45 protein-coding genes (2 of these 45 only partly in view) are annotated in these 57,671 nt (G+C 66.3%); 22 read left to right on the top strand and 23 right to left on the bottom strand.

Annotated elements, in window-relative coordinates:
- The 5 genes from FB473_RS09195 to FB473_RS09175 form a co-directional block, all read left to right on the top strand.
- On the top strand, window positions 1–1,484 hold the 3' portion of the coding sequence (locus FB473_RS09195) for a type I restriction-modification system subunit M (protein WP_167166686.1). Its footprint begins 85 nt before the window's first position; 1,484 of the gene's 1,569 nt are visible here — the last part of the coding sequence; its start codon lies beyond the left edge, outside the window; it ends in the stop codon at window positions 1,482–1,484.
- Window positions 1,481–2,482 carry a virulence RhuM family protein gene (locus FB473_RS09190; protein WP_167166684.1) on the top strand — a complete coding sequence of 334 codons (1,002 nt, stop codon included), beginning with the start codon at window positions 1,481–1,483 and terminating at the stop codon, window positions 2,480–2,482. Before FB473_RS09195 ends, FB473_RS09190 begins: the two co-directional genes overlap by 4 nt.
- A complete protein-coding gene (locus FB473_RS09185; protein ID WP_167166682.1) occupies window positions 2,479–3,720 on the top strand; it encodes a restriction endonuclease subunit S in 1,242 nt (413 codons plus the stop codon). Before FB473_RS09190 ends, FB473_RS09185 begins: the two co-directional genes overlap by 4 nt.
- Before the next feature lie 493 nt (window positions 3,721–4,213).
- Window positions 4,214–7,348: a type I restriction endonuclease subunit R gene (locus FB473_RS09180; protein WP_167166680.1), complete on the top strand. Its 3,135-nt coding sequence runs from the start codon at window positions 4,214–4,216 to the stop codon at window positions 7,346–7,348.
- 323 nt (window positions 7,349–7,671) lie between these two features.
- On the top strand, window positions 7,672–8,754 hold the full coding sequence (locus FB473_RS09175; protein WP_167166678.1) for an LOG family protein: 1,083 nt from the start codon (window positions 7,672–7,674) through the stop codon (window positions 8,752–8,754).
- A 226-nt stretch (window positions 8,755–8,980) separates the two neighbouring features.
- On the opposite strand, the gene FB473_RS09170 is transcribed toward FB473_RS09175, so the two are convergent.
- Window positions 8,981–9,463 (bottom strand): Lrp/AsnC family transcriptional regulator, encoded by a 483-nt coding sequence (locus FB473_RS09170; RefSeq protein WP_167166676.1) that lies wholly within the window; start codon window positions 9,461–9,463, stop codon window positions 8,981–8,983.
- 92 nt (window positions 9,464–9,555) lie between these two features.
- On the opposite strand from FB473_RS09170, the gene hisC reads away from it, so the two are divergent.
- Both hisC and FB473_RS09160 read left to right on the top strand, forming a co-directional pair.
- A complete protein-coding gene (gene hisC / locus FB473_RS09165; protein WP_208390506.1) occupies window positions 9,556–10,629 on the top strand; it encodes a histidinol-phosphate transaminase in 1,074 nt (357 codons plus the stop codon).
- A gap of 8 nt (window positions 10,630–10,637) precedes the next feature.
- Complete coding sequence (locus FB473_RS09160; protein WP_167166672.1) at window positions 10,638–11,255, top strand: YitT family protein; 618 nt, start codon at window positions 10,638–10,640, stop codon at window positions 11,253–11,255.
- Window positions 11,256–11,313: 58 nt separating this feature from the next.
- Here FB473_RS09160 and FB473_RS09155 read toward each other — a convergent pair whose 3' ends face one another.
- Together FB473_RS09155 and FB473_RS09150 are read right to left on the bottom strand one after the other, a co-directional pair.
- Window positions 11,314–12,042 carry a GNAT family N-acetyltransferase gene (locus FB473_RS09155; protein ID WP_208390505.1) on the bottom strand — a complete coding sequence of 243 codons (729 nt, stop codon included), beginning with the start codon at window positions 12,040–12,042 and terminating at the stop codon, window positions 11,314–11,316.
- Window positions 12,043–12,128: 86 nt separating this feature from the next.
- On the bottom strand, window positions 12,129–12,707 hold the full coding sequence (locus FB473_RS09150) for a WHG domain-containing protein (RefSeq protein ID WP_167166668.1): 579 nt from the start codon (window positions 12,705–12,707) through the stop codon (window positions 12,129–12,131).
- A gap of 63 nt (window positions 12,708–12,770) precedes the next feature.
- Between FB473_RS09150 and FB473_RS09145 the strand changes: the two genes are divergently transcribed.
- From FB473_RS09145 to FB473_RS09125, 5 genes are all read left to right on the top strand, one after another.
- A complete protein-coding gene (locus FB473_RS09145) occupies window positions 12,771–14,066 on the top strand; it encodes an NADH:flavin oxidoreductase/NADH oxidase family protein (RefSeq protein ID WP_167166666.1) in 1,296 nt (431 codons plus the stop codon).
- Between the two features lie 162 nt (window positions 14,067–14,228).
- Window positions 14,229–15,653 carry a helix-turn-helix domain-containing protein gene (locus tag FB473_RS09140; protein ID WP_167166664.1) on the top strand — a complete coding sequence of 475 codons (1,425 nt, stop codon included), beginning with the start codon at window positions 14,229–14,231 and terminating at the stop codon, window positions 15,651–15,653.
- A 248-nt stretch (window positions 15,654–15,901) separates the two neighbouring features.
- Window positions 15,902–21,481 carry a prealbumin-like fold domain-containing protein gene (locus FB473_RS09135; protein WP_167166662.1) on the top strand — a complete coding sequence of 1,860 codons (5,580 nt, stop codon included), beginning with the start codon at window positions 15,902–15,904 and terminating at the stop codon, window positions 21,479–21,481.
- A gap of 86 nt (window positions 21,482–21,567) precedes the next feature.
- On the top strand, window positions 21,568–22,878 hold the full coding sequence (locus FB473_RS09130; protein ID WP_167166414.1) for an ISL3 family transposase: 1,311 nt from the start codon (window positions 21,568–21,570) through the stop codon (window positions 22,876–22,878).
- A complete protein-coding gene (locus tag FB473_RS09125) occupies window positions 22,875–23,282 on the top strand; it encodes an LPXTG cell wall anchor domain-containing protein (RefSeq protein ID WP_167166660.1) in 408 nt (135 codons plus the stop codon). Before FB473_RS09130 ends, FB473_RS09125 begins: the two co-directional genes overlap by 4 nt.
- 48 nt (window positions 23,283–23,330) lie before the next feature.
- Here FB473_RS09125 and FB473_RS09120 read toward each other — a convergent pair whose 3' ends face one another.
- The 5 genes from FB473_RS09120 to FB473_RS09100 all read right to left on the bottom strand — a co-directional run bounded on the left by FB473_RS09120 (window position 23,331) and on the right by FB473_RS09100 (window position 27,910).
- A complete protein-coding gene (locus FB473_RS09120; protein ID WP_243863520.1) occupies window positions 23,331–24,578 on the bottom strand; it encodes an LssY C-terminal domain-containing protein in 1,248 nt (415 codons plus the stop codon).
- Between the two features lie 112 nt (window positions 24,579–24,690).
- The gene (gene aqpZ, locus FB473_RS09115; protein WP_167166656.1) at window positions 24,691–25,482 is read right to left on the bottom strand and encodes an aquaporin Z; all 792 of its coding nucleotides are present in this window, start codon (window positions 25,480–25,482) and stop codon (window positions 24,691–24,693) included.
- 121 nt (window positions 25,483–25,603) lie between these two features.
- The gene (locus tag FB473_RS09110; protein WP_208390504.1) at window positions 25,604–26,182 is read right to left on the bottom strand and encodes a hypothetical protein; all 579 of its coding nucleotides are present in this window, start codon (window positions 26,180–26,182) and stop codon (window positions 25,604–25,606) included.
- Between the two features lie 24 nt (window positions 26,183–26,206).
- A complete protein-coding gene (locus FB473_RS09105) occupies window positions 26,207–26,731 on the bottom strand; it encodes a hypothetical protein (protein WP_167166654.1) in 525 nt (174 codons plus the stop codon).
- 408 nt (window positions 26,732–27,139) lie between these two features.
- Window positions 27,140–27,910: a Pr6Pr family membrane protein gene (locus tag FB473_RS09100; RefSeq protein WP_243863889.1), complete on the bottom strand. Its 771-nt coding sequence runs from the start codon at window positions 27,908–27,910 to the stop codon at window positions 27,140–27,142.
- 219 nt (window positions 27,911–28,129) lie between these two features.
- Here FB473_RS09100 and FB473_RS09095 point away from each other — a divergent pair, with 219 nt between their 5' ends.
- The 5 genes from FB473_RS09095 to FB473_RS09075 all read left to right on the top strand — a co-directional run bounded on the left by FB473_RS09095 (window position 28,130) and on the right by FB473_RS09075 (window position 34,031).
- Window positions 28,130–29,308 (top strand): histidine kinase, encoded by a 1,179-nt coding sequence (locus FB473_RS09095; protein WP_167166650.1) that lies wholly within the window; start codon window positions 28,130–28,132, stop codon window positions 29,306–29,308.
- Window positions 29,305–29,964: a response regulator transcription factor gene (locus tag FB473_RS09090; protein WP_167166649.1), complete on the top strand. Its 660-nt coding sequence runs from the start codon at window positions 29,305–29,307 to the stop codon at window positions 29,962–29,964. Before FB473_RS09095 ends, FB473_RS09090 begins: the two co-directional genes overlap by 4 nt.
- 874 nt (window positions 29,965–30,838) lie before the next feature.
- Window positions 30,839–32,350: a DEAD/DEAH box helicase gene (locus FB473_RS09085; RefSeq protein WP_167166647.1), complete on the top strand. Its 1,512-nt coding sequence runs from the start codon at window positions 30,839–30,841 to the stop codon at window positions 32,348–32,350.
- 40 nt (window positions 32,351–32,390) lie between these two features.
- Window positions 32,391–32,945: a DinB family protein gene (locus FB473_RS09080; protein WP_208390503.1), complete on the top strand. Its 555-nt coding sequence runs from the start codon at window positions 32,391–32,393 to the stop codon at window positions 32,943–32,945.
- Between the two features lie 258 nt (window positions 32,946–33,203).
- Window positions 33,204–34,031, top strand: coding sequence for an aldo/keto reductase (locus FB473_RS09075; RefSeq protein ID WP_279588637.1), 828 nt, complete (start codon window positions 33,204–33,206; stop codon window positions 34,029–34,031).
- A 139-nt stretch (window positions 34,032–34,170) separates the two neighbouring features.
- On the opposite strand, the gene FB473_RS09070 is transcribed toward FB473_RS09075, so the two are convergent.
- The 3 genes from FB473_RS09070 to FB473_RS09060 form a co-directional block, all read right to left on the bottom strand.
- Window positions 34,171–34,899 (bottom strand): hypothetical protein, encoded by a 729-nt coding sequence (locus FB473_RS09070; protein WP_167166643.1) that lies wholly within the window; start codon window positions 34,897–34,899, stop codon window positions 34,171–34,173.
- Window positions 34,900–35,021: 122 nt separating this feature from the next.
- Window positions 35,022–35,516, bottom strand: coding sequence for a hypothetical protein (locus FB473_RS09065; protein ID WP_167166641.1), 495 nt, complete (start codon window positions 35,514–35,516; stop codon window positions 35,022–35,024).
- A gap of 552 nt (window positions 35,517–36,068) precedes the next feature.
- The gene (locus tag FB473_RS09060) at window positions 36,069–37,028 is read right to left on the bottom strand and encodes an EamA family transporter (RefSeq protein ID WP_167166639.1); all 960 of its coding nucleotides are present in this window, start codon (window positions 37,026–37,028) and stop codon (window positions 36,069–36,071) included.
- A gap of 72 nt (window positions 37,029–37,100) precedes the next feature.
- Between FB473_RS09060 and FB473_RS09055 the strand changes: the two genes are divergently transcribed.
- Window positions 37,101–38,054, top strand: a complete 954-nt coding sequence (locus FB473_RS09055) for a LysR family transcriptional regulator (RefSeq protein ID WP_167166637.1) — start codon at window positions 37,101–37,103, stop codon at window positions 38,052–38,054.
- Here FB473_RS09055 and FB473_RS09050 read toward each other — a convergent pair.
- Window positions 37,997–39,400 (bottom strand): Bcr/CflA family efflux MFS transporter, encoded by a 1,404-nt coding sequence (locus FB473_RS09050; protein ID WP_167166635.1) that lies wholly within the window; start codon window positions 39,398–39,400, stop codon window positions 37,997–37,999. The two genes, FB473_RS09055 and FB473_RS09050, sit on opposite strands and share 58 nt — an antisense overlap.
- A gap of 56 nt (window positions 39,401–39,456) precedes the next feature.
- Between FB473_RS09050 and FB473_RS09045 the strand changes: the two genes are divergently transcribed.
- Window positions 39,457–39,687 carry a hypothetical protein gene (locus tag FB473_RS09045; RefSeq protein ID WP_167166633.1) on the top strand — a complete coding sequence of 77 codons (231 nt, stop codon included), beginning with the start codon at window positions 39,457–39,459 and terminating at the stop codon, window positions 39,685–39,687.
- A gap of 162 nt (window positions 39,688–39,849) precedes the next feature.
- Here FB473_RS09045 and FB473_RS09040 read toward each other — a convergent pair whose 3' ends face one another.
- From FB473_RS09040 to FB473_RS09000, 9 genes are all read right to left on the bottom strand, one after another.
- Complete coding sequence (locus FB473_RS09040; protein WP_167166631.1) at window positions 39,850–41,166, bottom strand: chloride channel protein; 1,317 nt, start codon at window positions 41,164–41,166, stop codon at window positions 39,850–39,852.
- Window positions 41,167–41,641: 475 nt separating this feature from the next.
- Window positions 41,642–43,363, bottom strand: coding sequence for a ubiquinone-dependent pyruvate dehydrogenase (gene poxB / locus FB473_RS09035; RefSeq protein ID WP_167166629.1), 1,722 nt, complete (start codon window positions 43,361–43,363; stop codon window positions 41,642–41,644).
- A 177-nt stretch (window positions 43,364–43,540) separates the two neighbouring features.
- The gene (locus FB473_RS09030; protein WP_167166627.1) at window positions 43,541–44,590 is read right to left on the bottom strand and encodes an ABC transporter permease subunit; all 1,050 of its coding nucleotides are present in this window, start codon (window positions 44,588–44,590) and stop codon (window positions 43,541–43,543) included.
- Window positions 44,587–45,681 (bottom strand): ABC transporter permease, encoded by a 1,095-nt coding sequence (locus FB473_RS09025; RefSeq protein ID WP_167166625.1) that lies wholly within the window; start codon window positions 45,679–45,681, stop codon window positions 44,587–44,589. The genes FB473_RS09030 and FB473_RS09025 overlap by 4 nt, the downstream gene beginning before the upstream one ends.
- Window positions 45,678–47,255: a sugar ABC transporter ATP-binding protein gene (locus tag FB473_RS09020; RefSeq protein ID WP_167166623.1), complete on the bottom strand. Its 1,578-nt coding sequence runs from the start codon at window positions 47,253–47,255 to the stop codon at window positions 45,678–45,680. Before FB473_RS09020 ends, FB473_RS09025 begins: the two co-directional genes overlap by 4 nt.
- Window positions 47,256–47,408: 153 nt before the next feature.
- Entirely contained in the window at window positions 47,409–48,410 is a 1,002-nt protein-coding gene (locus FB473_RS09015) for an ABC transporter substrate-binding protein (RefSeq protein WP_167166621.1), read from the bottom strand.
- Window positions 48,411–48,575: 165 nt separating this feature from the next.
- Window positions 48,576–50,084 (bottom strand): L-arabinose isomerase, encoded by a 1,509-nt coding sequence (gene araA / locus FB473_RS09010; protein WP_167166619.1) that lies wholly within the window; start codon window positions 50,082–50,084, stop codon window positions 48,576–48,578.
- A 43-nt stretch (window positions 50,085–50,127) separates the two neighbouring features.
- Entirely contained in the window at window positions 50,128–50,817 is a 690-nt protein-coding gene (locus FB473_RS09005; RefSeq protein ID WP_167166617.1) for an L-ribulose-5-phosphate 4-epimerase, read from the bottom strand.
- A gap of 35 nt (window positions 50,818–50,852) precedes the next feature.
- Window positions 50,853–52,460 (bottom strand): FGGY-family carbohydrate kinase, encoded by a 1,608-nt coding sequence (locus FB473_RS09000; RefSeq protein WP_208390501.1) that lies wholly within the window; start codon window positions 52,458–52,460, stop codon window positions 50,853–50,855.
- 192 nt (window positions 52,461–52,652) lie between these two features.
- On the opposite strand from FB473_RS09000, the gene FB473_RS08995 reads away from it, so the two are divergent.
- The 3 genes from FB473_RS08995 (at window position 52,653) to FB473_RS08985 (ending at window position 55,987) form a co-directional block, all read left to right on the top strand.
- A complete protein-coding gene (locus FB473_RS08995) occupies window positions 52,653–53,618 on the top strand; it encodes an aldose 1-epimerase family protein (RefSeq protein WP_167166613.1) in 966 nt (321 codons plus the stop codon).
- On the top strand, window positions 53,615–54,676 hold the full coding sequence (locus tag FB473_RS08990) for a substrate-binding domain-containing protein (protein WP_167166611.1): 1,062 nt from the start codon (window positions 53,615–53,617) through the stop codon (window positions 54,674–54,676). The genes FB473_RS08995 and FB473_RS08990 overlap by 4 nt, the downstream gene beginning before the upstream one ends.
- A 72-nt stretch (window positions 54,677–54,748) precedes the next feature.
- Window positions 54,749–55,987, top strand: coding sequence for a YibE/F family protein (locus FB473_RS08985; protein WP_208390500.1), 1,239 nt, complete (start codon window positions 54,749–54,751; stop codon window positions 55,985–55,987).
- A gap of 43 nt (window positions 55,988–56,030) precedes the next feature.
- Here the strand turns inward: FB473_RS08985 and FB473_RS08980 are convergent, their stop codons facing one another.
- Both FB473_RS08980 and FB473_RS08975 read right to left on the bottom strand, forming a co-directional pair.
- Window positions 56,031–56,504, bottom strand: a complete 474-nt coding sequence (locus tag FB473_RS08980) for an iron chaperone (RefSeq protein ID WP_167166609.1) — start codon at window positions 56,502–56,504, stop codon at window positions 56,031–56,033.
- A 92-nt stretch (window positions 56,505–56,596) separates the two neighbouring features.
- Window positions 56,597–57,671: the 3' portion of a glutathione S-transferase family protein gene (locus tag FB473_RS08975; protein ID WP_167166607.1), read on the bottom strand. Its footprint extends 17 nt past the window's final position; only the last 1,075 of its 1,092 coding nucleotides appear in the window; its start codon lies off the right edge, out of view; the stop codon is at window positions 56,597–56,599.

The following is a 57,671-nucleotide window of genomic DNA, read 5'->3' as shown; positions in this document are numbered from 1 at the left end:
ACGGTTGGGACTTCAAGAGTTACGTGCTCGGGATGCTGTTCTACCGGTTCATCTCGGAGAATCTCGCCACCTACATCAATGCCGGCGAACACGAGGCTGGGAACAGCGGCTTCGACTACGCTCGCCTGCCCGATCCGCAGGCGGCGGTGGCGCGCGACGAATTGGTGGCAGAGAAGGGCTTCTTCATCTACCCGTCGGAGTTGTTCGCGAACGTGCGCGAGCGAGCGCCGCAGGATGCGAATCTGAACGAGACGCTGGAACGGGTCTTCAGGAACGTTGAGGCCTCTGCGGCCGGCACAGACAGCGAAGACGACTTGAAAGGCCTGTTCGACGACCTCGATCCGAACAGTTCGAAGCTGGGTGCGACGGTCGCGAAGCGCAATGAGAAGCTGGTGAAGCTGCTGGATGCGATCGGGGATCTGCCGCTGGGGAACTTCGGGGAGAACGCGATCGACCTTTTCGGGGACGCGTACGAGTACTTGATGCAGATGTATGCCTCCCAGGCCGGCAAGTCCGGCGGCGAGTACTACACGCCGCAGGAGGTCTCGGAGGTGCTGGCGAAGATCGCCGTGGTCGGTAAATCCCGTGTGAATAAGGTCTACGATCCCGCTGCTGGTTCTGGCTCACTGCTGCTGAAATTCGCGAAGGTGCTTGGGCGTGAGAACGTTGGCGGGTTCTTCGGGCAGGAGATCAACCTGACCACCTACAACCTTGCCCGGATCAACATGTTCCTGCACGACGTGAACTATGAGAAGTTCAACATTGCGCACGGCGACACTCTGACCGATCCGCAACATTGGGACGACGAGCCGTTCGAGGCGATCGTCTCGAACCCGCCGTATTCGATCCACTGGGAGGGCGACGCGAACCCGCTGCTGATCAATGACGAGCGGTTCGCGCCGGCCGGGGTGCTGGCGCCGAAGTCGAAGGCTGATCTGGCGTTCACGATGCATATCTTGTCGTGGCTCGCGGTGAACGGCACAGCGGCGATCGTCGAGTTCCCCGGTGTGCTCTACCGAGGTGGTGCGGAGCGGAAGATCCGCAAGTACCTTATCGACAACAACTACGTCGATGCGGTGATCCAGCTGCCGCCGGATCTGTTCTTCGGCACCACGATCGCGACCTGCATCATCGTGCTGAAGAAGTCGAAGACCGACAACGCGGTGCTGTTCATCGATGCCTCCGCGGAGTTCAGCCGCGTTGGTAACAAGAACAAGCTGCTGCCGGAGAACCAGCAGCACATTCTCGACACGTATACCGCCCGGGAGAACGTCGACCACGTCGCGAGGCTCGTGCCGGGCGAGGACATCGCCGCGAACGACTACAACATCGCTGTGTCCTCATACGTCGAGCAGGAAGACACCCGCGAGGTCGTGGACATCCAGGCGCTGAACGCTGAGATCGCCCGCATCGTGGCACGTCAGGCAGAGCTGCGCACCTCCATCGACGCCATCGTGGCCGACCTGGAAGGAGGAGCCGCATGACGGACGGGGCCTCCGGAGAGGTGATTCTCTACCAACGCGACGACGGCGCACCCGCTATCGAAGTGCGCCTTGACGCCGAGACGGTGTGGTTGAGCCAGCAGATCGCGGAACTGTTCCAGACGTCTCGCACGAACATCGTCGAGCACATCTACGAGGAGGGCGAACTCGAGGAGGCGGCAATCTGTTGGAGATCCCGACAGGTTCGCACCGAGGGCTCCCGCCGGGTCAGTCGCGAGATCCCCTTCTACAACCTCGACCTGATCATCTCGGTCGGCTATCGCGTCAAGAGCAAGATCGCCACACAGTTTCGCATCTGGGCAACCGAGCGCCTGCGCGAGTACCTTGTCAAGGGGTTCACGATGGACGATCAGAAGCTCAAGAATCTCGGCGGCGGCAACTACTGGCGTGAGCTGCTGGAACGCATCCGCGACATCCGCAGCAGCGAGAAGATGCTGCACCGGCAGGTGCTTGACCCGTACGCGACGAGCATCGACTACGGCCCGAAGGCCGAAGAGAGCGTCGAATTCTTCAAGATCGTCCAGAACAAGCTCCACTACGCTGCCCACGGGCGCACCGCAGCCGAAGTCGTCGCAGCCCGCGCGGGCGCGACAAAGCCGAACATGGGCCTTACCTCGTTCGCGGGCGCGCGGCCGCGCAAATCCGACGTCTCCGTGGCGAAGAACTACCTTGACGAAACCGAATTGAAGAAGCTCAATGCGCTCGTGTCGGCCTACTTCGACGCGGCCGAGTTTCGCGCCCAGAACCACGAGCCCACCTATATGAAGGACTGGCTCGCCCACCTGGATCGGCTCGTCGTCGCAATGGAGGCTCCGACCCTGCCCGGAGCTGGAAGCATCAGCCACTGGCAGGCCATCGCGCACGCCGAGGGCGAGTACGCGAAGTACCGCGCTCAGATCGACGCTGCACCGACCGAGGTCGAGGGAGCCTATCTGGAGACCATCAAGCGCGCACAGCGCGAGATCGAAGGCAAGAAGTGAGCCGTATCGACGACCTGATCGCGGAGCTTGCGCCTAAGGGCGTCGAGTTCAAGCCTGTCGGTGAAGTCACGGCAAAAAGCTCCAACATCAAATGGGCCAACGTGGGTGACGACGAGTTCCAGTACATCGATCTAGGTTCTGTGGACCGCGTGACGCGCAGGATTGGTGAAACGGCATCCATCACTGCAGGCGACGCTCCAAGTCGCGCGCAACAGATCGTTCACACAGGCGATGTGATCTTCGCGACCACACGTCCCGCGCAAATGCGGTGGGCGGTGATCCCGGCCAAGTATGACGGGCAAATCGCAAGCACGGGCTACTGTGTGCTTCGACCAGACACCTCCGTTGTTCTCACGAACTTTTTGGCTCACCTTCTCGGCGCCGACGCTTTCCGTCAATACGTTGAGGCAAATCAGGTCGCGGGAAACTATCCCGCAATACCCGACAATCGTGTCCGGGCTTACCGAATCCCCGTCCCGCCTCTCGAGGTGCAGCGGGAGATCGTGCGAGTATTGGATCAGTTCACTCAGCTGGAAGCGGAGCTGGAAGCGGAGCTGGAAGCGGAGCTGGAAGCTCGCCGCCGCCAGTATGAACACTATCGTGATGCCCTTCTGGCCTTCCCAGAAATCGACGGGGGGGGGGTGACGTGGATGCCAATGGGTGAGCTGGGGGCGTTCATTCGTGGTCGTCGTTTCACGAAGAGCGATATGGTTGCGGCTGGTATCCCGAGCATTCATTACGGTGAGATCTATACTCACTATGGTGTTTCGGCGCGCGAGACCGCCAGTCACGTCCGTGATGATCTCGCGGAGAGCCTCCGCTATGCGAAGTCGGGAGACGTTGTGATCGTAGGCGTCGGCGAGACGGTGGAGGATGTCGGGAAGGCGGTTGCCTGGCTCGGGAACGTTTCAGTTGCCATCCACGACGATTCCTTTGCTTTTCGCTCCGAACAGGATCCCACGTACATCTCTTACGTCATGCAGACTGCTGCGTTCCAAGGGCAGAAAGAGAAGTATGTCTCTCGCGCCAAGGTGAAGCGCATCGGTAGTGAGGGCCTCAGCCAGATCGTCGTTCCGATTCCGCCGCTCGATGAGCAGCGTCGGATCGTGGCCATCCTCGACAAGTTCGACGCGCTCGTGAACGATCTGAGCATTGGTCTCCCTGCCGAGCTCACTGCTCGGCGAAAGCAGTATGAGTTCTACCGTGACCGGCTGCTGACTTTTGAGGAGATGCGTTGATGAGGCATGTCGCGAGCACACCTGGCGGCGACTTCGCGGATTTTGATTTCAGTCCCCGTGTGTTTGCCAGAGCCTTGCGGAAGACCGATGAGCATTACCCCGTCTCTGACCATTGCGAGCAGGCACTGGCGGCACATCGGAAACGGCCAACGGCGCCCTGGTACCGGAGTCAGAAAGAACACGTCACTGGATGGCTGAACGAGCTTGACGGGCCCGGTGCGTATAACCGCAAGTCGCGAGGGCTCAACGCAAGGCATTTCTGGAACCACTTCCAATGTGCGCCCGGACTTCTCTGGGTGGCCGAGGCACTCGGGGAAGATGTGACCGTCGTTCGGCAAGCATCGGAAGCTGCGCAACATGAGGAACGGGCCGCGGCGCGGTGCGCTGCAGTCAGGAAAGTGATCCCGTGGGCTCGGGTGGTGGAGCTCGTGCTCGCGCAAGGCGTGAGCCCTCTGGCACAGCAACCACGCCGCTCTGTGGGGAAGAGGGCGTCATGACCGACGCGCCGCTGCGTACGTACGATCCGATCGCGGTCTCGGCCGAGAGCACGGTCGTCGCCGAGTACATCCCGGATGCGAAGGCGGATGCGGCGTATCAGTCGGAGGCTGCGCTGGAGCGTGAATTGATCCGCCTCCTTGAGTCGCAGGCATATGAGTACCTGCCGATCACTTCCGAGGAACAGCTGGTGGCGAACCTCCGCACCCAGCTGGAGGCGCTGAACCACATCACCTTCTCGGATGCGGAGTGGCGCGGCTTCTTCGAGAACACGATCGCCGGGAAGAACGACGGCATCGTCGAAAAGACAGTGCGCATCCAGGAGGACCACGTCCAGCTGCTCAGGCGTGACGACGGATCGACCAAGAACATCACCCTGCTGGACAAGCAGAACATCCACAACAACCGGCTGCAGGTCATCAACCAGTACGAAGTCGAGCGCCTCGACCCTGCCGATGAGGGCAGCGCTGGCGGGCGCTACGCGAACCGCTACGACGTGACGATCCTCGTCAACGGTCTGCCGATGGTGCACATCGAGTTGAAGAGGCGCGGGGTCGACATTCGTGAGGCGTTCAACCAGATTGACCGCTACCAGCGCGACAGCTTCTGGGCAGGTTCGGGTTTGTTCGAGTACGTGCAGTTGTTCGTGATCAGCAATGGGACGCTGACGAAGTACTACTCCAACACGACGCGCAGTCAGCACCTCAAGGAAGGGCGGGTTTCGACCGGCTCAACCACCGGCGAAGGACGGAAGACGTCAAATAGTTTCGAGTTCACGTCGTGGTGGGCGGACGCGCAGAACAAACCGATCCAGGATCTGACCTCGTTCGCGAAGACGTTCTTCGCCAAGCACACGCTGCTGAACATCCTTACCAGGTACTGCGTGCTGACTGCCGACCGGATGCTGCTGGTGATGCGGCCGTATCAGATCGTCGCGACCGAGCGAATCCTGCAACGCATCGATATCGCGACGAACTACAAGCGTCTCGGCACGGTCGCGGCAGGCGGCTACGTCTGGCACACGACCGGCTCGGGAAAGACGCTGACGAGCTTCAAGACGGCGCAACTCGCGTCGGCGCTGCCGGGCGTGGACAAGGTGCTGTTCGTCGTGGACCGCAAAGATCTCGACTACCAGACGATGCGCGAGTACGACCGCTTCCAGAAGGGTGCGGCCAACTCCAACACCTCTACAGCGGTGCTGAAGCGCCAACTGGGAGACCCGGCCGCGCGGATCATCATCACCACGATCCAGAAGCTGTCGACGTTCATCAAGACAAACAAGCGCCACGCAGTCTACGACCAGCACGTGGTAATCATCTTCGACGAATGCCATCGTTCCCAGTTCGGGGATATGCACACCGACATCACCCGCTCCTTCAAGCGGTACAACCTGTTCGGGTTCACGGGCACGCCGATCTTCGCCGCCAACAGTGGCAGCGCCGGGAACCCGCAACTGAAGACCACCGAGCAGGCATTCGGCGAGAAGCTGCACACCTACACGATCGTTGATGCGATCACGGACAAGAACGTGCTGCCGTTTCGCATCGACTATGTCAACACGGTCAAGGTTGGCACGGTGATCGACAAGCAGGTGCCCGCGATCGACGCGGAAAAGGCGCTCCTTGACCCGAGGCGCATCAGCGAGATCGTGGACTACACGCTGAAGCACTTCGATCAGAAGACCAAACGCTCTTCCAGCTACGAGCACTCCGTCGTCACCAACGTCGCCGAGGCGACCCGCACGCGACGCCAGGCGGAAGCGCATCGGGAGCGCAAACGGGTACGGGGCTTCAACGCAATCTTCGCGACCGCCTCGATTGATGCCGCGCGCCGGTACTACAACCACTTCCAGGTCCAGCAGCGGGAATTGCCGCCGGACAAACGGCTGAAGATCGGTCTCATCTACTCGTACGGCGCGAACGACGCCACCGACGATGGCATCCTCGACGACGAGGCATTCGACACCCACGCGCTCTCGGCCGACGCGCGGGGCTTCCTGGAAGACGCGATCCAGGACTACAACGACCTGTTCGGCACAAGCTACGACACCAGCACGGACAGATTTCAGAACTACTACAAGGATCTCTCGCAGCGGCTGAAGAACCGCGAACTCGACCTTGTGATCGTAGTCAACATGTTTCTCACCGGCTTTGACGCGACCACGCTCAACACGCTGTTCGTCGACAAGAACCTGCGCGCGCACGGCCTGATCCAGGCGTACTCGCGCACCAACCGGATCCTCAATTCCGTGAAGACCTACGGCAACATTGTCGCCTTCCGTGACCTCGAGGACGAGACCAACGCGGCGCTCGAGCTGTTCGGCAACAAAGACGCCCGCGGCGTCGTGCTGCTGAAGCCCTACGGCGACTACTACAGCGAGTACGCCGAGAAGGTCACTGAGCTGCTGGCGTCATTCCCGCTCGGGCAGCCGATCGTCGGGGAGGACGCGCAGAAAGACTTCATCCAGCTGTTCGGCGCGATCCTACGGCTGGAAAACATTCTTACTTCGTTCGACGACTTCGCTGGCTCAGAGCTCCTCACCGATCGTCAGGGGCAGGACTACCGCAGCGTCTATCTCGACCTGTATGCGGAGTTTCGCAAGGAGACGGCCACTGAGAAGGAACTGATCAACGACGATGTGGTCTTCGAGATCGAACTGATCAAGCAGGTCGAGATCAATGTCGACTACATCCTCATGCTCGTCGCCAAATACCGGGAGCAACTCGGCGACGATCAGGACAAGGAGATCCGCTCCGAGATCAGCCGCGCCGTCGACGCCAGCCCGACGCTGCGCAACAAGAAAGACCTCATCGAGGCGTTCGTCGACGCCGTCTCGGTGGACGGTGCGATCGACGAGGAGTGGCAGGCGTTCGTCGCTGCCAAGCGCGAGGCTGAACTCGCTGCGATTATCGAGGAGGAGAACCTCCGCGCCGATGCCGCCCGAGCATTCGTCCAGACCGCGTTCCGAGACGGTACCCTCCGCACCACCGGCACGGCAATCACGAAGGTGCTCCCGCCTGCATCCCGCTTTGCCGCAGGCGGAGGCCACGGAGAGAAGAAGCAGCGTGTCATCCAGAAGCTCAGCGCCTTCTTCGAGCGCTTCTTCGGACTCGGTGCGGGAGGTGCGGAGTAGCGACAAGCGCTGCGCAGAACATAGACAGGATCAAGGAGCTACTCCAGATGCACGCGAACAGGTGGGGGGCTGGCTCCGTTCATGTTCCCGGATTGTTCACTCTCGGAGGTCGTCGTGCCCTGCCCAAGACAAGCCGCTCAAGAGTCATCTGAAGATGACAGGTTCTCGGGCGAGTGGCCGGCTATCGCAACGGGTTCTCGCCGAAATGCGATGCGGGGCACGGCACGGCCGCGTCCCTGCGGCGAATCGATGTCTGCTCCGAACTGGTCATCGATCCGCTTGCCCGGTACCCAGCCATGCGGGACGCGTGCAACGCTGGAGGCATGCATGACTTGTCACCTGTTCCCCTCGATGTGGCAGCATCCGCGCAGCAGCTTGTCGACGGAGCGGGGATCACCCTCAACGCCGACCTGGTGTCCCGCCTTCTTGAGACCGGCGTCGATCTGGGTCTCGACGCACCGTCGCGGCTCGACCTGAAGATCGCATCTGCGGCATTGACGGAGATGCGCGCCGCATTCCGGCTCTTCGCCCCCTACCGCGACGTGCCGAAGGTCACCATCTTCGGATCGGCTCGCACTCAGCCCGGCAACAAGCTGTACCGTGCGGCTGCGGACGTGGCCAAGGAACTGTCGGCGCGCGGATGGATGGTGGTGACCGGCGCGGGCCCCGGAATCATGCAGGCCGCCGCTGAAGGAGCAGGCCCCGAGCGTTCCATCGGCGTTTCGATTCGTCTGCCGTTCGAAGACAAGCCCAACTCCATCTTCTCCGAGTCGGGCAACGTCGTTGCGATGAAGTATTTCTTCACTCGCAAGCTCATGCTGGTGAAGGAATCGCACGGTTTTGTCTGTGTCCCCGGTGGGTTCGGCACTCTCGACGAGATGTTCGAACTGCTCACCCTGCAGCAGACCGGCAAGGCGGATCCCGCCCCGATCGTGCTGCTGGACAGCCCCGGTGGAACCTTCTGGGCCGGGCTCAAGCGTTTCGTCCACGAGCAACTCGTGCCGTCCGGTGTCGTCTCCGCTGATGATTTCGACCGGGTGATGGTGACTGATTCGGTGAGCGCTGCCGCCGAGGAGATCACCGGATTCTGGCGCAACTACGACTCGTTACGTTGGGTCGGCCATCGACTCGTCCTGCGGTTGCGCACCGAGCCCACTCCCGACGAGGTGGATGAACTCAACCAGCGATTCGGGAACCTGCTGACGAGAGGCCGAATCGAGACCTCTGAACCGCTGCGGCTGGAGGTCAAGGACGATGACCGGGTGCATCTGCCACGGCTCGTCATGCGCTACGACCCGCGACAGGTCGGCTCCCTCCACCGGGTCATCCGCGCCATCGATGCGTTGCCGAGCTCACTTGCGGGTGACATACCGAACATTGGAGTGGAAGAACCGATCCATGACTGATGTCCAGCCTCGCCGCTATGAGCCCATCGTGGTTTGCGCCGAGGGCACAGTCGTAGCCGAGTAGGTGCCGGGCGCTTCGACAGGCTCAGCGGGCGCTTCGACTGGCTCAGCGGGCGGCTCAGCGGACGCTTCGACGGGCTCAGCGGGCGGTGCTTCGACGCGCTGGTGCCCCCTGGACCCGCGATGCGCTTACCAGCTCGGTTCGGTTAGCGACGACGCTGCGTCCTCACGATCGCGCGAGCCGTTCCAGTAGCGCGGACGCACGGAACGGGATGAGCTCTTTGAGTGAGATCGCCGTGCTCGTGCGCAGGATGCCGGGGATGGCGAACAGGGCAGTGGTGATGCGATGCAGATCATCGGTGTCCCGCGCCACGACCTTCGCGATGAGGTCTGCGTCGCCGGCCGTGGAATGCACCTCGACGACTTCGGGGATCGCTGCCATCGCCAGGTATGCGTCGCCGGCCGAGGGCTGGGTGATCGAGATCTCGACGAACGCCGTCAGTCGGTATCCGAGCGCCGCGAGGTCGACGCGTCGGCTGAACGCGCCGAGCGTTCCTTGATTCTCAAGCCGCTTCAGACGCGCGTGAACGGTGTTCCGGGCCAGGCCCAGGGTGTGCGACAGCGCGAGCACCGAGGCTGTGGGGTCGGCGTCCAGCGCCAGAAGGATGCGGGCATCGACAGAATCGATGCCGGACGTCGGGTTGGTCATATTGTCTCCAGATTGGCAAATTGATAAGCAATTATGCCAGAGAAATCCGGCTGTGTTGCGCTGACGTCCAAGGTTCACCGAGGATGCCGGGCATGACGACTCTCGCCCCGTCCCTCCGCGCCACCCTCACCCAGCTTCCCGACTACGTGCCGGGTCGCCGCGCCTCCGAGCCGCACATCGCACGCCTGGCCTCCAACGAGAGTCACTACGGCCCGCTTCCGTCGGTGCGGGAGGTGGTGCTGGCCGCGTCGGAGCAACTCAACCGGTATCCGGACAACTCGGCCGGTGATCTGCGCCGGCGCATCGCGACGCAGTTCGGGGTGAACGCGGACGAGATCGCGGTGGGCACGGGAAGCATCGGTGTGCTGCAGCAGATTCTCGCCGCCATGTGCGACGCGGGTGACGAAGTGGTCTTCGCGTGGCGGTCCTTCGAGGCCTATCCCACCCTCACCGCGCTCGCCGGTGCGTCGGCGATCCGCGTCCCGCTCGGTGCCGACGAAGGGCACGTTCTTCCCGCGATGGCCGCTGCGGTGACGGATCGAACCAGGGTCGTCCTCATCTGCTCTCCCAACAACCCGACTGGAACCCGGGTGCCCACCGAGGACCTGGAACGCTTCCTGGACGCGGTTCCCGCACGGGTACTCGTGGTGGTCGACGAGGCATATACGGAGTTCGCAGATTTCGGGACCGACTCGATCAGCCTGTTCCGCAGTCATCCGAATGTCGCTCTGCTTCGCACGTTCTCGAAGGCGTACGGGCTCGCGGGCCTGCGCGTCGGCTATGCGATCGCTCATTCGGAGTTGGCCGCGGGCCTGCGCCGAGCGGCGCTGCCGTTCGGTGTCAGCGCGCTCGCGCAACGGGCCGCCATCGCCTCGCTCGATGCCGAGGAGGAGATCGAGGCGCGGGTCGCCGCGGTCGTGGCCGAGCGACGCCGCATCATCGATCGACTGCGTGGGGCCGGGTGGAGCATCACGGAGAGCCAGGCGAACTTCGTGTGGCTTCGTCTCGACGACTCCCATCGCGAGAGAATCGTCGCCGCCTTCGACGCACAGGACGTGATCGTGCGCGGGTACGCAGGCGACGGCGTCCGGATAACTCTCGCTGATCCCGCGACGAACGACAGAGTGCTCGCGGTGCTCGCGACGCCCACAGCGTTCGGGCTCTGACGGTGGTGATGACACAACAGCCGTCGGCCACCAAACACAGTGGCATCGAGGACGTCCTCGGGCTCACCACAGGCGTGGTGATGGTTTCGGCGGGCCTTTTCCTCCTGCGTAGCGGCGGGGTCGTCAGCGGCGGCACAGCTGGGCTGTCGCTCCTGCTCAGCTACGCGTTGCCGGTGCCGTTCGGCGTCCTCTTCGTCGCTGTCAACCTGCCGTTCTTCGTCCTCGCGGCCTTCGGCAAGGGCTGGAGTTTCACCATCCGCAGCGGACTGTCGATCGGTGCCGTCGCGCTGCTCACGAGCGTCCACGGCCAGCCCTGGGCGCTCGGAGCCCTGCAACCGAGCCCCTTGTATGCCGCCGGGATGGGCAATGTTCTCAGCGGGGTCGGATTGCTGATCCTGTTCCGCCACAAGTCCAGCCTCGGCGGCTTCAACATCGTCGCGTTGATCCTCCAGGAGCGGTTCGGTTTCCGCGCCGGGTACGTGTTGATGGTGCTCGACACGCTCGTCGTGGTGTCCTCGCTCACTGTGAGTTCACCGCTGACGGTCGTCATCTCGGCGGGCGGCGCGGCGATCCTCAACGTGATCCTTGCCCTGAACCATCGGCCCGGACGCTACACGGGCAGCTGAGGCGGACGCCGGTCACCTCGCTGCGACGGCGGCGCAGACGGTGTCGACGCGCCGGTGCTCACCCCTGCTCGTGGCCGAGATCGGCAGTGCTCGTGCGAAGCTCTTCGAGGCGGTGCTTCTGTCGGCCGGTGTGATCGAAGTTCTCGGGATCGAGCCAGGCCTCAAAGGCGGTACGCAGTGACGGCCACTGCTCGTCGATGATGGCGAACCAGGCGGTGTCGCGGTTCCTGCCCTTCTGGATCATGTGCTGGCGGAAGATGCCTTCGAAGGTGAAACCGAAGCGCTCGGCGGCACGCTTGGACGGTTCGTTGTCGTTGTTGCACTTCCACTCGAATCGGCGATAGCCGAGGCCGAACACGTGGTCGGCGAGGAGGAAGAGTGCTTCGGTGGCAGCGGTGGTGCGTGCGATCGCGGGGCCCCAGTAGACGTTGCCTATTTCGATGACGCCATTGGCGTTGTCGATCCGCATCAGGGCCTGGCGGCCGGCAACACGACCGGTCGCCTTGTCGACGACGGCGTAGAACAGTGGATCGCTGCCGGCTTCTGCTCGCCTCACCCAGTCCTGGAACTCGGAACGGTCCTGTGCCGGTTCCTCGAACAGGTAGCGGAATCGCTGGGGGGCGTCCGGCACGCTGGACGCCTCGTAGAGGTCGTCGGCATGCTTGCCGACTTCCAGGGGCTCGAGCCGCACATATCGACCGTCGAAGACGCGGCGCTCGGGGCCGGGCCTGGGAGTCCACGTGGACAGGTCCTCACAGGTGGCTGCCGATCGGTTCGTTTCTGGCACAGACCACATGCTCGCATGCGGCCGAGCAGCCGGGAAAAGCTGTTCGAGTTTGGCCCGGCCGATCGTCACCCCCGGTCCGACGTCGACTATTGCCCACGGACCGTGAGGATCGCCTTGATGGACGTGCGGACGCGAAGGTCGACCTCATTGGGCGTGGCCGCCGCGAGCTTGCCGTCGAGGTGGAGGAACGCCAGCCCATGAACCAAAGACCAACTCGCGACCGCCAGGGCCGGCCCGTCCGCTTCGGGGAAGACACGACCCACCGCGTCCGAGAGGAATCGCCGGATGCTTGACGCCGCGACCACCCGCTGATCGTTCGAGTCGTCGCACTCGTTGCCGAACATGAGTCGGAACATCGCGGGACGCTCCAGCGCGAATCGGACGTAGGCCACGGCAAGGTCAGCGAGGGCAGCGGGTGTGGCCGGTTCCGGACTTGCTGCCACCAGTCGCGCTCGAAGGTCCCGGAAACCCTCGGTCGCCAGAGCCGACTCAAGGGCGTCCTTGTCGGCGTAGTGGCGATAGGGGGCCGTGGGGGAGACTCCTGTCCGTCGCGCGACCTCGCGCAGGGAGAGAGGCTCGCCGGCCTCGAGCAGCTGCATGGCAGTGGTCAACAAGGCGTTGCGGAGCTCACCGTGGTGGTACGTGTCCTTCGATGATGTTGACACTGCTTACACCTCCTATTATGTTAGCAGTGTAAACATTGTTCATCACCTTTGGCAAGGACCGCTATGCGCCCAGACCTGTTCGCCCCGCTTGAGCTACCGAACGGCTCCACCCTGTCCAGCCGGCTGGCCAAGGCGGCGATGGAGGAGAACATGGCCGGCCCGGGTCAGCTCCCCGATGAGCGGCTGTTCCGCTTGTACGAGCGGTGGAGCCGCGGCGGGGCCGGACTGCTGATCACGGGGAATGTGATGGTCTACGCCGAGGCCATGACCGGTCCCGCCGGCGTCGTCCTGGACGCCGACTCGCCGCTGGAGCCGTTCCGGCAATGGGCGACCGCGGCCAGATCGGGCGGGTCGCAGGTGTGGATGCAGATCAACCATCCCGGTCGGCAGGTCTATGCCGATATGCCAGGGGTCGCATGGGGTCCCTCCGCCATCCGCGTGAGCATGGGCAGGCAGAGCGGCCGTTTCGCCGAGCCCAGCGAGATGACGCCGGCCCAGATCGCCGATACCGTACGACGGTTCGCGGACACGGCGCGCCGAGCTGAGGACGCCGGGTTCGACGGAGTCGAGGTGCATGCCGCCCACGGCTACCTGCTCTCACAGTTCCTCTCCCCGGTCAGCAACAAGCGCACCGACCAGTGGGGCGGATCGTTGGAGAACCGCGCCCGCGTGCTCCTGGACGTCGTCCGCGCCATCGACGCTGCAATCAGCCCGTCGTTCACGGTCGCCGTGAAGATCAACTCCGCCGACTTCCAGCGGGGCGGCTTTGACGCCGGCGACGCGAAAACTGTCATCGATCTGCTCGCACCCCTCGGCGTCGACCTGGTCGAACTGTCCGGCGGCAGCTATGAGAGCCCGGCCATGTCGGGACGTCCCGCCGGCGAGCGCACGCAGGCGCGTGAGGCGTACTTCCTGGCCCTCGCGAAAGACCTCGTCACCACCAGCCCGGTCCCGTTGATGCTCACCGGGGGAATCGCACGCCGTCCCGTCGCAGAACAGGTTCTCGCCAGCGGTGTCGCGCTCGTCGGGATGGGCACCGCCCTTGCCGTGGACCCTGACCTGCCCGACAAGTGGCGTGCGGGAATCGACGCGAAAGTCGTTCTCAAGCCCGTGATGATCAAGGACAAAGGCGTTGCCTCTGCTGCGGGCATGGCCCGAGTGCGCTTCCAGTTGCGTCGCATCGGACGCGGTCGGGCCGCTCGTCCCGGCATTCACCCGATGCTCGCTCTCGTCCTCGACCAGCTTCGCCGACGCCGTGCGCTCAGGCGCTACACCGCCTGGTTGGGGGCACGTGGCAAGGAAAGGAACAGCCGAACCAGTCGCCGTCATCTCGAGGTTCTCCGCCGAGTCTTGAGGTGACGGCTTCGCTCGTTCGCCGAGGCCTCGGCCACGGCGTCCTCGCGATCTGCGGCGGCGCGTCCACAGCGGAGTCACCGACGGCCATGGCGAGCCGTCGAGAACCGGCTCCGGATGCTCGAAACCTCAGCGACCTGGCTGGCTCGCGGGCTAGGGTGTTGTGCTGTGCTTGATTCGATCGGAGCACTGCTGCGCGCTTGGCGGCTTCACGCCGGATGGACTCAGCGTCACGTGGCCGATGTGACGGGGGCGACGATCCCGGCTGTCAGTTCCTGGGAATCGGATACGCACAGACCACCGGTCGAAGCCCTCGAGACACTTGATCGGGTCTACGGGGCAGGTGGAGCGCTGGTCGATTTGGTGCGCGCGCTCGGGACACCCGTCGGCTACATGGCGGCCGACTCCGACAATCCCGGCGTGTGCGGGCCACGACGGCATTGGGGTGCGATGCACGAGGGGTCGGCGGGATTCGCGTGGAGCTGGATTCGCCCGGCCACTCCCGGTCGGATCAGGGGCTTGGGCTGGGCGGGGCCAACGGGCATCAACTTTGATGTGGTCGCTGACTCCGGCGGCGTGATCGTGGTTGGCCTGTTCGATCCGAGGTGGCCGTGGCATGTGGTATTGGACCGGCCCGGATGGTGCGATACGGGTCGCGGCGCCCCACCCGAATGGCTCGATGTCCTTACGCTGACCTCGACCGGTTTCGACGATCTGCGCCTCGTCCTTCCTGAGGACGAGATGGTGACCTTCTTCGCCGGCGAACTCCGGCGGCGCGATCAGGGAACCCCGGAGACGCTGCTGGCACGACTCCGATCGATGGTCGGACCAGATCGCTGGGACCGCTGCGCTGCTGGACCTCAGTGGGATCCGCCGGAGCCCGAGCCCGGTTGGCTCGGATTCGGCCCGGACGACGCCCGGCCGCCGACGGACCCGGCTGTGCGCCGTACATTGCATCGATCGATACGCGAGGCTCGCGGCATGTCGCAGAGCGACGTAGCGGCCCTGGCCACGCGACTGCTTGCGATGGACGACGATTCTCCGGCCGAGTCGGTCAGCGTGTATCAGATCCACCACTACGAGACGGGCCGGACGAGCAGAGTGCGCTACCTTCCCGCCCTGCTCGACCGCGTGTACGGCGGTTTCGGGTGGACGTGTTTCGAGGAAGTGCCGGTTGAAAGGGTGCGGCCACGTCATCTGGTCGTCAGGTTCCCCTCATTCTGGACGGGCCCGGTCTCTCTCTCGGTCGAGCCCTATCCCGCACACGCGATTGCCGGGCATGTGACATTCACATGGCGAAAGTGGAGGCTGGATCGTAGGTTGTCCCGCGAGCCGGTGTCGTTCCGATTCTGTCGAGTGCCGGACGATCCGCCCCTACAGGTGATCACGCCACCCGGCTGGCGGATTCGCGCATATATGGGCTTCGATGCGGAAGCTTTGGAGGCGAATGGGGACTGGGTGCCAGCAGCCGGCTCCGAAGAGGGATCAGAGGTCGTCGACGACTATCTCGGGCATTACTTGGCACTGATCGGAAAGAGCCTGTCCGATCTCCAGCGGGCACTCCGGATCTGTCAACCGGCAGGGGACTCATAAGGCATCGTCGCTCGCAGCCAACTTCATTATTCGTTGCATTGGATCACCAAATTTCAGCTTTCTTTGCATTTCCGAGAAGCAATTTCTTCCGCGAGCACCCGTGGTCGACTCCATCGATTCCAACCGACGGCGCCTCGAAGCGAGTGACCATAGGCTCAGTCAGCGAGGCAACAGTGTCGTGATGAGACCCTGCACCTATGGGGCTGGCGAGCGGAGATGAGATGAGATCTCGAAGGATACGTCGCTGGGTGAGCATCGGATGCGTCAGCGCTCTGATGTCGAGCGGCCTGGTGCTGGGCAGTTCCGTCGAGCCCGCAGCAGCCGCAGGTACCGGCACGTTGTCGCTGTACAAGGCGATCGAGAACCTCTCGACCGGTGCTAGCGAGGGGGATCGCACCAAGTGGGATGTCCAGGCCGTGAACACCGACACGGATGAGACGTTCCGAGCCAACGGCCTCAACGGCTTCCAGACCAAGGTCATCCCGTCCGGCGAGTACCAGATCTCCGAGCTGTCCACCGCCAACACCCCGCCCGGCTACCGGTTCCGTGACTGGAACTGCGGTGGCACCGTCTACACCGACCCGTCCCCGATCATCACGCTGGCCGAGAATCAGAGCCTCACCTGCACGATCACCAACGAAGCCGTCCAGTCGACACTGACGCTGCGCAAGGTGGTCGACGGCGGTTCGGCACCTGCCTCCATGTGGACGCTACAGGCGTTGGACGGCCCGACCGGTGTCGGTGGCACCGCGAACACGCCCCCGGTCACGAACCAGCCTGTGCGCATCGGCACCTACCGGCTCCAGGAGTCTGGTGGCCCTGCCGGAGGCGGCTACATCGCCGGCTCGTGGGATTGTGAATACGTCGACCATCTCGGCACCACGGGCGACATCCCGGTGAACGGCAACAACCAGATCACGATCGAGCTCGATCGGGCGGTTACCTGCACGATCGTCAACACCGCCGAGGCCTCCGGTGCCCAGCTCACGCTGGTCAAACAGGTCGAGTCGCCGGCCGGGCAGGCGCACGCGCCCACCGACTTCACTCTCACCGCAACCCCGGACGGAACCGGCGACGTGATCAGCGGCGTGACCGGATCCGCGCAGGTCTCGCACGTCGAGGTGGAGACCGGCGTCGGCTACACCTTGTCGGAGACGGGTCCGGCCGGGTACACCGCCAGCTCTTGGGTTTGCACCGACCCAGCCGGGTCGACCTTCAGCCTCGACGGCGCCGTGCTCACCCTCGACGAGGGCGCTGACGTGACCTGCACGATCGTCAACGAGTTCACCGGCGGCTGGCTCACCCTCACCAAGCAGGTGGTGGACAGCGCCCAGCCCGCCACGGATTGGACGCTGAGCGCGACCGGCACCGGCGGCGCGGCAGGCGTGACGGTCGAAGGCGTGACCGGTGCGGACGAGGTGACGCGTGTGCCGGTGCCGGCGGGCAGCTACGACCTGGCCGAGGACGGCCCGACCGAGGGCCACACCACCGACGGGTTCTCCTGCGACGGCGGCATCACCCATGTGACCAGCATCGCGATCGCCTCCGGTGACGACATCACGTGTGCGATCGTGAACGTCCGTAGCCGCACGCTCACGCAGCTGACCCTGACCAAGGAGGTCGACAACGCCGGTGGTGGCCAGTTGGACAAGTTCGACTGGGGCCTGCGGGCGGAGGGCGGCACGCAGTCGACGGCGATCTCCGGCCGCTCCGGGTTGAACACCGTGACCTACGCGTTCGTGAGCCCCGGCTCCTACACCCTCACCGAGGGGGCGATCGGTGGTGTCGATGTCTCTGGGTACGAACTCGACGGCTGGACCTGCGTGGACAGCATGGAGGGACAGCTTCCCGTTACCGGCGCGGGAAAGAACGTCGTCGACATCGCCGAAGGCTCTCAGGTGACCTGCACCGCACACAACGTGTGGCAGGGCTCGACGATCACTTTCCGCAAGCAGGTCATCAACGCCCCGTTCGGTACTCACGCGCCCGGTGAGTGGGAGCTCGCCGTCTTGTCAGAGGACGGCACCACCACCGTCCTCAGCGGCGACGGCGACGGCGGAACCGACGGCATCGAGCGTCAGTCGATCGCCCCGGGGACCTATCAGTTAGCCGAGGTGGACGGCCCGGACGGCTATGACCTCCAGTCCTACCAGTGCCTGGGTGATGGTGATTCCGACGCCGATCCGACCGACGACCTGGTCACCGTGCCGCCGTCGACCGACGTGGTCTGCACGGTCACGAACCGCTCCGTGACACCGACCCTCACTCTCGTCAAGGACCTGGACAACACGGGGGGCGGGACGGCCACCGTCGACGATTTCACCTTGAAAGCACGTGGTCCCGGCAATGCAGCGATCTCCGGGCAGAGCAACGACCCGTCGGTGACGCAGGTCGAGCTGCCGCCCGGCGAGTATGTGTTCAGCGAGGACGGTCCCGCTGGCTACGCGGTGGACTGGTACTGCACAGGCGGCACGAGCTGGAACGATGACACAGAGGTCGCGGTGCTCGATGTCGGACAAGACATGGTGTGCACCGCGACGAACACCGTTCAGCGGCCCACTCTGACGTTGGTGAAGGACCTCGCCGGAGGCCCGGCGACCGCGGGCGATTGGGAGCTCACCGCCGACGGTCCCGGTGCCGCACACACGGGCGTCACCGGCGACGCGACCGTGACCGATGTCGAGGTCGACGCCGGTGTCTACAACCTCAGCGAAGCCGCGGTGGACTCCTCGGATCCGCTCCTGGGCGGCTACGCCGCCGGCGCGTGGTCGTGCGACGACGGCACCTTGGACGGGAGTCAGCTCACGCTCGAGCCGGGTGACGACGCCACGTGCACGATCACAAACACTTGGCAAGGTGGAACACTGACTCTGGTGAAGGTCGTGGACGACGGTCAGGTCATACCACCGGGCAATGCCCAACCTGGTGACTGGACGCTCACCGCGGACGGACCCGTGCTCGTGGAAGGCCCTGGCGACAGTGCCCAGGTGGTCTCCCAACCCGTGCCGGCCGGAGAGTACGACCTGTCGGAGTCGCTCACCGCTGACCCGGTCGACGAGGACTACCAGGCTGGCGACTGGACCTGCACGGGTAGTGGCTTCAGTCTCGCGACAGGCGACCCCGGGCAGGGCCTGCTCACGATCGAGTCGGGCGTCGACGCCGAGGTCACGTGCACCTTGACGAACCTGTTCCAGCCGCCGCACCTCACGTTGGCGAAGACGGTCGTCGGTGGCGGCCCACTACCCGATACCGATGACTGGACGCTGGCGTTCGACGGGGCCGCGTCCGGGACAGGCGTCACCGGTGATGCCCCGATCACCGGTATCGCGGTCGGTTCAGGCACCTACCAGCTGAGCGAGACCGCCAGCGATTCCGCAGCCGCTGAGGGCTACGAGACCGGCGCATGGAGTTGCACGGGCGGCACCGTGGACGACAACGGCGACGGTACGGCCGAGCTCACGCTGGCTCCGGACGACCTCGATGTGGTGTGCTCCGTCACCAACACATGGACCGGCAGCAGCCTCACCCTGATCAAGGAGGTCGACGACGGCGGCGAGATCGCGAACCCCGTCGGCGTGCCGAGTGATTGGGACCTGATCGCTGAAAGCGACGACGACCTTCTGCGGGTCACAGGCACCGGCACCGGTTTCGTGCTCCCGGGGAGCTACGAGCTCTACGAAGAACTCGTCGGCGAGGCCGATGACGACTATCAGCCTGGGACCTGGGAGTGCACGACCGCGGCAGGCACCGTATTGGTGCCCGGTGCATCGGGTGAGGCTGTGCTGACGATCGATGCCGGCGCGAACGCCGACATCACCTGCACACTGTCGAATCTGTTGCGCCCACCGCACCTGACCCTCGTGAAGCATGTCACCGGAGGGCCTCTCGACGACCTGGCCGATTGGACGCTGACCGCGTCCGGAGGGAACGACCCGATCGTCCTGTCCGCGCCCGCGAACGACCCGACCCTGATCGGGCATGCCGTCGGCGGTGGGGTCTTCGGCCTGTCCGAGACCCCGACCGACCCGGCAGCGTCCACGGACGGCTATACCACCACCGGCTGGTCGTGTGACGGCGGCACCCTCGAGGACAACGGTGACGGTACCGCGGAGCTCGAGCTCGATTCCGCTGGTGATCTTGAGGTGACGTGTGAGATCACCAACACCTGGACCGGCGGCACTCTCACACTGGTCAAGGAAGTGGACGACGGCAGCAACGGACCCGGCAACGACTCTGGCAATTGGACGCTCACCGCGGCCGGGCCTGCCACAGTCACCGGTGCGGGAGACAGCACCGACATCGTGGATCAGTTCGTCCCCGCAGGTGACTACACCTTGTCCGAGGACGTCACGGCCGACGACGAGCCCGGCGACGCCGACGAATACCAGGCGTCCTCGTGGACCTGCGTCGGCGGCGCGCTCACCGACGACGTTGTGGCCGTGGCCTCGGGTGCCGACGTGACCTGCACCATCGTGAACCAGTTCCTGCCCCCGCATCTGACGTTGGTGAAGGAGGTCGTCGGTGGCGGACCCGCGTCCTCACCCGACGACTGGCCACTGTCGTATGACGGTGGTTCCGGTCAGGGCACCGGGGTGACCGGAGACCCGGCGGTCACAGACGTCGCGGTCGGGTCGGGTGTCGTGACGCTGAGCGAGCAACCGGTCGAAGGTTACGAGGCCGGTTCTTGGAGTTGCGTGGGCGCACAGAACAGTCCCACGTCGCTCGGCGCCGGCACGGCGACGATCGGGCTGGCCACGGGCGACACGGATGTGACCTGCACGATCACCAACGAGTGGACGGGGGCTAGCCTCACCTTGTCCAAGATCGTCGACAACGGGCAGGAGATGCCCGCCGTCCCGGGAAGCCCCGAGGACTGGACGCTGACGGCTGCCGGCGAGGACGACCAGCTGGAGGTCGACGGCAGCGGCAGCGGGTTCGTGCTCTCAGGCAGCTACGAACTGTCCGAGGCCGCAAACACGACAGTCGATCCGGAGTACCGGCCCGGGCAGTGGCAATGCACCGGGTCCGGGTTCAGCCTCACGACCGGGCAACCGGGTACCGGTGACCTCGAGCTGGAACCGGGCGCTGTGGTTGCGTGCACTCTGTCGAACCTGTACGACCCGCCGCACCTGACCCTTCGCAAGATCGTGGACGGCGGCCCACTGCCGACGACTGCGGACTGGACGCTGCAGTTCGTCGAAGAGGGCGGCGAAGGTGCCTGGGGTCGCACCGGGGACGCCGAGATCACCGGCGTGGCTGTCGGCGCCGGCACGTACACGCTCTCGGAGCAGCCCACTAACTCGTCGGCCTCGACGTCCGGATACGTCAGTTCAGGATGGTCGTGCGACAGCGTGTCGCCCGCGGAACCAGGCCCGGACGGCACGGCCACGGTCACCCTCGGTGAGGACGACCTCGATGTGACGTGCACAATCACCAACACCTGGCAGGGAGGCACCCTCACCCTGGTCAAGCAGGTCGATGGTGGAACCGCGGCACCCGGCGACTGGACGCTGACCGCACAGGATGAGGAAGGCGGAATCACCGCCCAGGGCACGAGCGGACAGCCGTCGGTGACCAGCCTCCCCGTGCTGGCGGGCGCCTACACGCTCAGCGAGGCGGCTAACTCGACCGAGGCACCTCTCAACCAGTACGCGGCGGGGGCGTGGTCGTGCACGGGAGGCAGTTTGAACGGGTCGGTCGTGCAGGTGCAGACCGGCGCGGACGTGCGCTGCACGATCACCAACACCTTCGATCCGCCCACCTTGACTCTGGTGAAACAGGTGGAGGGAGGATCGGCGCAATCCGGCTCTTCGCAGTTGAGGGTGTAGTGCGGGGCGGCGCGTCGGTCACCGGATAGGGGTCGAGGTCTTCCGAAGATGGAGGTTCTCACGCCACCCATCCGGAAGACCTCGACGTGCCCGACGCTACCTTCGCTCGCCCTGACCTGACCACATTCGCCCGCCTCGACGAGCTCGGCCTTCAGGTCGTCGGGCAGCGCCTCGAGCCCGACCGGGCGGTCCTGGCCTGCCGGGTCGTCGAGCCCGACGGGTGGTGCCGTCGGTGCGGCTGCGAGGGCACGCCACGCGACACCGTCACCCGCGAGCTCGCGCACGAGCCGCTGGGGTGGCGCCCCACCACGCTGGAGGTCACGGTGCGCCGCTACCGGTGCACCGGATGCGGGCACGTGTGGCGCCAGGACACCACCGCCGCGGCCGAGCCGCGGGCCAAGCTCTCCCGCCGGGGCCTGCGCTGGGCCCTGGAGGGCATCGTCGTCCAGCACCTCACCGTCGCCCGCGTCGCAGAAGGGCTCGGTGTCTCGTGGAACACCGCCAACACCGCGGTCCTGGCCGAAGGAAGCCGCGTCCTGATCGACGACCCGACCCGCTTCGACGGCGTCACGGCCGTCGGCGTGGACGAACACGTGTGGCGCCACACCCGCCGCGGGGACAAGTACGTCACCGTCATCATCGACCTCACCGGCGTCCGGGACGGGACCGGGCCCTCGCGGCTGCTCGACATGGTCGAGGGACGCTCCAAGCAGACGTTCAAGACCTGGCTCGCCGAACGCCCCCAGGCCTGGCGAGACGGCGTCGAGGTCGTCGCTATGGACGGCTTCTCCGGCTTCAAGACCGCCACCACCGAGGAACTGCCCGACGCGGTCGCGGTCATGGATCCCTTCCACGTCGTCCGCCTGGCCGGTGACGCGCTCGATGAGTGCCGCCGCCGCGTCCAGCAGCACACCCGTGGCCACCGCGGCCGCAAGGGCGACCCGCTCTACACCGCCCGCCGCACCCTGCACACCGGCGCCGACCTGCTCACCGACAAGCAGAAGCAACGGCTCGATCGGCTGTTCACCGGGGACGACCACGTCGAGGTCGAGGCCACCTGGGCCGTCTACCAGCGCATGGTCACCGCCTACCGCGAACCCGACCGGACCCGGGGACGAGACCTCATGACCCACCTGATCGCCTCCCTCGCACAGGGAGTCCCGGCCACGCTGACCGAGCTGCGGACCCTGGGCCGTACTCTCAACCGACGCGCTGCCGACGTCCTGGCCTACTTCGACCGCCCCGGCACCTCGAATGGGCCTACCGAGGCCATGAACGGCCGACTCGAACACCTACGCGGCTCCGCCCTCGGCTTCCGCAACCTCACCAACTACATCGCCAGATCGCTCCTCGAGGCCGGCGGATTCAGACCCCGACTACACCCTGGATTCGGATGAGCCCGCAATCCACCGACTGGATCCTGACCGCCGACGGACCGGTCACGGCTTCGGGGGTGACCGGTGACCCGCTGGTGACCGACACGGCAGTCGAGCCCGGCAGCTACACCCTGTCGGAGGCACCGGTGGCCGACAGGCCTACGGCGGAGTACGTCTCGGAGGGCTGGAGTTGCACTGGAGCCGAACTCGACGGTGACGTGCTGGTACTCGGTGTCGGTGACGATGTCACCTGCACGGTCACCAATCGCGCCGAGGACGAGGGCACCGCGCCGCCGGACCATCAGGACAGGCCCTGGAGTCTTCCCGCGACAGGTGGAGACTCGCTCGGTTGGTTGGCCGGGGGCGCTGCGATACTCCTACTCGGAAGTGCACTGATCGGAGGCAGCTCCAGGAAGAGGCGGTGAGCGGGAAGCCTCGGAAACAGCTCGGTCTCTGGGGTGGTCGCAGTATGGCTACTCGCGCGCGGCGGACCCGGCCTTCCGCGTCCGCCGCGCCCAGGCGCCTGATGACTCACTCGACAGAGCGAGCAGCGTGAGGCATTGCACCGAGGCGGTGAACAGCGTCCAGTCGAGCCCGAGAGCGGCGCTGCCGTCGAGGTAGTCGGCGGCCACCAGTGAGATCTCGAGTGTGAGGAGCACCATGAGCGCGGCGCGGGATCGGCGTCCGCCACGCAGCGCGAGCCATGACATCACGAGTTGGCTCAGTTTGAACACGCAGAACGCGCCGATCGCCAGAGCGATCAGGACGCGATCCGATCCCGAGCCGTCGGCCACCAGCTCCGCCGCATCGCCCGCGACGACGAAATCGATCAGTTGTATTGCGCTGACGAGCACGACGAGCGCAGCCGCCACCGCGGTCGCCAGCGGTGCGCGCTCGATCATCTCGGTCGCCGAGGCCTCACCGGGGACGTTCGGCACCGTCCGCGGCGGTGCGTCCACGGCGGAGACGTCGATGATTGGCAGGTCGCCGTCGGTGATGAAGCGGTCGCCACCGCCGTTCCGTGCGTGATAACCGGTGGTGAAGTTGCGAAGGGTGCGTAGCGTCACGCCCTGGTTCGTCTGCTGTATCGACGAGACCACGTAGTCCCGCTCGACATCGGTGTCCTCGTTGATTCGATGTGTGACCTGCAGGGTGAAGAACGACAGCCTGACGTCCATGTCGTAGGTGCCTGCGCCGAGCCAATCGGTGGAGGCTCCGCCCGGGAGGAGCCACCCTGGTGGGCAGTGCCAGAAGCGCACGTGGTGGCGCTGCTTCGGGTTGCCCGCGACCTCCTGCTCGTAGGCGATGTCGTGTCGCCGTCCGAACAGCATGAGCGAAGACACCGGTGCCGTGGGGTAGCTGCGACGGGTCAACGTCGACATGATGATCCGCCAGCTGGAGGCAGCTGTGATCTCGTCCGCGCGGTGCCAACCGGCCTTGGTCATCACGTGATCGAGCTGTTCGGCGGAGCCGTCGACGCCGAGGTTGACCGGATCGCCGAGCAGGCCATCGGCGGTTCGGGTGCGGCCGAAGAAGTAGTCGGGCACGTAGAGGTCCGAGAGCAGCCGGTGCAATCGGGGCAGGACGAAGTAGGCCGTGATCGCCCAGATCGGAATCACCCACACCGGGGCCCAGGGGGAGTGGAACCCCTGGATCCCGATGATGACGGCCAGCCACGCCGCGGCTGCGGTGCCGACGAGGAACGCGAGCTGATCGAACAACCTCGCTGGTGGCGGCGGTTGCTGTAGTTGCAACGCCCACAGGCGTCGCGAGCCATGATCGTTCGTCACGTCGCTGGTGCGGTGGACCCGCGTCGGTGACCGGACCCCAGGGTCAGGCGGCCTGGGTGAAGGTCTTCCCGAACAGCGGCTTGTAGCTGAGGCCCGCGACGAGCCCCCCGACGATCGGGAAGACGATGAACACCCACAACTGGGCCCAGGCCCAGCCCCCGCCGTACACGGCTGCCGCGATCGAGCGAGCGGGATTCACCGACGTGTTGTCGATGGGGATCGTGATGAGATGGATGAGCGCCAGTGAGAGGCCGATCGCCAGCGGAGCGAAACCCGTGGCGCCGACCTTGGCCGTCGTGCCGAGGACGACGAAGACGAAGATCGCTGTGAACACGATCTCGACGACGATCGCTCCGCCGATGCCGAACCCGCCGGGGGAGTGGGCGCCGAAGCCGTTCGACGCGAACCCGCTGTCGCGGGCCGCGGAGAAGAAACCGCCCTTGGTCGACGCGATGAGGGCGACGATCGAGGAACCGAGGATACCGCCGACGACTTGGGCGACGATGTAGCCGACGGTGTCCTTCCACGGGAAACGACCGGCTGCAGCCAGCCCGAGGGTGATCGCCGGGTTGAAGTGCCCGCCCGAGATCGGGCCGAAGGCGTAGGCCCCTACGACCACCGTGAGACCGAATGCGAGGGCGACGCCGAGGTGCCCAACACCGACGAGATTGTTGTCGGCGCTGGGGAACGTCGCGTCGAAGATCGCGGTGCCGACGCCGCCGGCAACAAGTAACAGGGTGCCGAGAGCTTCGGCGACCAGGCGAGGGGCGAAGTCCGAACCTGGGCGTGGCTCCGGGATCGACGACTCAGCGGGGATGGAGGACTGTGTGGTCATCGCGGCATTTCTCCTTATCACGTGAGGGTGAAGACGTGCTCTTGTGGCGAACGTTAGCCGGTCACCATTGAAAATGTGAGCAATTGCGCGAGAGTATGCCGCTGAAGTGGGTCGTTCCCGGTCAGGCGAGCAGACGGGCGGCCTGTTCACTGGCGTCGTAGATGATCTCGTACTGCTCGTCGATCAACGGCGCGGTCTGGGTCGTCTTGCGGGCCTTTATGCGGCCGTGGGCGAGATAGCCGGCCAGCCACCCGAGCAGGCCGACGGCCCCGAGCGGAATCGACAGCACCCACAGCCCGGCTTCGATGGCGAAGACCGAACCGGCCAGAAACGCCGAGCCCACGATCCCTATCGCCAGCGCGACAGCGAGGGCCGTGCTGGTGCGCGAGTTCTCGAGATCGTGAATCGCCTCCATCGCGGATTCGGCCTTGCGCTGGAGTTCGTTCACAAGAGGGCGGTTGCGGATGCGGCGATCGCGTTTGAGCTTGAGGGTGACGGTGGTGGGGTTCGGCGCACCCCCGGCCAGCACCCCGGTGGTGGTGTTCTCGATGATCCAGCCGAAGCTGCGATAGGTGTCCTTGTAGAGAGGTTCGAGGTCGCGGTCGGCCTGAACGGTGAGATATTCGTAGGCGACATAGTCCCCGCCGTACCTCGTGTAATCGATTGGCGTTCCGGAGCCGAAACCTGATTCGTCGATCATGACGGTTCTTTCCTGTTCGTCCGGTCAGGCGGCGAGCAACTGGCTGGCCTGCTCACCGGCGGCATAGATCGTCTCGTATTCGCGGTCGATGAGCGGGTTGACCTTGGCGGTCTGGCTGGCCTTCACCCGGCCGTGGAGGAAGTAGCCGACCACCCAGCCGACCAGGCCGATGAGGCCGAGCGGGATGCCGAGCAGCCACAGGTTGGCGGTGATGGCGAACACCGATCCGGCAAGGAAAGCGGAGCCGATGATGCCGGTGGTGAGTGCGGCGATCACCGGTGCGGTCTGCTTGGAGTGCTCGAGGCTTGCGATGGTCGCCAGCGCCTGCTCGGCGACACGCTGCTGCTCGAGGACGGGCCGCCGGTTGTGGATGCGGCGGTCACGCTTGAGCTTGAGGGTGACGGTGCTCACCTTGGGGACGGTGGTGCCGTAGCCTTCGACGGCCCAGCCGAAGCTGTGGTAGGTGTCCCTGTAGAGGGGCTCCAGTTCCCGGTCGACCTGCAATGTCAGGTATTCGTAGGGGACGAAATCGGCGGTGGTCGTGGTCATGATGTTCTCCTTCGATGTGGCCCGGTTGTCGGGACACTTCGATTCTTCCGGCCACGTACCGCGCGGGAATCGTCCGCGCGGACGGACTCGTCCTACTGCGCTGGGAGTACGTCCTGACGTCGTCCGAATGGGGTAACGAGGTTGTGATGACGACTTCTCGCGCCGCGGAGCGGGTTCGTGTGTGTATCGGCACCGGGCGGTGCGGGGTCTGGCGGTCGGCGTGAGGCGCGGTTGCGCACCCCTCGGATCCGCCCCGCGTGCCCGTCGTCAGGCCCGCCGTCCGTCGGCCGGCGGACTAGGGAAATGCTGATCAACGATCCCTGAGCCTGTCGAAGGGCCGTGGAACTGTCATCCGGCGACGGGCTTCGACAGGCTCAGCCAGCGTTGCCCGCATTGATCAGCGTTTCCCTAGCTGAGGCCTCGATCGCGACGCGGTGTGGTCTCCCCGGCAGCCGCCCGCGACCGCCGCCTTCCGATATACACGGTGATCCACGCCGCGACGGCGATCACCACCGCGATGCCCGCGACCCAGACGGAGACGCCAAGATACCCGCCTGCAACTTCGCCGGGGTTCAAGAACGGGTACGGATACCACGGCGCCTCACCCGTCGACGGCGAGATCAGGAACGGGCCGCGAGCCAGGGTATAGGCGACCCAGGCGATGGGGAAGACGAGGATGCCTGCGACCGACCGCCATCGCAGTGCCCGTCGTCTCGGCGCGAGGAGAAGGTCGAGCAGCAGGAACGCCGGTGCGTACACGTGGTGGACGTCGTTGGACCAGCCGAGCATGATGTCGGTGCCCGCAGCGGCACGCAGCACGATGTTGTACACCAGGCCGGTGACCAGCATGTATGTCGTGGCCGCCGCGCGGGCGAACGCCAATGCGGGCCCGTCGATCCGCCGTCGGGTGGTGAAGGAGACGAGGGCCACCCAGGACAGCACCGCGGCGGCAATGAGGTTGGACTGCACGGTGAAGAAGCTGAGCAGTCGTCCGACAGCGACTGCTGCATTGATACCTGCAGCCTCCGCAGCGCCGATCGCCAGCCGGGCCTGCTCGGCGGTGGCGAGAAGAATGGCCACGGCCATGAGCGCGGACATGAGACCCCAGAACGTGACCCGGGCGGTCGGCCGGGCGCCTTGTCCCGGTGGGGAGTCGCCTTCGTGCACGCTGTCTGCCATCACGGTCCCATGCTCTCATCTCGCGCCTGGCGAGGACGAACATGACTGGCTCGGGGCTCGCTCGAGTCTGGGTGGCGGGCTTGCGCGACGCCGCTTCGGTTCGAGCGCTCTCCTGAGGGCTCGCCCGCGGAAGACGAGGGCACTCGTGGTGCGTGCGCCGGGCTCGTCCTACTGCGTTGGGAGTACGTCCTGATGTCGCCCGAATGGGACAATGAGGTTGTGACGACGACTTCTGGCACCGCGGGGCGGGTGCGCGTACCGCTGTGGGTGCGTGGCACGAACGCCCTGGAGGTCGTCGTCCTGGCAGTTGTCGGAACCGCGGTCGCTGTGGAGTTCGTCATCGCCGGCATCGGGCTGAATCCCGCTGGGCTCGTGTCCGCCGCGGTCATCGCGGCCGGCACGGTCATCGGCTATCGCTACGCCCCGCACCTGGGGCTGGCGCTGGTTGCCGCGGGGCCACTCGTGGCTGCTTTCACCGGATGGTTGCCGACGCACAACTGGTCGATCGCGTGCTTCGCCGCGTTCCTGCTCACCCTGCGCGGGCTCTCCGGCCTCCTGACCGGATTGGTCGTCGGACTGGCGAACTTCGTCGCGGCGGGTTGGTACGCCGGGACGCTGTCTGTCGAACTGAATCCGGAGGCGTCTATCGCGGCAGCGGCGGCGCTTGTGCTCGCCGCGACCGGGAGTGCGATCCGGGGGCAGCGGCAGTACTTCGGGGAGTTGGAACAGCGCGCACGGGACGCGATCGCCACTCGCGAGGCGGCGGTCGATCGCAGCGTCGCTCAGGAGCGCCTGCGGATCGCTCGTGATCTGCATGACAGCATCGGGCACGAGATAGCCGTGGTGAGCATGCGCCTCGGTGCGGCGGAGGTTCACGTGACAACCGATACGGAGGCCGCGGCGGAAGACTTGCGGGCTGCTCGCACCAGTGTCCAGTCCGTTTTGCGCGAGACGCAGGAGATCCTGCGGGTGCTGCGTGTCGGGACCGACGACAAGGTGCTCGCCCCCACGCCCGACCACGGACGCGTCGCCGCGCTCGTGGAGTCGTACCAAGCCGCGGGACTCGAGATCAACGCGGTGCTTTCCGGCCTGCAACACCCGCTTCCACGGAACACCAGCACGGCCGTGTTCCGTATCGTCCAGGAAGCTCTGACCAACGCCGAGCGGCATGGCGAGGGGCCCGTCTCCCTCAACGTGAGCATCGATGACGACTCCGTCTTGATCGAGGCGGTGAACCTGCGACGCTCCGACGGCCGCGACACCTCCGGTGGCGGCAACGGGCTGGTCGGGATGCGGGAACGGGCCGAATCGGCCGGCGGGCGCCTCGTGACCCACGACGACGGCCGGATTTTTTCTGTCAAGGCCTATCTGCCCGCAGACGAAGGGGAAGAGCAATGATCCGGGTGTTGATAGTGGACGATCAGGAGATGATCCGCACAGGGCTGCGGACCATCATCGATGCGCACCCCGATCTGGAAGTCGTCGCGGAAACCGGGGATGCGCTGGCCGCGCTCAAGATGCTCGGCACGACCGAGATAGACGTGGTGCTGATGGACATCCGGATGCCGGGTATCGACGGAGTGGAGGCCACCCGTCGTATCCGGCGCAGCTACTCTGCCGAGCAGATCCGTATCCTGGTGCTCACCACTTTCGACCAGGACGAGAACGTGCTCGCAGCGGTACGCGCGGGCGCGGACGGATTCTTCAGCAAGGGGGCCAGCCCGGCCGAACTCACCGCCGGGATCCTGCGAGTTGCCGGAGGCGGCAGGGCGTTGTCTCCCGCCGCGGTGGACGCACTGGTCGACCACGTGGCCGAGGACAGCGCCGTCCCTTCCGACCCGTCGGTGGCGGCCCGTTTCACTTCACTCACCCCGCGTGAGCTGGAGATCGTCCAGGCCATTGTCACCGGGCTCACCAACGAGCAGATCGCCGCAGACCTGTACCTGTCGCCGTTCACGGTGAAGACCCACGCGAACAGGGCGATGATGAAAGTCGGTGCTCGCGATCGGGCACAACTTGTGTCTCTCGCGGTGCTCGCCGGAATCCATCCGTGATTCGCCGGGTTCCTCTGTTCACGTCCGAAGAGGAATCCCTCGCGCCAATTCCGGCATAAAGAGCATCGTCGACGGGTCGTGCGAAATGCTGTTCGCGTCGGCCACCTACCCGGACAATGCCAAGTGGCCGACCCGTTTCCGGATCGGCCACCCATGGTGCGTGATCAGGACCTGCTCTTGGCGATCCGACGCCCGATGACGATGATTGCAACGAGGACGACCGCGATGATCACGACGGTCCAGATGACGGCGGCTGTAGACATGGTTGAGTTCCTCTCATGGAGATCAGGGTTTGTGGAATGAATGTGTTTAGTGTGGTGAAGCTGAAGTCATAGGGTGGTCCCGGGTTGCTCCTGGTAGCGTTTCCGCACCACGAGCGCGCCGATCACCCCGGCGACCGCGATCACGGAGACGATCACTTTCGAGCGGGTGGACATTTATTTCCCTCCTTTCGGGTGCTTCTTTCGCCGTGGATTCCAACACCGAAATCCTTCCAACAATCGGTTTCAGCGGCGTCGTCCGAATGGACTGTCCCGATACCGCATTCGCAGTACGCCGGGGTACTTCGGACGCAGGTCTCCATGGGCGGCCGCCGTGGTCGGGTCCCTTTGTGGGCTCTCGTTGCGTAGCTGTGCTAGTGTCATCAAGGCGGTTCAGCACATCGCCAGCGTCGTTGAACGCGCCTCTGCCGGCCTCGGCACGTGATCTGGGCTCTTGCGGTTCCGGATCCGCCGGGTGCAGATCCTCTTATCGACGGCGAATGAATGCGCCAGCGGGCGCCTTCGCCATCTCGTCTTCCTGGGCTGAGGTTCTTTCGGAACTCAAGCTCGGCCCGATGGGGCCCTATTCCCGACCTTTCAAGGATTCATTCTTCATGACTCAGCTTTTCGATCCCGGCTCCTCCGCGCGCGCCCCCAAGACCTCCGCGCGGCGATCCGCACCCCCCGAGCGTCCCAACGAGTCGGCTTCGCGCCGCGGGGCCTCTTCTCGCAAGCGGGCAGGTTCGGCTGCTTCCGCCGTGCCGGCGTCTAGGCCCCAGGCCGGACGTGCGCCGCGCCCCGTTGCGGTGGCCCAAGAGGGTCCCGCACAGTCGTGGGCCTCGCTCGGCGTCCCGGCGCCTATCGCAGGCGCTCTCATCAGTCAGGGCAAGGCAACCGCCTTCCCGATCCAGGCGGACACGCTGCCGGACACCCTCGCCGGGCGTGACGTGCTAGGCCGTGGTCGCACCGGCTCGGGCAAAACACTCGCATTCGCCATTCCGCTGGTCGCGCGCCTCGCGGCGCACAGCGGCTCGGCCAACACACCACGTCGTCCCCGGGGGCTCGTGCTCGCCCCGACCAGGGAACTCGCCACGCAGATCGACGAGGTCATCGCGCCGCTCGCGGCGGCCTGCGGCCTGCGGTCGACGACGATCTTCGGCGGAGTCAAACAGGCCCGCCAGGAACACGCCCTCGCGCGTGGTGCCGAGATCATCGTCGCTTGTCCCGGGCGCCTCGAGGACCTCCTCGGTCAGCGCATCCTGACCCTCAAGGACATCTGCGTGACCGTCATCGACGAAGCCGACCTGATGGCCGACATGGGCTTCCTCCCAGGCGTGACGCGCATCCTGGACGCAACCCCGCGCAGCGGGCAGCGGATGCTGTTCTCCGCGACCCTCGACAACGGGGTGGATCGCCTTGTCGAGAGGTTCCTCGATCACCCGGTTCGCCACTCGGTCGACTCGGCCGAGTCACCCGTCGACACGATGACCCACCATGTGTTCGAGGTCGGCGGGTCCGACGACAAGGCCAAGCTCATCGAGGCGCTCGCTTCCGGAACAGGCAGGCGAATCCTCTTCTACCGCACCAAGCATCGTGCCAAGAGGGCGGCCAAGCATCTCACCGCAGCTGGTATCCCGGCCGTCGACCTGCAGGGCGACCTGTCCCAGAACGCGCGCGAGCGCCACCTCGCGGCATTCGAATCGGGCGAGGTGCGGGTGCTCGCGGCAACGGACGTGGCAGCGCGCGGCGTGGATGTCGATGGGGTCGCGCTCGTCGTCCACGTTGATCCGCCGGTCGAGCACAAGGAATACCTCCACCGTTCGGGCCGCACGGCGCGTGCCGGGAACGTGGGCGACGTCGTGACCATCTGTCTGCCCGAAGAGCGCCGGGACCTGGCGGCCGTGCTGCGCCGGGCGAAGATCCGGGTGACCCCTCAGCGGGTTGTCGCGAACTCTCCCGAGGTCACTGAGCTTGTGGGCGAGCGTGCGCCGCGGGTTGCGCCGGCCCCGGTCAAGGCAACCCCTCAGAGTCGCTCGCGGCACGAGCCACGCGGGGGACAGCAGGTGGGGCGTGACGGGCGGCCGGGTTCCGGTCGGTCGCACCACGGCAGGCGTGGTCGCGCCTGACCGGACGCCGGTGGTCGGCGGGCGGACGTAACCTGTCCTCATGGACTCAACCGCCGAGCCGCTGCGCATACCGTCCGAGACCAAGAACTGGACGTGGGTCTTGGGGCAACCGTGCCCCGAGTGCGGGTTCGATGCCGTTCACGTCGCCTTCCGGGACGTGCCGGAGCTGACGCGGCGCAACGTCGTGGCGTGGGGGCCTGTCCTTTCCCGCCCGTCGGTCGGGCAGCGTCCGGCCAAGTTGGTGTGGTCGCCGCTCGAGTACGCCTGCCACGTCCGCGATGTCTTTCGCACGATGAACTACCGGCTCGGGCTCATGCTCACCCGGGACGACCCCTTGTTCCCCAACTGGGATCAGGACGTCACCGCCGTGGAGGATCGCTACTGGGCCCAGGACCCGAGCACGGTGCTGGCAGAGTTGACAGAGGCCGGGCACACCATTGCGGACTCTTTCGAGGCGGTGCCGGACGAATCGATCGATCGCACCGGCCGGCGTAGCGACGGCGCCGTGTTCACCGTCGGGAGCCTCGCTCGCTATTTCGTGCACGACCCGACCCATCACCTGTGGGATGTCACATCCGGCAAGCCCCGCCCGTGAGGCGCAGCTGGACGTCGAGTTGCCGGGGGAACGACGGCGGCCGGTCGGTTGCGCCGGGTAGGTGCAGGCCATTCGACCGGTCATCATGACTGACACCGCGGTCGCATCGTCACTCCGTCGGCACCGGCACTAGGATCGGACACAGCTCCAGCAGTCACGGGCTCACGAGCCCGGCTATCCAGAAGAGGAACGATCACCTCCATGACACTTGGATCCGAAACCTCTGTCCCTTCCGTCACCCTGAACAACGGCGTGACCATGCCCCAGCTCGGCCTCGGTGTGTTCCTCGCGAGCGAGGACGACGCCGAGGCTTCCGTCCGCTACGCGCTCGCCGAGGCCGGATACCGCCACATCGACACCGCGTCCCTCTACGCCAACGAAGCCGGCGTCGGACGCGCCATCGCTGCGAGCGGAGTGCCGCGCGAGGACATCTTCCTCACCACGAAGCTGTGGAACTCCGATCAGGGCTACGACTCGACCCTCGCCGCTTTCGACGAGAGCCTCAAGAAGCTCGGCACCGACTACGTCGACCTCTACCTCATCCACTGGCCGATGCCGAAGGTCGGGAAGCTGCTCGACACCTGGCGTGCGTTCGAGACGATCTACTCGCAGGGCCGGGCCAAGGCGATCGGTGTCTGCAACCACAACCCGAATCACCTGCAGCTGATCCTCGACGCGGGTACGGTCGTCCCCGCGGTCAATCAGATCGAGCTCAACCCGAATCTTCCGCAGTACGCGACTCGCGCCTTCGACGCTTATCACGGCATCGTGACGGAGGCGTGGAGCCCCCTGGGCGGTACGCCGGGCGGAAAGAACCGCGCGGGTGTGGTGCGCGTGAACCGTCTTCTCGGTGACCCGGTCGTCGCCGCGATCGCCGAGAAGCATGGCAAGTCGCCCGCCCAGGTGCTCATTCGCTGGAGTCTGCAGAACGGCATCGTCGTCATCCCCAAGTCGGTGCACGAAGCTCGCGTCGCCGCGAACATCGACGTGTTCGACTTCGAGCTCGACGGCACCGACATCGAGCAACTCGCCACACTGGACAACGGCAATCGCGTCGGGCCCGATCCTGAGCAGCTCAACGACTAGCAAGGTCTGAACGCCCGACCTGGTCCGTGTGAGCCCCGCGTCCCGCGGGTGATCGACGACGATTGGGATCTCGTTTTGGTGGGTGTGGGTGTGTCGGGGCGACACGCTGATGCTTGCGGGGGCGAGATCCCGGTTTTCGTCAGGCTGTCACGACGGTGGAGAACTCTCGTATGTCGAGTGGGTGGTTGCTGGTGGCTGCTACTTGTTCCTGCCCCGAGTACCCCAACGCCTGCCAGGTGACGTGCCAGGTACCGGTGGCCCGGATCTCGTATACGCCGGGACGTTTGTAGGTGTATCCGCAGTCGGGTGACTTCATCATCGGATCGGTGCGGGGTGGTCGGGGTGTCATCGACTGGCAGGTGATGGTGGTGCCGTCGCTCATGTCGAAGCTCATGGTGGCGAGTGTGGCTGACAGTGTGATGTTGATGCCCTCCCGCGATACCTGCTCGTTGACTTCGCCGGGGTCTGTTGTCCACAGCCAGATGGGTAGGCCGACGGCGAGGGCGTTCCATTGGTTGTTGGCGGGGTTGGGGCCGATGTGGATGGTGGGGGGCGGGACGTGGAGGGAGGCGGCGGCTGAGGCGGCGATCGCGTTCACAGGGATGGCTTGTTCGGGTGGGGTGTCGGGGGTGGCGGGTTCCGGGTCGGTGGTGGTGGGTCGGCATAGGGTCCAGAGTCCGATTCTGGGGGCGGTGGCCAGGTCTGTGGTGTTGCAGGGGGTGGTTCGGGTGGGTGTGGTTGGGTCTGTGGGGGCCTGCCAGTTGGTGTCGGTTATGTCACCGTTGTGGGTGGTCCAGTCGGTGTCGGCGGGGGCTCCGCCCACCTCGCTGGTGGTTCCGGCCGTCACCGTCACCGTGTCACCCGACACACACGCATCAGCACCAACCGCTCGTCCCCCGCGGCCGATTCGCTCGCAGTCAGCCCACACGGACGCGATTGGCATTTGGGCGAAAAACGCCACCACGAACATCACAAAGAGCGCTCGGCGCGCTACTCGAACGGGCATGAGTCCCTCTGGTCCGTCGTGCCTGTGAACAGCTTCAACCGGCCGTCGACGTGCTTGAAGAACAACGTCTCGTAAACAAGCGAGCCCTCAGCCACCTGGTTCCCGTTGTAGTCAAGAGTTGGGACACCTCGGTTGTCCCGGCATGTCTGCAAGGCTACGTCGGATCCGTCTCGCGACATCCCGGGCAGCGATCTCGTCGTCACCGGTAGCTGTAGACCGTCTGGAACATGCCACCCCTGTTCTTTCCCTGCGTCGAACAACGCCCGCGTCCACTCCAGGTACGGATCAGCCAGCAGTTCCTCGTATTCGGGTGGGAACTCCGAATAGTCCCCATGCACCTCGTAGCGCTCCGACACTTCCAGTGATCGCAGGTAGACCTGTTCGGCCTCCGCGTACAATGCGTCCGCCGACACATCTACCGAGGGAGTCGGCGAGACGGTCGGGGACGTGCTCGAACTCGATACCAGGGGTGTCACCACCGGATCGGCCTGCCCCGCAGAACATCCCGCAACCCACACCACACCCACAACAACACCGACCACTACACCCCAACGACCGCCCACACAGCGTCCCATCAGACAGACCTCCCAGGGGGTGGAAGAACCACAACGATGGCCAGATCCTGCCACATCCCCGGACCACCCCACCCGCCCCCACCCACCACCTGTGGACAACCCCGGCCTTCCCGCCAGCTACCGGCCGCACACGCAGCCCACCCGACCCTCAAAGCAAGCCGTTTGTCCCTACAGCACCGGCAACCTGCCGCGACCAGCGCGGGAAACCCGGCCTTCCCGCGGCCCGCCTGACCTCACGCGAGTCCTAGCGCTTCCCGCGGGCCGTACACCACCTGCGTAAACACCTACCGCCCGCGTGAATCACACGCGGGCCGCGTGAACAAGCCCCACCTGCATCAACGCCCACCCAGCCACGTAAACAAGCCCACCCAACCTCCGAACCGGTCCGACCCCCAACTCCCCGCGAGCCAACCCGAAGCTGGGTTTCCCAAACCGATCGGCCGAGCAGGGCAAGAACTACTGGGCGAGATCGCGGCAGGACACGTCGACGACCTCGTCCGGCCGGGGTCCGGTGGACGCCGGAACGGGTGGGTCGGCGTCCACTCGTCGTGGGGTGTGGTGCGTCGATCCGAACACGACACCGGCGACGACGAGTAGGGCACCTGCGATCTCGGTGCCGGTGACGCGCTCACCGAGGACGATCCACGACGACGCGATCCCGAAGCCCGGGACGAGCATCGAGAACGGGGACACGACCCCGGCGGGATGCCGCGACAACAGCCAGGTCCAGGCGCCCGAGCCGACGACGGTCGCAACGACAACCGTGTAGACGAGCCCGGCGAGAGCGCCGGCTGCGTCCATCGACAGGGCCCCGGCCAGGGACTGCACGATTCGGTGCGGTCCTTCGGTGACCAGCGACAGGGCGAGCATGGGCAGGGGCGGAATCACCGACATCCACAAGGTGAGATGCACGGGGTTGGTGGGTTTGGCCTGACGGCTGCAGATGTTGCCGATGGACCAGCCGAGGGCGCCGGCGAGGGTGAGCAGGAAGGGGATCAGCGTCGTCCCGCCCATCACGCCCCACCCGATGATCGCCAGGCCGACCACAGCGACGGAGGTGCCGACGACTGCGCGACCACTCACTCGCTCGTGCAGGAACGCCGCTGCGAGGACCACGGTGAACGGCGCTGATGCCTGCAGCACCAGGGATGCGAGCCCGGCCGGCATCCCTGTGGCCATGCCCCAGTAGAGGAAGAGGAACTGCAGAGTGCCGAAGCCGATGCCATAGCCCAGGAGCCACTTCACCGGCACGTCCGGGCGCGGGACGAGGACGATCGTGGGCACGGCGATGAGTGCGAAACGGAGCGCCACGAGGAAGAACGGCGGGAAGTGGGTGAGCGAAGCGTGAATGGCGACGAAGTTCACTCCCCAGATCAGTGCGACGAGAGTGGCGATGAGTCTGTGGCTGAGAGGCACGCCCACCATCTTCGGCGCGCTGATGATTAAGCACAAGTGAATATTTATGGCCCTATTCTGTAGGCTACCTACATGGAACTTCGGCACCTGGAACTGATGCGTGATCTGGAGCACTACGGCAGCCTCACCGCAGTTGCCCGGGCCACTTTCCGCACTCCCTCAGCGGTGTCTCAGCAGCTCAGGACCGCGCAACGCGATCTGCGGGTGCCCCTCGTCGAACCGGACGGCCGGGGGGTTCGGCTGACCGAGGCGGGGCGCATTCTTGCCGAGGGCTGCACCGACGTCGCGGCGGCTCTCGAACGGGTGCAAGCACGTTGGGACGCTTTTCGTGACGACCTGTCCGGCACGGTGTCCATCGCGTCCCTGCCCTCGGCCGCGACCTTCCTCATGGCGCGGGTGTTCCGAGCGCTCGACGATACCGGGATCGAGATCGTGATACACGATCACGACGTTGCCGAGGCCCAGTTCGCGAGCCTGGCCGCCGAGGTCGACATCGTCATCGGTCACAGCCTGACCGGCCGGCGGCCTGCGGGCACCGACGGTCTCACCGTCGTGGCCCTGGCGCGAGAACCGCTCGACGTGGCCATGGCGGCCGGGCACCGACTGGCGGGGCAAGCCCGGATCCGGCCCGACGATCTTCTCGACTGTGAGTGGATCGGCGTACCGGTCGGCTATCCGTTCGACACCGTGCGGTTGGCGATCGAGAGTGCCACCGGTGCTTCACTGCGCATCCAGCAGAGACTGCGCGACAATCGCCTGATCGAGTCGCTCGTGGCCTCCAGCGAATGCGTGGCGATCCTGCCGCGGTTCACCACTCCGAACGGCGGTGGGTTGGTTCTGCGCGAGTTGGAGGGAGTGCCCGCCACCCGTTACGTGTCCGCGATCCTGCGGCCGGACAAGGCTGAGCGCCGGGCCGTACGGCGCGTCCTCGACGAACTGCGCCGTGCCGGTGCGGCGGGTCCGCTCGACTACGCTTCGGTGCGCTCCGTGGCTGAGTCGACCGATCGCGTTGAACCCGGGTCCTGAATGTCGGTGGGCACGGCTTCCGAATCCGGCAGGCTGTCCGGCGCGGGTTCGGGGTGCTGCTCGTGGCCTGAGTCGTCGGTCATGTGTCCCGTCTCACCACGCCGACGCAACGAGACCCGCGTCACCACGTTCCCGGCGACGGCGAGGGCCGCGCTGACGACCATCACCAGGCTCATCGAACGCAGCGTGACTGTGCCGCCCACGGCGACCAATGGGGAGACCGCGCCTGCGACGGCGTACTGCAGCATGCCCATGAAGGCGGATGCCATACCGGCACCCTTGCGATGGCGGCTCAGCCCGAGGGTCGAGGTGTTCGCCATGATGAGCGGGTTGACCGTGGTGGTGACGAACACCAGCACGATGACCAGCCAGACGGGCATGTTCGGGAGAAGTTCACCCAGCACGAACAACACCACGGAACCCGCGAGCATCACCCCTGTCGCGACGCGCAGGATCTTGTCGGGCTGGACGCGTCCGACGATGCGCGAGTTCACGAACCCCATGAGCAGCATGCCCACCGCATTGACGGCGAAACACAGGGTGTATTGCAGGCCGTTGAGGCCGTACCGCTCCTGCATCACCACCGAGGAACCGGAGATGTAGGAGAACATCGCCCCGAAGCCGAAGATCGCGGACGCGGTGTAGCCGAGGAAGGGGACGTCGCGTACCACGTCGCCGAGCGTGCCGAAGAACTCACGGCTGCCACCGCGAAGGCGGTGCTGCTCGGGCAGTGACTCCGGAATCAGGGCGAAGGCGGAGATCGCCATGAGGACGCCCACTCCGAACACGATCCACAGGACGCCACGCCATCCGATCGTCCCGATCACCAACCCGCCGATGATCGGTGAGGCGATGGGAGCGATGCCCAACACCATGCCGATGAAACTGAAGACCTTCGCGAGCTGGATGCCCCGGGCCCTGTCGCGGGCGACGGCACGGCCGATCACGACGCCCGCCGACCCGGTGAATCCCTGAACCAGACGGATGCTGACGAGCATCCAGATGTTCGTCGCGAGCGGCGCCGCGATGCTGGACAACGCGAACAGCGTGACCGCGACGAGCAACGGGCCGCGTCGTCCGAGCCGATCCGAGAGCGGGCCCCAGAACAACTGCCCGACCGCCATGCCGACCATGAACAGCGACAGCGTGAGCTGAACCGTCGCGGTGGTCGTGTTCAGGTCGACGCGGATGCGGGGCAATCCGGCGAGAAACATGTCGGTGGAGACGGACCCGACCATTGCCAGGATCGCGAGTGCGATGATCAGCGCCGGGCCCACTTGGTCGGACGCGTGGTCCGCCTTCTGGGTCTGACGGGGGCGTGGGGTGGAGGAGTCGGATTTTGGCACCGGGCGAGTTTAACTCGGCCACACGTGGCGTCTCGGTCCGTGACCAACGCGGTGACATGGCTGAAACATTGAGGCGCGTCCGGGTTGCCGCGCTTGGACGACAGCTGGTCGCACCCGCACCCGCTGTGGACGACGGCCTGATCGTCGGCCCCGGTCCGTCGTCGGTCGTCGGACTCGTCATCGAGGCGAACCCCGCTGCGGACCGCGCCGTGTGGCTGACGACCGAGCGTCCGGAATGGGCGGACTGTTGCCGCAAACCCTGCTGCGCGCACATCGACACGCCATAGCAAGCGCTTTCCCGACGCTCCTCGGGCGTGTCGATGTGCAAGAAACAGGGCGGACGACCGTTCACCGGTCGGAACGGGCGAATCACGCGGGTTTGACCGCGGCCGGCCTCCCGCCGAGAACCCGGGCGACAATCTGCCCGCGCGGTGATCGTCCGAGCTTCGTCACCGCGTGCGATCGAGAGCTCGGTTGAGCAGAGCCTCGTAGATGGGCGGGACGCGTAGCGCATCGGCCGTGAAGACGGCGATGATCACCACGATGGCGACCGGCAGGAGGTGGGCGAGGCTCCCGGTCATCTCCGCGGTGAGAAGGATCGATGTCAGGGGAGTGCGCACGCTGGCCGCCAGGACGCCGGCCATGCCGCAGACGGCCAGAATCGACTGATACTGCACCGGGAGCCCTGCGTACTGCGTCATGAGCGCATAGGCGGAGCCGGTCAGGGTGCCGATGGCGAGGATCGGCATGAAGATGCCACCGGGGATACCGCAGCCGAAACTGGTCGCCGTGAATGCCATCTTCACGGCGAGGAGCAGGAGAACCAGCCCGATCCCTGTTGCCTCGAACTCGGCCCAGCCGATGAGGTCCTCCCCGCCGCCGAGCACCTGGGGAAGCCACAGCCCGCACGGCAGGGCGAGGAGAAGCGCGACGGGTATGCGTGCGGGGCCGGGGAACCGGGCCATCCACGTCTGGGCCCCAAGGAGCAACCGGTTCACCAGCGCACCGGCCAGACCCGTCAGGACACCGAGGGGTATCACCACCCAGAGAAGCGGAAGGGCCAGTTCCTCGACCTGGCCGAACTGCAGGATGGGATGAGGGCCGAAGGCCAGGCGCGAGACCGCGTCCGCGGCGAGAGCCCCTGTCGAGGCCGAGGCGATCACGAGCGGGGAGAAACTGCGGTGCAGACCCTCGATGCCGAACAGCATCCCGGAAACCGGGGCGTTGAAGGCGGCCGACAGGCCGGCGGACGCGCCGCTGGTGAGAAGGTGACGTTCCTCCTCGGGCGTCGCCTTCAGGGGTGCGGAGAGCATCTGCCCGACGGCCGCTCCGATGTGGATCGACGGCCCCTCGCGTCCGAGCGAGAGGCCGAAGAGCGATCCGGTCGTCCCCCCGAGGAATCGTGCGACGACCACGGGCACGGGGCGCATGGTCATGACGCCGTTGAGTATGCCCTTGACCTGGGGAATCCCCGATCCCGACGACATGGGCTCCCATTGCAGCAATCGCCATACGACCACGGTGGCCGCCAGCGCCGCCACGGCCCACAGTGCGACGAAGCCGGGACGCTCGCCCAGATATGCGTAGATCCGGTGCGCGACATCGCTGCTCACGGCGATACCCACCCGGTATGCGCTGCTGAGGGCCCCGCCCAGGAGACCCGCCAGGACACCGTTGCGGGCAACTCTCCAGCGTTTCGAGGCGAACAACTGCACGACTCGTTCGCCGAGCGACTTCCAGGCCGACCCGAGGTTTGCGCCGATCACGTCGTCCGTCACCTCGCCCGCCGCGACGGGCTCGCGCCCGGAGCGTGCCGACGGGAGGCCAAGGGGATCGACACCAACGCGGGTCGCGGGCCGGCTGTCGTCACTCGGGCGATCATAGTTCCGCGGGACACGACGTCCCCTCTCGTCCCACGAGGAGGGAACAGGTGATGCGGAACCGCCGCGAGCACATGTGGTGCGGCAGGCCGGGCGTCAGTGAGTTTTCGTCCAATCGCCGGTGGACGAGGAGGCTCGCCAGGCGCCCACCGTTCGAAGTAGCTGGAGGCGTCGACGAGCCCGGTGACCACGGTGAGCCCGACGAGCATCAACGGCAGCGGGCCGCGGGGATGGCCTCGGTGGGGTGAAAACGTCGCCCACCCTCCGGATGTGTTTCGCGGACTTATGGCGACCGCCCCTCGATCTGTCCGGATCGGTTGTGGCGCTCGACCCGAACCGGACGAGCGCCACAACCCTCTGCTCAGAACACCTGGTGCAGGTTGGCCCGGGTGAGGTCAACCAGCTCGTCGCCTCGTCCGGACAGCAGAGTACGCATCGCGTAGAGGGCGAAGCCCTTTGCCTGGTCGAGCTTGACCGACGGCGGGATGGTCAACTCCTGCCGTTCGGTGACGATGTCGATGAGGGCGGGCCCGTCGTAGGCGAACGCTTCCTTCAGCACCGCTTGCAGGTCGTCGGACTTCTCGACCCGGAAGCCCTTGAGCCCAGCCGCCTTCGCGATGCCGGCGAGGCTGGGGTTCTCGAGGTCGGTGGTGTGGGTGACGAACCCGCTCGCCTTCATCTCGAGCTCCACGAAGTTCAGCGAGGAGTTGTTGAAGACGACCACCTTCACGGGAAGCTTGTTCTGGGTGAGGGTCAACAGTTCGCCCAGCAGCATCTCGACTCCGCCGTCCCCCGACAGAGCGACGACCTGACGTCCGGGGAAGGCCGAGGCAGCGCCCACGGCCTGCGGCAAGGCGTTGGCCATCGAGCCATGGATGAACGAGCCGATGAGCTTGCGCTTCCCGTTCATCTTCAGGTAACGCGCTGCCCAGATCACCGGGGAGCCGACGTCCGGGATGAAGACGGCATCGTCGGCGGCGACCTCGTCGAGCAGCTTCGCGATGTACTGCGGATGCAGCGCCTGCTTGCCCTTGCGCGGGGTGGCCAGGTCGTCCAGCTTGGTACGGGTCTTGGCGTAGTGGGCCAGCGAATCGTCCAGGTGCGACCGGTCGGTGTGCCGGGTGAGCAGCGGAAGCAGGGCCTCCGCGGTGTCACCGACGTCCCCGATCAGGCCGAGCTTGAGGGGGACGCGCCGGCCGAGGTGCTCCCCGCGCAGGTCCACCTGGATCACGGCCGCCTGATCCGGCAGGAAGGGGCGGTAGGGGAAATCGGTGCCGAGCATGAGCAGGGTGTCACAGTTTTCCATCGCCCGGTAGCCCGAGGCGAATCCCAACAGCCCGGTCATGCCGACATCGAACGGGTTGTCGTACTCGACGAACTGCTTGCTGCGCAGAGTGTGGACGATCGGGGCGGCCAGCGCATCGGCCAGCGCGATCACCTGGTCGTGGGCACCCTCGGTGCCGGCCCCGGCGAGGATCGTCACCTTCTTGGCCTTGTCGAGCAGGGACGCGGCCTCGCGCAGTTCGTCGCTCGACGGGAGCACCTTGGGGGTCGCGGCACGAACCGGGGTGATTGTGGCGTCCTGTGCGTCCGCGAGAGCCACGTCTCCGGGGATGACCACGACCGCGACGCCGCGCTGAGCCAGGGCGGCCTGCATCGCGGTCCGCAGGACCCGGGGCATCTGGACGGGGTCGGCCGCGTACTCGACATACACCGAGCACTCCCGGAACAGCTCTTGCGGGTGGGTCTCCTGGAAGTAGCCACTGCCGATCTCGGAGGTCGGGATGTGGGCCGCGATGGCCAGCACCGGCACCCTGGATCGCTGGGCATCGAACAGGCCGTTGATCAGGTGCAGGTTGCCCGGGCCACAGCTGCCGACGCAGACCGCGAGTTCGCCGGTCAGAGCGGCCTCAGCGCCCGCGGCGAAGGCCGCCGCCTCCTCGTGCCGGACGTGGACCCACTCGATTCCGGAGCCTCGCAGAGCATCGGTGAAGCCGTTGAGGGAGTCGCCGGGAATCCCGTAGACGCGTTTGACCCCGCTCGCCGCGAGGGTGTCGACCATGTTCTTGGCTACTGTGACCATCTTTCTTCTTTCCACGAGAATGGGGACTGTGCCCGTCCTCGAGCGGCCGTGAGCCGGGACGATGGCGCCCTGCTCAGCGGCGGCGCTCTCGTGAAATCCGGGTATTCCCTTGACCGAGGTTACCCTTCCCGGCAACGCCGGTTGCCAGAAGAGAAACTCTCGTTCGTGGCGACCCGGCTATTTCCTCCGCAACGTGATGGCTCGCTGGAGCAGGACGAACACCAGCAGGATCGCGCCGGTGATGATGGTCGTCCACTCCGAGGGGATCGCGCCGTTGCGGGTGATGAGCACGGTCATCAGCCCGAGAACCAGCGCGCCGACGACCGACCCGAGGACGTACCCGAAGGCCCCGGTGAGCAGCGTGCCACCGATCACCGTGGCCGCGATCGCGTCGAGCTCCCATCCCGTCCCGGTGATGTTCTGTGCCTTGCCGAGTTCGGCGGTGTAGACCAGCCCGGCAAGGCCGGCCATGGTGCCGCTCATCGTGTAGATGAACAGTTTTGTGCGGACCACGGGTAGGCCCATGAGTGCCGCGGAGGTTTCCGAACCGCCGATCGCGTACACCGTCCGGCCGGTGCGGGTGCGGTGCAACACCCAGAATCCCAGCGCGACCACGAGGATCGCGGCGAGCACTCCGGGTGTGACGATCAGGTCGTTGACCTTCGGCCCGTCGATGAGCTTGATGTCGGCCGACACGAGCTTGATCGGCGAGTCGGCGTCCACGCGTTGGGGATCGGTGCTGAGCATCGACGCCAGGCCGCGCGCCAGGAACATGGTCGCCAGCGTGGCGATGAACGGCTGGAAGTTGAAGTACTGGATCAGCACACCGGAGAACAGGCCGAACAGCGTGCCGACGAGCACCATGACGATCATCGCGAGCCAACCGTTGAGGCCGGCGTTGGTGAGCATCACCCCTGCCAGTGAGGAGAAGGCGATCACTGCGCCGACGGACAGGTCGATGCCTCCGGTGAGGATCACGAATGTCATTCCCACAGCGAGGATGATCATGTGGGCGTTGTTGAGCAGCAGGTTCGAGATGGTTCCCCACTGCATCGAGCCGCCTGAGACGAGCAGCCCGTATTCGGCCTGGCCGTAGACGAGCATCCCGACGAAGATCACCAGCGCGGCGAATGTGGGTAACAGCATCGCCTTCGCGTCGAGGAACCGCTTGATCGAATCCCACGCACTCGTCCCGGTCGTCCCGGGATGCACGGCAACCGCGCTCATGCCGTCACACTCTCTTTCGGGGTCGCGACCGCTATCGGGGCGGCGACCGTACTCTTGTCGCGTCTACGCCTCAGAAGGAGGTTGCGCACGCGTTCGGACTGCAGCAGGCACAAGATGATGATCACGGCGGCCTTGAACGCCGGCGTGGCCGAGGACGCGATGCCCAGGAACTTCACCGTCTTGTCGAGCGTGGTGATCATCAGGGCACCGACGACCGAGCCACCGATGTGGAACTTGCCACCGGCCAGGGACGTACCGCCGACGACGAGGGCGAGGATCGCGTCCATCTCCAGGCCATTGCCGGTCTGGGAGACATCCACGGTCATCACCGATGCGACCGACATCATCCCCGCGCCGGCCGCGAGCAGGCCGCTGACCGTGTAGACGGTGACGAGCAGGCCGCGCGGCTTGATCCCGGCCATCCGTGCCGCGTTGGCGTTGATGCCGATCGCCTCGATCATCATGCCCAGCGCTGTCCAGCGGATGACCAGGGCGACCAGCACAACCACCACGACCGCGATGACGAAGACCACCGGGAAGCCGAGGACTCGTCCGTTGGCGATCCAGGAGAAGGCGTCGTTGGAGGCCTTGGTGTTGTTGCCGCCCGTGATCACCTTGGCGAGGCCGCGGCCGGCCATCATCATCACCAGTGTGGTGATGAAGGGCTGGAGCCCCACGTACGCGACCAGCACACCGGACAGCAGACCCATCGCCGCGCCGACCGCGAGCGCGAGCAGAACGGCCCCCAGCGCCGCACCTGCCGAGCCGGGTGTGTTGACACCCGCCAGGAACTGCATCGCGACGGCGCCGGAGGCCACCATCACCGAGCCGACCGACAGGTCGATCCCGGCGGTGGCGACGACGAGCGTCATCCCCACTGCGATGAGCATGATCGGCGCGGCGGCTCGCAGGATGTCGAGGACGTTGCCGGAGAGGTATCCGGTGTTCGCGTTGTAGCTGATGGCCAGGAAGGACGGATCCTTCACGAGGTTGATCCCGAGCAGCACCACGATCGCGACGATCCCCCAGAAGAACGGCTTGCGGGCCGTCTGGCCGAGGACGCTCGCCCAGTCTGTCTTCTCACTGTTCATGCGGCTGGCTCCGTTCCGTCTGCCTCGGCGGGCCCGTCCTCGGGCCTCGGCGGGGTCTGATAGGTCGCGATGATGTCGACGATGCTGGACGCCGTGACCTCGGGGCCGTTGTCGAGTTCGGCTATCTTCTGGTGGTCCTTGAGGACGACGATCCGGTCGGACAGGCGAACCACCTCCTCGAGTTCCGACGAGATGAACACGACGCTGACGCCGTCGTCGGCCAGGCGCACCACGTGCTCCTGGATCTCCGCCTTCGCCCCGACGTCGATGCCGCGGGTGGGTTCGTCGAGGATGAGCACCTCGGGGCGGGTCGCCAGCCAGCGGCCGAGCAGCACCTTCTGTTGGTTACCTCCGGAGAGGTTCTTGATCGGCCGTTCGGGATCGTTCGGCCGGACGCCGAGGGCGGTCATGTAGCGTCCGACGATCTCGTCCTGTTGCTTGCGGGACAGCGGGCGCATCCAGCCGCGCTTGGCCTGCACCGCCAGGACGAGGTTCTCCCGAACCGTCAGGTCGCCGACGATGCCCTCGTCGCGTCGGTTCTCGGTCGAGAAGGCGATCCGGTTGTCCAACCCGACCACCGGGCTCGACAGCGTCACTTCCTTGCCGTCGACGTCGACCGATCCGGCTTCCGCCTTGTCCGCGCCGTAGAGCAGGCGTGCCAGCTCGGTCCGCCCGGAGCCGAGGAGCCCCGCGATCCCGAGCACCTCACCCCGGTAGAGGTCGATATCGGTCGCCTCGATCGAACCGCGCCGTTCGAGACCCCGGGCGGTGAGCACCGGGGTTGCGTCGGCCGCGTGTACACCGTGCTCGCGTCCGCTGCCCAACGACTCGAGCGTCGAGAGATCCTTGCCGATCATCTTCTCGATCAGGGAGCGCCGGTCGAGTTCGCTGGTCAGGTATTCGCCGACGTACTGACCGTTGCGCAAGACGGTCATACGGTCGCTGATGGCGTACACCTGATCGAGGAAGTGTGAGACGAACAGGATGGCCACACCCTGGTCGCGCAGGCTGCGCACGACCGCGAAGAGCCCCTCGACCTCGTTGGCGTCCAGTGAGGACGTCGGCTCGTCCAGGATGAGCACCTTCGACTCGGCGACCATCGCGCGGCTGATGGCCACGATCTGCTGCAACGCGATGGAGATGGCGGACAGCGGCCGGGTCGGGTCGAGATAGCTGAGCCCGAGACGCCCCAGAGCGTCGGCCGCGCGCTGGTAGGTGGCTTTCCAGTTGATCCCGAACCGGCCGTGCACCTCATGGCCGAGCATGACGTTCTCTCCGATGGAGAGGTTGGTGCACAGGTTGACCTCCTGGTACACCGTCGAGATGCCGGCCTGCTGAGCGTCGGCGGTGCCACCGAAGCGGCGCTGGGTGCCCTGCACGCGGATGGTGCCGGAATCGATCTTGTAGACGCCCGTGAGCGCCTTGATGAGAGTTGACTTGCCTGCCCCGTTCTCGCCCATGAGGCTGTGCACCTCGCCGGGGAAGAGCCGGAAGTCGACGCCGTCGAGTGCCTTGACGCCTGGGAACTCGATCGAGATTCCGGTCATCTCGACGATCGGCGATGTACCAGTCATGGTGACGTTCCTAACCCCGTTTCCGGGTATGCGTGACGTGTCCGGTTCGGTGCGGGGCCGCCTTGTCCATCGGATTGCCCCGCACCTGGTCTCCGGACGGCTCGCGTTCGGACGAGCCGTCCGGATGATTCGGTACGTGTCTGTGCTCGCGGATCAGTACTTGCGGTCGGGCAGGGCCTTGTCGGCAGCTTCCGGCGAATCGAACGTGGTCGAGTCGACACGGATGTAGGAATCGACCGACTCGCCGGCCAGGGTCTTCTCGACGACGTCGAGAGCGATGTCGCCGAACAGCGGGTTGTACTCGGCCACGAAGCTGAGTTCGCCGTCGGCGAGGGCCTCGAGGGCTCCCTTCGTCCCGTCGATGGTGGCGATCTTCACGTCCTCACCCGGGGTGAGACCCGCCTCCTGGACGGCTTGCACAGCCCCCAGGCCCATCTCGTCGTTCTGGGCGAAGATGAGCTGGATGTCGTTGTTGTTCGCCTTGAGCACGGTCTCGACAACGCTCTTGGCTTCTTCGGCCGACCAGTTGGCGGTCTGCGCGCCGACCTTCGAGAACGCCGTCTGCGAGTCCATCACGGAGTCCCAGCCCTCGTTGCGCTCGTTGACCACCGAGACGCCGGCCGGTCCCTCCAGCACGTAGTAGTTCGCCCCGTCGGGGAACTCCGACACGGCCCAGTCGGCGACCGACTCGGAGACGGCGACGTTGTCGGGAGCGATGCGAGTGACGTACAAGCTGGTGTCGTCGGGTTCGATGCCGCGATCGAGCAGGATCACCGGGATCTCGGCCTCCTTGGCGCGTTCGAGGGAGTCCTCCCAGCCGGTCGCCTCGGTCGCGGAGAGCAGGATGACATCCACGCCCTCGTCGACGAACGAGTCGAACGCCTCGATCTGCGAGGCCTGGTCGAGGTCTTCTGCGGGCGCGTACTTCAGGTCGAAGCCCGCGTCGGCCGTGAAGGTGTCCTGGATGTTCTGTTCGTTGGCGTTGCGCCAGTCGCCTTCCGGGCCGACGGCGACGAATCCGATGGTGGTCAGGTCGCCACTGCTCGATTCGTCGGAGCCACTGCCGCCGCCGTTACCGCAAGCGGTGAACGCGAAGGCCATGGTGAGGGCGGCTACGGCCCCGGCGCCGCGACGCAATGTCTTGTGAGAGATCATCGATCTCCTCCTTGAGATCAGTCCGGCCGACAGCCGGAGAGTTGGTGGTCCTGAGAAGGACCGTTCGTTTCGATGCTTCGGCGATAACGTTCACATTCACGCATCTCGTGTGACGTCCTTCGCCGACTTCGGGAACCAGTAGAGATGTCGGTGACGTGGGCCGGACTAGAGCCCCTGCGCCACCCTGTAGTACACGGCGTTCCAGCGCAATTCCTCTTCGAACCTCCTCACAGTTGTGTCGTTGTCGATCACGGCGAGTTCCACGCCGGCGATCTTGGCGAAATCCCGCCACGCGTCGAGTGGAACCGCACTGGTCAAGACGGTGTGGTGTGCCGCGCCTGCGGTCAACCAGGACGCCGCCGAGGTGGGAAGGTCGGGGGCGGGACGCCACACGGCGCGTGCCACGGGCAGCTTCGGTAGCGGTTCGTCGGGTTCGACCACCTCGACGACATTGACCGTGATACGGAACCTGTCACGCAGGTCGCTGAGGGCCAGCACCAGCGCGGGACCGGGGTCGGCGTCGAACACGAGCCGTACCGGGTCCTCCCGGTCTCCGATCCCCAGGGGATGGATCTCGAGGCGCGGCTTGTCCTGGGTCAACGACGGACACACCTCGAGCATGTGCGCGCCCAGGATCTTCTCGGCGCCGGGCACGAAGTTGTAGCAGTAGTCCTCCATCATGCTCGCCCCACCCGGCAGGCCGTGGCCCATGACCTTGGCCAGTCGCGCCAGCACCGCAGTCTTCCAGTCGCCTTCGGCCCCGAACCCGTAGCCGTCGGCCATCAGCCTCTGAACCGCCAGGCCAGGAAGCTGACGCAGGGCGCCGAGGTCTTCGAACGTGTCGGTGAACGCCGTCGCGTTCACCGATTCCAGCAGCGAGCGCAGCCCGGCTTCCTGGGCCGCGGCGTACCGCAGTGAATCGTGACGCGCGCCGCCGGGGAGCAAGTCGGGGACCACGTCGTAGGCCTGTGCGTACTCGGCGACCAGTGCGTCGACGGTGCTCTGGGGCACCTGGGCGATCGCGTCCGCCAGATCGTTGATGCCCCACGTGTTGACCGACGCGCCGAACCGGATCTCGGCCTCGGTCTTGTCGCCCTCGGTGACCGCGACGTTGCGCATGTTGTCGCCGAACCGGGCCAGCACCAGGTGCTGGGCGGCGTCCCAGCCCGCCGAGGCGCGCGTCCATATGCCGATCCGTTGTGTGACCGCGTGGTCGCCCGCGTACCCGACCACGGTGGTCCGGGGGATGCCCAGACGGGTGAGGATGTAGCCGAACTCGCGGTCGCCGTGCGCGGCCTGATTGAGGTTCATGAAGTCCATGTCGATCGTCGACCAGGGAAGCGCCTCGTTGGCCTGGGTGTGCAGGTGGAGCAGCGGCTTGCGCAGCGCCTCCAGCCCACGGATCCACATCTTGGCCGGCGAGAACGTGTGCATCCAGGCGATCACCCCGATCACCGTGTCGTCCGAGCCGGCGTCCAGGATCGCCCGGAGAATCGACTCGGAATCGGTCAGCACGGGTCGCCAGACGACCTCGACCGGGATGTCGCCCGACTGGTTGAGGAGTTCGGCGACTCGCTGCGACTGCTCAGCGACTTGCGCGAGGGTCTCCTCGCCGTAGAGGCCCTGGCTGCCGGTGAGCAGCCAGACTCGTTTCTCCTCGAAGGGGTTCTTCATCGTTGACCCTTTGCTTGTGGTGGGTGGATTGCTGCGGGACGCGTCAGTGCTGCCCGTAGACGTTCGTGTAGCGGTCGTAGAGGGCGTCGATGCGGTCCTGCGGAATGGGCAGCGGGTCGCCCAGCTGCATCGCCATGTGCACGGTCCGCGCGACCTCCTCGACCATCACCGCGGCCTTGACTGCGGCCGTCGCGTCCTTGCCGACGGTGAACGGCCCGTGGTTGCACATGAGTACGGCCGGCGATCTCGAAGCGCGCAGGGTCTCGACGATGCCCCGGCCGATCGAATCGTCGCCGATGATCGCGAACGGCCCGACGGGAACGGGGCCGCCGAACTCGTCGCCCATCATCGTCAGCACGCAGGGGATCTCCTCCCCTCGCGCCGCCCACGCGGTGGCGTAGGTCGAGTGGGTGTGCACCACGCCGTACACCTTGGGCATGTGCCGGTACACGTACGCGTGGGCGGCGGTGTCGGACGAGGGCGACCGCGTGCCGTCCACCAGGTTGCCGTCGAGATCACACACCACCATCGACTCGGGTGTCAGCTCGTCGTAGCGGACGCCTGACGGCTTGATGACGAACAGGTCGGCGGAGTGCAGCCGCTGCGAGACGTTGCCCGCCGTCCACACGACCAGCCCCCACCGGGGCAACTCGGCGTGCAGGTCGCACACCGACTGCCGCACCTGGCCCACCTCCGCCCGAACCTCCGGCGGGTAGTCCTCCAGACAGGTCATCGTTCCTCCAGTCCTCGTATCCGTGCACCCGGTGGTCACCGGAGTGCCCCCACCGCGGCCCGTTCGACCGCGAGTCCCGCCTCGTAGCGGTTCAGAAATGCCTCGTAACCGGCCGTGTCCACCGGATCGGGCGTGACCACCTCGGAACTCATGGAGCCGAACACGTCCTGGGACAGGAACTGCCCGAGGGTGCGTCCTGCGCCGTTCGCGAGGTAGGAGGCGAGCACGGCTGCGCCCCATGCGCCGCCCTCGCCGGCCGTCCGGGATACGGCGACCGGTGTGCCGATCGCCGCGGCGAGGAAGCGCTGGGCCACCCCCGCGGTGCGGAAGACCCCGCCGTGCGCGTACATCGTGTCGAGCGCGACGTCCTCGTCACGGAGGACGCGCATCCCGAGGCTGAGCGTCGCGAACACCCCGTACACCTGTGCCCGCACGAAGTTCGCGAGCGTGAAACGGCTGTCAGGGGTGCGAACGACCAGTGGACGTCCCTCGTCGAGGCCGGTGATCGGCTCGCCGGAGAGCGTGTTGTAGGCGATCAGCCCACCGGCATCGGGCTGTCCGTCCAGGGAGGCCTCGAGCAGAGCCGCGAACACCGCGTCCGGGTCGGCAGACCCGCCGAGGGCCGTCGCGAACTCGCCGAACACCCCGGCCCAGGCGCCCAGTTCGCTGGCGCCGTTGTTGCAGTGGACCATCGCCACCTGATCACCCGTGGGGGTGGTGACGAGGTCCAGTTCGGGGTGCACCGCGATCAACGGGTGCTCAAGGACGACCATGGCGAAGATCGACGTGCCGACACTGACGTTGCCCGAGCGAGGGGAGACCGAGTTCGTGGCGACCATTCCCGTGCCGGCGTCGCCCTCGGGCGGGCACAGCGGCACGCCCGCCTCGAGACGGCCGCTCGGGTCGAGCCGGGCGGCTCCCTGAGGGGTGAGCACACCGGCGTCCCGGCCGGCGTCCAGCGGCTCGGGGAAAATCTCTGCGATCCGCAGCCGGACGCCGTGCCCGGCGAGGACGCGGTCGACCTCCGCGGCATGCTCGCGGTCGTAGCCGTGTGTCACCGGGTCGATCGGGAACATGCCGGAGGCGTCGCCCACGCCGAGCACCCTGCGTCCGGTCAGGCGCCAGTGGACGTACCCGGCGAGCGTGGTGACGAGGCGCACGTGGGGCACGTGAGGCTCCGCGTCCAGCACCGCTTGATACAGGTGAGCCACCGACCAGCGGAGCGGGATGTTGTGGCCCAGAAGCTCGGTGAGCTCGGCTGCTGCGGCGGCGGTCGAGGTGTTCCGCCACGTGCGGAAGGGGACGAGCAGGCGTTCCTGCTCGTCGAAAGCCAGGTAGCCGTGCATCATCGCGGACACGCCCATGGCGGCGAAACTCGTGGGGCGCACGCCGTGCCGGTGGACGGCATCCTCGCAGACCGTCGCGTAGGCCTCTTGCAGACCTTCCCACACAGCGTCCAGCGAGTAGGTCCACACGCGATCGACGTACTGGTTCTCCCACGTTGCGCTGCCGGTCGCGATGACGGTCTCGTCGGCGCCGAGGATCACTGCCTTGATCCGGGTCGAGCCCAGTTCGATACCCAGCCGCGCGCGGCCTTCCGCGAGAGCCGCCCCTGCGGCCGTCAAGCGCTGTGCTGCAGACATCGTCGTCCTCATGCCATCCGTCATCGTTGATGTGAACGTTCACAAACCGTAGCAAGAGGCTTCGCGGGACGCAAGCCGTGAACGTTCACATAGGATCTGGCCAGGTGTCCTACACTCAGGGACGGGATAGCGCCCGGGTGCGGGCGGCGCCACGCGTCCCGGCCAATGTCGGCAACCCAGAAAGGTCCCTCCATGACTGCAGAACACGCGAGCCGCCGTCCGCTCAGCGGCGAGCAGGTCCGCATCACCTTCGGTGACTACGCGGCGGACATCGCCTCGGTGGGTGCGAGCCTGCGCACGCTCACCTACCGCGGGCGAGACCTCGTGGTCCCGTTCGACGCAGACGTGTTGCGTCCGGTGTTCCGTGGGTCGGTCCTCGTGCCCTGGCCGAATCGGGTGGCCGACGGTCACTACTCCTTCGACGGGACGGCCCACCGGATTCCGATCAATGAGCCGGAGCGTTCCACTGCTCTCCACGGTCTGGCCGTGTGGGCGGACTGGACTGTCGTCGAGAAGACCGCGGACTCCGTGACCCTCGAGCATCGCATCACCGCGCAGGAGGCCTATCCGTTCGACCTGCTGGTCGCCGCGTCCTACCGCTTGGGGGACGACGGTCTTCGATGGTCGGTGCGTGCCACGAACCTGGGGGCCGTCCGCGCGCCCTACGGAGTGGGATCGCATGCCTACCTGGTGGGCGGTGCCGGCCGCGTGAACGACTGGACGTTGTCGCTGCCTGCTCGGCAGGTCCTCGAGGTCAGTGCCGACAGGCTCCTGCCGCTGGCGACCCGGCCGGTGGGCGACTATCTGGACGCCGAGCTGGACTTCCGGGTGTCGCGAGGTCTGGGCGAGACGTTCGTCGACCACGCCTACACCGACCTCACCCCGCGGTCCGGTGGTGAGAACACCTGCCGCGTCGAGGTCAGGGGGCCCGGTGGAACGGGTGTGGCGATGACGTGGGACCCCCGGGTACTGCCATGGGTGCAGGTGCACACGGCGGATCGTCCCGAGCCCGAGTTGAATCGGGCCGGGCTCGCGGTCGAGCCGATGAGCTGCCCGCCGGACGCGTTCAACAGCGGCGTCGATCTCGTCGTCCTCGATCCGGGCGCGAGTCACGAGGCATCGTGGCTCGTCAGTGCGCTCGACGGGCAGGGCGCGTGAACGTAGGGCGTTCCGCTCGCCGCCAGGCCGGTGGCCGCCCGCCGAGCCTCAAGGACGTCGCCGAGCGGGCTCGTGTCTCCCATCAGACCGTCTCGCGCGTGATCAACGATCTTCCCGGGGTGCGTCCCTCCACGCGTTCCCGGGTGCTGGAGGCGATCGATGACCTGGGCTACCGGCGCAACAACGCCGCGCGCACACTGGTCACCCAGCGCTCCGGCATCATCGGGCTCATCGCGGTGGGCTCGTTCCTCTTCGGCCCGACGAGCACGCTCGCCGCTGTCGAGGAGGCCGCGCGCCGGCACGGCTACGTGTCTCTGCTGGCAACCCTGCGTGCGGGGGCAGAGAGCGGGTTGACCGATGCGGTCGAGGCAGCGCTCAACCACGACGTGGAGGCACTGGTCGTCATCGCCTCACGCGAGTCGCTGGTGCGGCGCACCGCGGAACTGCGCCTGAGCATCCCGGTCATCGTCGTCGGGCCGAGCCCTGCGGATGTCGACGATCTCGCCGCGCTGAGTGTCGACCAGGCGGCAGGCGCGGTCGCCGCGATCGATCACCTCGCCGCACTGGGGCACCGGTCGGTGGCGCTGCTGGCCGGGCCGCAGGACTGGGTGGACGCGCAGCAGCGTTTCGCCGCGGCGCACCGCGCATGCGACCGGCACGGGATGTCCTGGCAGGTACTGGCGGGGGACTGGACGAGCCGAAGCGGCTACCAGGCGGGGCTGTCGCTCGTCGCCGATCGTGAAGCCGGACGCGGCTCGCCGACCGCGGTGTTCGCGGCGAACGACCAGATGGCTCTCGGAGTGCTCGCGGCCCTCAACGAGGCGGGGGTCGGAGTTCCCGAGGAGATCTCTGTGGTGGGTTTCGACGACATCGCCGGTGCGGACTACTTCAGCCCGCCGCTGACGACCGTCCGCCAGGACTTCACCACACTCGGGCACAAGGTTCTGCGAGCCACCCTCGCAGCCCTCGCCGGCGAGGCCCCCGATCTGTCGCCCGTGCCCGCGGAGTTGCGCGTGCGTGCCTCGACCACACCACCGAGGTTGATCGTGCCGCGGTGATCGTGCCGCGAACCGCCGCCACGGGGCAGGCGGTCCCGCTGATCTCGAGGCGATGCCGGTAGGGTCGGCACCATGTCCCACACCCATGACCACGGTGGTCCGGCCCCGGCCAGCCGTGCGGTGGTCGTCGGCCTGGCCGCCGTCATGGCCGCCCTTTTCGTCGCCACCGTGATCGCCGTCGTGATGCTGTGGCCCAGCACCGGCGATCTACCCGCCAAGCGGCCCGTCCTGTACGAGGGCGCCGAGCAGGTCACCGCTACGGTCGTGGCGATCGAGAATCCCGGAAGCCTGCAGGACGGGCAGAACGCCGAGGTGGTCGTGCGGCTGGACGATTCCGGCGAGCAGACCACCATCGAGCTCAGCCCGACGATCGCGAGCGACGACATCATCGGCGCCAGCGTGCGACTCGTCGCCACTCCGGGCGGCACGGAGACCTCGGGGCTGCCCAGTTATCTGTTCCTGGACTTCCATCGAGGAGTCCCGCTCCTCGCGCTGGCAGCGGTGTTCGCGATCGCCGTCGTCGCCGTGGCGAGAGTGAAGGGGTTCGCCGCCCTGTGCGGGCTGGTCGGCGCGCTCGCCATGATCTGGTTCTTCACCCTGCCGGCGCTCCTGGCGGGGCGTCCGTCGCTGCTCGTCGCCCTGGTCACGGCCAGCGCGGTGCTGTTCATCGTCGTGTACCTCGCCCACGGGGTCTCGGTGAAGTCCTCGACCGCGCTCCTGGGCACCTTCGCAGGTATCGCCCTGGTCACTGCCCTGGCCGCCTGGGCGATCCCGGCGAGTCACCTGACGCCGGGCGTCAGCGAGGAGATGTCCCAACTCGCGTACTACGCGCCCCTCGTCGACGTTCGCGGCGTCCTGCTGTGCGGCATGGTGCTGGGTGGCGTGGGCGTCCTCAACGACGTGACCATCACCCAGGCCTCCTCGGTCTGGGAACTGCGCGCGGCCGCACCGCACGACACACGCTGGAAGATCTTCGCCCGTGCGATGCGCATCGGCCGCGATCACATCGCCTCGACGGTCTACACGATCGCCTTCGCGTACGTGGGCGGGGCGCTGGGGCTGCTCCTGCTGGCCAGCACCCTCGATCACAAGCTGGCCGATCTGGTCACCTACGACGAGATCGCCGAGGAACTCGTCTCCATCGCTGTGGCCTCGATCGGTCTGGTGCTGACCATTCCCCTGACGACGGCCATCGCCGCGGCGATGGCTGGGGGACCCAGACCGGAGGAGACGGCTGAGGAGACGCCGGCCCGCGAGGATCCGCCGGCCCCGACCCCCGATCAGTCCTACTGGTCGGAACTGCGGGGTTGATCGGGGACGGGCACGCACGAAGTGCCGCGACCTTCCTCGCGCCTCAGCCCACCGCTTTCTTCACGAGCTCGGCGATGCGCGCTTCGTCCTCGGCGGACAGTGTGGTCAAGGCGAAGGAGGTCGGCCACATGGTGCCCTCGTCCAGGTTCGCGGGGTCGTTGAAGCCGAGGGTGGAGTAGCGCACCTTGAACTTGCTGGCGCCCTGGAAGAAGCAGACGACCTTGCCGTCGCGCGCGTATGCGGGCATGCCGTACCACAGCTTCGGTGAGAGCGTCGGTGCGTTCTCCTTGATGATGGCGTGGATCTTCTCGGCCAGCACCCGGTCGGGTTCGGGTAGCTCGGCGATCTTGTCGAGCACGGCCTTCTCCAGGTCGGCCTTGGCCCCGCGTCCGCGACGCGACTCGGCCTTCAACTCCTGGGCTCGCTCTTTCATCGCGGCCCGTTCGTCCTCCGAGAATCCCTCGGTGGGCTTGTCGGCCGCTGTGGTGCGCTTGACGGGCTTCTTCGTGGTGCTCATCGCAGATCTCCTGCCTCGCTGGTCGCGACGGGAACTTTCCCATCGTAGGCAGCCACGAAGCCCGCTTCGGCAGACTCGGCGAAGTCACCCGATCAGGCGAAGCGCCACAGCTCGTAGGAACCGCCGCCACCGGGGCCCGAGTACAGGGGAGAGCCGGTGAGGGACTCGCGTCCGGACGGTTCCTGCCAACGCGCAAGATCCTCCGCGGGGCCCAGCAGGCCGGTCGCTTTGAGGACGAGCCCGCCGTCGATGTAGTCGCCCGACGGGCCCGGCTCCAGGCCGAGGAAGTACAGCTCGCGGTCGTCGACGAAACCCTGCGCGAACAGGTCTCGCGCGTAGGCCCACAGGTTCGCGTAGTCCTGCAGATGCGCGGTCTCCTGCTCGCCGAAGATCTCGGCGATGCCCGGCCGGTAGTTGCGCTCGTAGGACGAGAGCGTCTGGAACAGCCGCACGTCCGAGTCGGTGATCTCGGGGCCGAAAAGGAAACGCCGGGACGCCAGCCTGAAGTCGTAGTCGGCCAGGCGGGCCTCGAAGACGGTCTTGGCCGTCAGCGCCGCGTCGCGGCTGGTGGCGAACAGCACCTTGTAGGTGCCGTTGTTCACGTCGTCGAAGATCTGCTGGTTGAGCAGGTCGATCTCCTGATGAAGCGCCTCCGGGTACAGGTCGGGAGCCCCGGGCGCGTGGTGGGCCTTCCAGGCGACTTCCCAGTCCTGTGGCAGCAGGTGGTAGTTGTTCGAGACCACCGTGCCGGTCTTCGCGTCCAGTACGGTCGGCGAGGTGCCCCGGCCTTTGAAACTGGGGTCGGTGCGCCTGTAGTAGTCGTTGAGCAGGCTGCTGCCGAATCGATCGGCCAGGTCGTTGTCGGCCGACGCGATCCGCCAGCCCTTCTCGTCCCGTCCGGTGAGCAGGACGAAGGGGACCGCGTCGCTGAGTCCCAGCAGTCGCAGGAGGATCAGCTGCCTGCGGTTCCAGCCGCAGCCCGGGTTGCCGAGCAGCAGGTACCGCCCCGGCTCGGCGGGCGCCTGTCCCGGGCCGTCACCGAACCGCCCGGAGAACCAGTTGCGCTGACGGCGGAAGGCCCCGTCGGGGGTCTGCTCGACGTTCGTCTCGGGGAAGCTCGATCGATCGGTTGGGTCCGGCTTGTTGAGCAGGTCGGCTTCGAGGCCA

It is taken from the genome of Brooklawnia cerclae (assembly GCF_011758645.1).
GTDB classification, from domain to species: domain Bacteria; phylum Actinomycetota; class Actinomycetes; order Propionibacteriales; family Propionibacteriaceae; genus Brooklawnia; species Brooklawnia cerclae.
This window is presented reverse-complemented; position numbering and strand designations above follow the sequence as displayed.

Excerpts from the sequence above, each read along its gene's own strand:
- FB473_RS09190 (WP_167166684.1), top strand. The coding sequence starts at position 1,481 with ATGACGGACGGGGCCTCCGGAGAGGTGATTCTCTACCAACGCGACGAC.
- FB473_RS09180 (WP_167166680.1), top strand. The coding sequence starts at position 4,214 with ATGACCGACGCGCCGCTGCGTACGTACGATCCGATCGCGGTCTCGGCC.
- FB473_RS09175 (WP_167166678.1), top strand. The coding sequence starts at position 7,672 with ATGCATGACTTGTCACCTGTTCCCCTCGATGTGGCAGCATCCGCGCAG.
- FB473_RS09170 (WP_167166676.1), bottom strand. The coding sequence starts at position 9,463 with ATGACCAACCCGACGTCCGGCATCGATTCTGTCGATGCCCGCATCCTT.
- hisC (WP_208390506.1), top strand. The coding sequence starts at position 9,556 with ATGACGACTCTCGCCCCGTCCCTCCGCGCCACCCTCACCCAGCTTCCC.
- FB473_RS09160 (WP_167166672.1), top strand. The coding sequence starts at position 10,638 with ATGACACAACAGCCGTCGGCCACCAAACACAGTGGCATCGAGGACGTC.
- FB473_RS09145 (WP_167166666.1), top strand. The coding sequence starts at position 12,771 with ATGCGCCCAGACCTGTTCGCCCCGCTTGAGCTACCGAACGGCTCCACC.
- FB473_RS09125 (WP_167166660.1), top strand. The coding sequence starts at position 22,875 with ATGAGCCCGCAATCCACCGACTGGATCCTGACCGCCGACGGACCGGTC.
- aqpZ (WP_167166656.1), bottom strand. The coding sequence starts at position 25,482 with ATGACCACACAGTCCTCCATCCCCGCTGAGTCGTCGATCCCGGAGCCA.
- FB473_RS09110 (WP_208390504.1), bottom strand. The coding sequence starts at position 26,182 with ATGATCGACGAATCAGGTTTCGGCTCCGGAACGCCAATCGATTACACG.
- FB473_RS09105 (WP_167166654.1), bottom strand. The coding sequence starts at position 26,731 with ATGACCACGACCACCGCCGATTTCGTCCCCTACGAATACCTGACATTG.
- FB473_RS09100 (WP_243863889.1), bottom strand. The coding sequence starts at position 27,910 with ATGGCAGACAGCGTGCACGAAGGCGACTCCCCACCGGGACAAGGCGCC.
- FB473_RS09090 (WP_167166649.1), top strand. The coding sequence starts at position 29,305 with ATGATCCGGGTGTTGATAGTGGACGATCAGGAGATGATCCGCACAGGG.
- FB473_RS09085 (WP_167166647.1), top strand. The coding sequence starts at position 30,839 with ATGACTCAGCTTTTCGATCCCGGCTCCTCCGCGCGCGCCCCCAAGACC.
- FB473_RS09080 (WP_208390503.1), top strand. The coding sequence starts at position 32,391 with ATGGACTCAACCGCCGAGCCGCTGCGCATACCGTCCGAGACCAAGAAC.
- FB473_RS09075 (WP_279588637.1), top strand. The coding sequence starts at position 33,204 with ATGCCCCAGCTCGGCCTCGGTGTGTTCCTCGCGAGCGAGGACGACGCC.
- FB473_RS09055 (WP_167166637.1), top strand. The coding sequence starts at position 37,101 with ATGGAACTTCGGCACCTGGAACTGATGCGTGATCTGGAGCACTACGGC.
- FB473_RS09045 (WP_167166633.1), top strand. The coding sequence starts at position 39,457 with ATGGCTGAAACATTGAGGCGCGTCCGGGTTGCCGCGCTTGGACGACAG.
- poxB (WP_167166629.1), bottom strand. The coding sequence starts at position 43,363 with ATGGTCACAGTAGCCAAGAACATGGTCGACACCCTCGCGGCGAGCGGG.
- FB473_RS09030 (WP_167166627.1), bottom strand. The coding sequence starts at position 44,590 with ATGAGCGCGGTTGCCGTGCATCCCGGGACGACCGGGACGAGTGCGTGG.
- FB473_RS09025 (WP_167166625.1), bottom strand. The coding sequence starts at position 45,681 with ATGAACAGTGAGAAGACAGACTGGGCGAGCGTCCTCGGCCAGACGGCC.
- FB473_RS09020 (WP_167166623.1), bottom strand. The coding sequence starts at position 47,255 with ATGACTGGTACATCGCCGATCGTCGAGATGACCGGAATCTCGATCGAG.
- FB473_RS09015 (WP_167166621.1), bottom strand. The coding sequence starts at position 48,410 with ATGATCTCTCACAAGACATTGCGTCGCGGCGCCGGGGCCGTAGCCGCC.
- araA (WP_167166619.1), bottom strand. The coding sequence starts at position 50,084 with ATGAAGAACCCCTTCGAGGAGAAACGAGTCTGGCTGCTCACCGGCAGC.
- FB473_RS09005 (WP_167166617.1), bottom strand. The coding sequence starts at position 50,817 with ATGACCTGTCTGGAGGACTACCCGCCGGAGGTTCGGGCGGAGGTGGGC.
- FB473_RS09000 (WP_208390501.1), bottom strand. The coding sequence starts at position 52,460 with ATGTCTGCAGCACAGCGCTTGACGGCCGCAGGGGCGGCTCTCGCGGAA.
- FB473_RS08995 (WP_167166613.1), top strand. The coding sequence starts at position 52,653 with ATGACTGCAGAACACGCGAGCCGCCGTCCGCTCAGCGGCGAGCAGGTC.
- FB473_RS08985 (WP_208390500.1), top strand. The coding sequence starts at position 54,749 with ATGTCCCACACCCATGACCACGGTGGTCCGGCCCCGGCCAGCCGTGCG.
- FB473_RS08980 (WP_167166609.1), bottom strand. The coding sequence starts at position 56,504 with ATGAGCACCACGAAGAAGCCCGTCAAGCGCACCACAGCGGCCGACAAG.